At 66.5% G+C, this 55,711-nt stretch carries 54 protein-coding genes and 1 pseudogene (1 of these 55 cut by a window edge); 10 read left to right on the forward strand and 45 right to left on the reverse strand.

Going from position 1 to position 55,711, the window contains the following annotated elements:
• Positions 1-614: pseudogene (locus tag ACNI3R_RS16020) on the reverse strand (hypothetical protein); the annotation flags it as partial.
• Between the two features lie 178 nt (positions 615-792).
• On the opposite strand from ACNI3R_RS16020, the gene ACNI3R_RS16025 reads away from it, so the two are divergent.
• Positions 793-2,031 carry a putative DNA modification/repair radical SAM protein gene (locus ACNI3R_RS16025; protein WP_426185140.1) on the forward strand — a complete coding sequence of 413 codons (1,239 nt, stop codon included), beginning with the start codon at positions 793-795 and terminating at the stop codon, positions 2,029-2,031.
• 11 nt (positions 2,032-2,042) lie between these two features.
• Positions 2,043-3,404: a UdgX family uracil-DNA binding protein gene (locus ACNI3R_RS16030; RefSeq protein ID WP_426185142.1), complete on the forward strand. Its 1,362-nt coding sequence runs from the start codon at positions 2,043-2,045 to the stop codon at positions 3,402-3,404.
• A 46-nt stretch (positions 3,405-3,450) separates the two neighbouring features.
• Here the strand turns inward: ACNI3R_RS16030 and ACNI3R_RS16035 are convergent, their stop codons facing one another.
• The 12 genes from ACNI3R_RS16035 to gltX form a co-directional block, all read right to left on the reverse strand.
• Positions 3,451-3,630, reverse strand: coding sequence for a Thivi_2564 family membrane protein (locus tag ACNI3R_RS16035; protein ID WP_426185144.1), 180 nt, complete (start codon positions 3,628-3,630; stop codon positions 3,451-3,453).
• Positions 3,631-3,994: 364 nt separating this feature from the next.
• Positions 3,995-4,471, reverse strand: a complete 477-nt coding sequence (locus ACNI3R_RS16040; RefSeq protein WP_426185146.1) for a GAF domain-containing protein — start codon at positions 4,469-4,471, stop codon at positions 3,995-3,997.
• A 183-nt stretch (positions 4,472-4,654) separates the two neighbouring features.
• Positions 4,655-5,584, reverse strand: a complete 930-nt coding sequence (locus ACNI3R_RS16045; RefSeq protein WP_426185148.1) for an electron transfer flavoprotein subunit alpha/FixB family protein — start codon at positions 5,582-5,584, stop codon at positions 4,655-4,657.
• On the reverse strand, positions 5,581-6,330 hold the full coding sequence (locus ACNI3R_RS16050; RefSeq protein ID WP_374651606.1) for an electron transfer flavoprotein subunit beta/FixA family protein: 750 nt from the start codon (positions 6,328-6,330) through the stop codon (positions 5,581-5,583). The genes ACNI3R_RS16045 and ACNI3R_RS16050 overlap by 4 nt, the downstream gene beginning before the upstream one ends.
• Positions 6,331-6,521: 191 nt before the next feature.
• Positions 6,522-7,721: an ADP-forming succinate--CoA ligase subunit beta gene (gene sucC, locus ACNI3R_RS16055; protein ID WP_426185151.1), complete on the reverse strand. Its 1,200-nt coding sequence runs from the start codon at positions 7,719-7,721 to the stop codon at positions 6,522-6,524.
• A gap of 186 nt (positions 7,722-7,907) precedes the next feature.
• Positions 7,908-8,228, reverse strand: a complete 321-nt coding sequence (locus ACNI3R_RS16060; protein WP_426185153.1) for a hypothetical protein — start codon at positions 8,226-8,228, stop codon at positions 7,908-7,910.
• A gap of 99 nt (positions 8,229-8,327) precedes the next feature.
• Positions 8,328-8,726, reverse strand: coding sequence for a hypothetical protein (locus ACNI3R_RS16065; protein WP_426185155.1), 399 nt, complete (start codon positions 8,724-8,726; stop codon positions 8,328-8,330).
• 30 nt (positions 8,727-8,756) lie between these two features.
• Complete coding sequence (locus ACNI3R_RS16070) at positions 8,757-9,275, reverse strand: demethoxyubiquinone hydroxylase family protein (protein ID WP_426185157.1); 519 nt, start codon at positions 9,273-9,275, stop codon at positions 8,757-8,759.
• Positions 9,272-9,745, reverse strand: a complete 474-nt coding sequence (locus ACNI3R_RS16075) for a disulfide bond formation protein B (RefSeq protein ID WP_426185159.1) — start codon at positions 9,743-9,745, stop codon at positions 9,272-9,274. The genes ACNI3R_RS16070 and ACNI3R_RS16075 overlap by 4 nt, the downstream gene beginning before the upstream one ends.
• Before the next feature lie 81 nt (positions 9,746-9,826).
• Entirely contained in the window at positions 9,827-11,134 is a 1,308-nt protein-coding gene (locus tag ACNI3R_RS16080; protein ID WP_426185472.1) for a S41 family peptidase, read from the reverse strand.
• Positions 11,135-11,470: 336 nt separating this feature from the next.
• The gene (gene gltA / locus ACNI3R_RS16085) at positions 11,471-12,754 is read right to left on the reverse strand and encodes a citrate synthase (RefSeq protein WP_426185161.1); all 1,284 of its coding nucleotides are present in this window, start codon (positions 12,752-12,754) and stop codon (positions 11,471-11,473) included.
• A gap of 67 nt (positions 12,755-12,821) precedes the next feature.
• Complete coding sequence (gene gltX, locus ACNI3R_RS16090) at positions 12,822-14,246, reverse strand: glutamate--tRNA ligase (RefSeq protein WP_426185163.1); 1,425 nt, start codon at positions 14,244-14,246, stop codon at positions 12,822-12,824.
• A gap of 218 nt (positions 14,247-14,464) precedes the next feature.
• Here gltX and ACNI3R_RS16095 point away from each other — a divergent pair, with 218 nt between their 5' ends.
• The 3 genes from ACNI3R_RS16095 to ACNI3R_RS16105 all read left to right on the forward strand — a co-directional run bounded on the left by ACNI3R_RS16095 (position 14,465) and on the right by ACNI3R_RS16105 (position 17,478).
• On the forward strand, positions 14,465-14,911 hold the full coding sequence (locus tag ACNI3R_RS16095; RefSeq protein WP_426185165.1) for a nuclear transport factor 2 family protein: 447 nt from the start codon (positions 14,465-14,467) through the stop codon (positions 14,909-14,911).
• A complete protein-coding gene (locus ACNI3R_RS16100) occupies positions 14,880-17,024 on the forward strand; it encodes a ComEC/Rec2 family competence protein (RefSeq protein ID WP_426185167.1) in 2,145 nt (714 codons plus the stop codon). Before ACNI3R_RS16095 ends, ACNI3R_RS16100 begins: the two co-directional genes overlap by 32 nt.
• Positions 17,025-17,106: 82 nt before the next feature.
• Positions 17,107-17,478 carry a VOC family protein gene (locus ACNI3R_RS16105; RefSeq protein ID WP_426185169.1) on the forward strand — a complete coding sequence of 124 codons (372 nt, stop codon included), beginning with the start codon at positions 17,107-17,109 and terminating at the stop codon, positions 17,476-17,478.
• 49 nt (positions 17,479-17,527) lie between these two features.
• On the opposite strand, the gene lexA is transcribed toward ACNI3R_RS16105, so the two are convergent.
• The 10 genes from lexA to ACNI3R_RS16155 all read right to left on the reverse strand — a co-directional run bounded on the left by lexA (position 17,528) and on the right by ACNI3R_RS16155 (position 28,651).
• Entirely contained in the window at positions 17,528-18,199 is a 672-nt protein-coding gene (lexA, locus tag ACNI3R_RS16110) for a transcriptional repressor LexA (RefSeq protein WP_426185171.1), read from the reverse strand.
• A 57-nt stretch (positions 18,200-18,256) separates the two neighbouring features.
• Positions 18,257-19,444, reverse strand: a complete 1,188-nt coding sequence (locus ACNI3R_RS16115; protein WP_426185173.1) for a molybdopterin molybdotransferase MoeA — start codon at positions 19,442-19,444, stop codon at positions 18,257-18,259.
• Positions 19,444-19,917: a cyclic pyranopterin monophosphate synthase MoaC gene (moaC, locus tag ACNI3R_RS16120; RefSeq protein ID WP_426185175.1), complete on the reverse strand. Its 474-nt coding sequence runs from the start codon at positions 19,915-19,917 to the stop codon at positions 19,444-19,446. The genes ACNI3R_RS16115 and moaC overlap by 1 nt, the downstream gene beginning before the upstream one ends.
• A complete protein-coding gene (trpC, locus tag ACNI3R_RS16125) occupies positions 19,914-20,708 on the reverse strand; it encodes an indole-3-glycerol phosphate synthase TrpC (RefSeq protein WP_426185177.1) in 795 nt (264 codons plus the stop codon). The genes moaC and trpC overlap by 4 nt, the downstream gene beginning before the upstream one ends.
• Positions 20,709-20,840: 132 nt before the next feature.
• Positions 20,841-21,161, reverse strand: a complete 321-nt coding sequence (locus tag ACNI3R_RS16130) for a PilZ domain-containing protein (RefSeq protein ID WP_426185179.1) — start codon at positions 21,159-21,161, stop codon at positions 20,841-20,843.
• Between the two features lie 93 nt (positions 21,162-21,254).
• Positions 21,255-23,414 carry a prolyl oligopeptidase family serine peptidase gene (locus tag ACNI3R_RS16135; RefSeq protein ID WP_426185181.1) on the reverse strand — a complete coding sequence of 720 codons (2,160 nt, stop codon included), beginning with the start codon at positions 23,412-23,414 and terminating at the stop codon, positions 21,255-21,257.
• A 119-nt stretch (positions 23,415-23,533) separates the two neighbouring features.
• On the reverse strand, positions 23,534-25,942 hold the full coding sequence (locus ACNI3R_RS16140; protein WP_426185183.1) for a TonB-dependent receptor: 2,409 nt from the start codon (positions 25,940-25,942) through the stop codon (positions 23,534-23,536).
• A 324-nt stretch (positions 25,943-26,266) separates the two neighbouring features.
• Positions 26,267-27,253, reverse strand: coding sequence for an anthranilate phosphoribosyltransferase (gene trpD / locus ACNI3R_RS16145; protein WP_426185185.1), 987 nt, complete (start codon positions 27,251-27,253; stop codon positions 26,267-26,269).
• A gap of 2 nt (positions 27,254-27,255) precedes the next feature.
• A complete protein-coding gene (locus ACNI3R_RS16150) occupies positions 27,256-27,849 on the reverse strand; it encodes an anthranilate synthase component II (protein ID WP_426185187.1) in 594 nt (197 codons plus the stop codon).
• 178 nt (positions 27,850-28,027) lie between these two features.
• Positions 28,028-28,651 (reverse strand): DUF1826 domain-containing protein, encoded by a 624-nt coding sequence (locus tag ACNI3R_RS16155; RefSeq protein WP_426185189.1) that lies wholly within the window; start codon positions 28,649-28,651, stop codon positions 28,028-28,030.
• A gap of 69 nt (positions 28,652-28,720) precedes the next feature.
• Here ACNI3R_RS16155 and ACNI3R_RS16160 point away from each other — a divergent pair, with 69 nt between their 5' ends.
• Entirely contained in the window at positions 28,721-29,161 is a 441-nt protein-coding gene (locus ACNI3R_RS16160) for a MerC domain-containing protein (RefSeq protein ID WP_426185191.1), read from the forward strand.
• 4 nt (positions 29,162-29,165) lie between these two features.
• Here the strand turns inward: ACNI3R_RS16160 and ACNI3R_RS16165 are convergent, their stop codons facing one another.
• The 6 genes from ACNI3R_RS16165 to hemN all read right to left on the reverse strand — a co-directional run bounded on the left by ACNI3R_RS16165 (position 29,166) and on the right by hemN (position 34,836).
• Positions 29,166-29,990 (reverse strand): acid phosphatase, encoded by an 825-nt coding sequence (locus ACNI3R_RS16165; protein ID WP_426185193.1) that lies wholly within the window; start codon positions 29,988-29,990, stop codon positions 29,166-29,168.
• Between the two features lie 75 nt (positions 29,991-30,065).
• Positions 30,066-30,911 carry a choice-of-anchor A family protein gene (locus ACNI3R_RS16170; protein WP_426185195.1) on the reverse strand — a complete coding sequence of 282 codons (846 nt, stop codon included), beginning with the start codon at positions 30,909-30,911 and terminating at the stop codon, positions 30,066-30,068.
• Positions 30,912-31,022: 111 nt separating this feature from the next.
• Positions 31,023-31,382, reverse strand: coding sequence for a hypothetical protein (locus ACNI3R_RS16175; protein WP_426185197.1), 360 nt, complete (start codon positions 31,380-31,382; stop codon positions 31,023-31,025).
• A 100-nt stretch (positions 31,383-31,482) separates the two neighbouring features.
• Positions 31,483-33,153 carry an MFS transporter gene (locus tag ACNI3R_RS16180; RefSeq protein WP_426185199.1) on the reverse strand — a complete coding sequence of 557 codons (1,671 nt, stop codon included), beginning with the start codon at positions 33,151-33,153 and terminating at the stop codon, positions 31,483-31,485.
• Positions 33,154-33,296: 143 nt separating this feature from the next.
• Complete coding sequence (locus tag ACNI3R_RS16185; RefSeq protein ID WP_426185201.1) at positions 33,297-33,527, reverse strand: hypothetical protein; 231 nt, start codon at positions 33,525-33,527, stop codon at positions 33,297-33,299.
• Positions 33,517-34,836, reverse strand: a complete 1,320-nt coding sequence (gene hemN / locus ACNI3R_RS16190) for an oxygen-independent coproporphyrinogen III oxidase (protein ID WP_426185203.1) — start codon at positions 34,834-34,836, stop codon at positions 33,517-33,519. The genes ACNI3R_RS16185 and hemN overlap by 11 nt, the downstream gene beginning before the upstream one ends.
• Positions 34,837-34,966: 130 nt before the next feature.
• Between hemN and ACNI3R_RS16195 the strand changes: the two genes are divergently transcribed.
• Together ACNI3R_RS16195 and ACNI3R_RS16200 are read left to right on the forward strand one after the other, a co-directional pair.
• Entirely contained in the window at positions 34,967-35,626 is a 660-nt protein-coding gene (locus ACNI3R_RS16195; RefSeq protein ID WP_426185205.1) for an OmpW/AlkL family protein, read from the forward strand.
• Positions 35,627-35,736: 110 nt separating this feature from the next.
• On the forward strand, positions 35,737-35,952 hold the full coding sequence (locus tag ACNI3R_RS16200) for a hypothetical protein (protein WP_426185207.1): 216 nt from the start codon (positions 35,737-35,739) through the stop codon (positions 35,950-35,952).
• A 5-nt stretch (positions 35,953-35,957) separates the two neighbouring features.
• On the opposite strand, the gene ACNI3R_RS16205 is transcribed toward ACNI3R_RS16200, so the two are convergent.
• The 10 genes from ACNI3R_RS16205 to ACNI3R_RS16250 form a co-directional block, all read right to left on the reverse strand.
• A complete protein-coding gene (locus ACNI3R_RS16205) occupies positions 35,958-37,424 on the reverse strand; it encodes a porin (RefSeq protein WP_426185209.1) in 1,467 nt (488 codons plus the stop codon).
• Between the two features lie 124 nt (positions 37,425-37,548).
• The gene (ccoS, locus tag ACNI3R_RS16210) at positions 37,549-37,716 is read right to left on the reverse strand and encodes a cbb3-type cytochrome oxidase assembly protein CcoS (protein ID WP_426185211.1); all 168 of its coding nucleotides are present in this window, start codon (positions 37,714-37,716) and stop codon (positions 37,549-37,551) included.
• Entirely contained in the window at positions 37,713-39,833 is a 2,121-nt protein-coding gene (locus tag ACNI3R_RS16215; RefSeq protein ID WP_426185212.1) for a heavy metal translocating P-type ATPase, read from the reverse strand. Before ACNI3R_RS16215 ends, ccoS begins: the two co-directional genes overlap by 4 nt.
• Complete coding sequence (locus ACNI3R_RS16220; protein ID WP_426185213.1) at positions 39,830-40,285, reverse strand: FixH family protein; 456 nt, start codon at positions 40,283-40,285, stop codon at positions 39,830-39,832. The genes ACNI3R_RS16215 and ACNI3R_RS16220 overlap by 4 nt, the downstream gene beginning before the upstream one ends.
• Positions 40,286-41,728, reverse strand: a complete 1,443-nt coding sequence (gene ccoG / locus ACNI3R_RS16225; protein WP_426185215.1) for a cytochrome c oxidase accessory protein CcoG — start codon at positions 41,726-41,728, stop codon at positions 40,286-40,288.
• Positions 41,728-42,597 (reverse strand): cytochrome-c oxidase, cbb3-type subunit III, encoded by an 870-nt coding sequence (gene ccoP / locus ACNI3R_RS16230; protein WP_426185217.1) that lies wholly within the window; start codon positions 42,595-42,597, stop codon positions 41,728-41,730. Before ccoP ends, ccoG begins: the two co-directional genes overlap by 1 nt.
• On the reverse strand, positions 42,590-42,754 hold the full coding sequence (locus tag ACNI3R_RS16235; protein ID WP_426185219.1) for a cbb3-type cytochrome c oxidase subunit 3: 165 nt from the start codon (positions 42,752-42,754) through the stop codon (positions 42,590-42,592). Before ACNI3R_RS16235 ends, ccoP begins: the two co-directional genes overlap by 8 nt.
• Positions 42,751-43,485: a cytochrome-c oxidase, cbb3-type subunit II gene (ccoO, locus tag ACNI3R_RS16240; protein ID WP_426185221.1), complete on the reverse strand. Its 735-nt coding sequence runs from the start codon at positions 43,483-43,485 to the stop codon at positions 42,751-42,753. The genes ACNI3R_RS16235 and ccoO overlap by 4 nt, the downstream gene beginning before the upstream one ends.
• Before the next feature lie 11 nt (positions 43,486-43,496).
• The gene (gene ccoN, locus ACNI3R_RS16245; RefSeq protein ID WP_426185223.1) at positions 43,497-45,146 is read right to left on the reverse strand and encodes a cytochrome-c oxidase, cbb3-type subunit I; all 1,650 of its coding nucleotides are present in this window, start codon (positions 45,144-45,146) and stop codon (positions 43,497-43,499) included.
• A 71-nt stretch (positions 45,147-45,217) separates the two neighbouring features.
• Positions 45,218-45,892 (reverse strand): Crp/Fnr family transcriptional regulator, encoded by a 675-nt coding sequence (locus ACNI3R_RS16250; protein WP_426185474.1) that lies wholly within the window; start codon positions 45,890-45,892, stop codon positions 45,218-45,220.
• A gap of 509 nt (positions 45,893-46,401) precedes the next feature.
• On the opposite strand from ACNI3R_RS16250, the gene ACNI3R_RS16255 reads away from it, so the two are divergent.
• Positions 46,402-47,223: a sugar phosphate isomerase/epimerase family protein gene (locus tag ACNI3R_RS16255; RefSeq protein WP_426185225.1), complete on the forward strand. Its 822-nt coding sequence runs from the start codon at positions 46,402-46,404 to the stop codon at positions 47,221-47,223.
• A 12-nt stretch (positions 47,224-47,235) separates the two neighbouring features.
• On the opposite strand, the gene ACNI3R_RS16260 is transcribed toward ACNI3R_RS16255, so the two are convergent.
• Positions 47,236-48,012 carry a glucose 1-dehydrogenase gene (locus tag ACNI3R_RS16260; RefSeq protein WP_426185227.1) on the reverse strand — a complete coding sequence of 259 codons (777 nt, stop codon included), beginning with the start codon at positions 48,010-48,012 and terminating at the stop codon, positions 47,236-47,238.
• Between the two features lie 114 nt (positions 48,013-48,126).
• On the opposite strand from ACNI3R_RS16260, the gene ACNI3R_RS16265 reads away from it, so the two are divergent.
• A complete protein-coding gene (locus ACNI3R_RS16265) occupies positions 48,127-48,966 on the forward strand; it encodes a MaoC family dehydratase (RefSeq protein ID WP_426185229.1) in 840 nt (279 codons plus the stop codon).
• Between the two features lie 12 nt (positions 48,967-48,978).
• On the opposite strand, the gene ACNI3R_RS16270 is transcribed toward ACNI3R_RS16265, so the two are convergent.
• The 5 genes from ACNI3R_RS16270 to ACNI3R_RS16290 form a co-directional block, all read right to left on the reverse strand.
• Complete coding sequence (locus tag ACNI3R_RS16270) at positions 48,979-51,294, reverse strand: xanthine dehydrogenase family protein molybdopterin-binding subunit (protein WP_426185231.1); 2,316 nt, start codon at positions 51,292-51,294, stop codon at positions 48,979-48,981.
• Positions 51,291-51,755, reverse strand: a complete 465-nt coding sequence (locus ACNI3R_RS16275; RefSeq protein ID WP_426185233.1) for a (2Fe-2S)-binding protein — start codon at positions 51,753-51,755, stop codon at positions 51,291-51,293. The genes ACNI3R_RS16270 and ACNI3R_RS16275 overlap by 4 nt, the downstream gene beginning before the upstream one ends.
• Before the next feature lie 599 nt (positions 51,756-52,354).
• On the reverse strand, positions 52,355-52,999 hold the full coding sequence (locus tag ACNI3R_RS16280; protein WP_426185235.1) for an N-carbamoylsarcosine amidohydrolase: 645 nt from the start codon (positions 52,997-52,999) through the stop codon (positions 52,355-52,357).
• A complete protein-coding gene (locus ACNI3R_RS16285) occupies positions 52,999-54,189 on the reverse strand; it encodes a CaiB/BaiF CoA transferase family protein (protein WP_426185237.1) in 1,191 nt (396 codons plus the stop codon). The genes ACNI3R_RS16280 and ACNI3R_RS16285 overlap by 1 nt, the downstream gene beginning before the upstream one ends.
• Positions 54,190-54,192: 3 nt before the next feature.
• On the reverse strand, positions 54,193-55,711 hold the 3' portion of the coding sequence (locus ACNI3R_RS16290) for a hydantoinase B/oxoprolinase family protein (RefSeq protein ID WP_426185239.1). Its footprint extends 368 nt past the window's final position; only the last 1,519 of its 1,887 coding nucleotides appear in the window; the start codon falls outside the window, past its right edge — the gene reads right to left on this strand; its stop codon occupies positions 54,193-54,195.

Genomic DNA, 55,711 nt, shown 5'->3' on the forward strand with positions numbered 1-55,711 from the left:
CCGCCGCCGCCCGAGGTGTCGCCGCCACCCCCGCCGCCGCCGCCGGTGTCGCCGCCACCCCCGCCGGTGTCGCCGCCGCCTCCACCCGAGGTGCCGCCGCCGCCGCCGCCCCCGCCGGTGTCGCCGCCGCCTCCGCCCGAGGTGCCGCCGCCTCCGCCGCCGCCGCCTCCGCCGCCTCCTACGGTGGAGCAGCCGGTTGTGATGCAGACTGTGATGCGTGAGACGACGATCATCACGACCAGCATCCAGTCCTCGTTGACGGGCACGCGGGTCGCGGGCGGCAGCGTAGGCTCCAGCTCGGGCGGCGTGGCCAGTTTCGGCTCTTCGTCCGGTGGCGGTTCCACGGCCTCCTCTGATTCCGGCTCGGGGTCGAGCTCATCGTCCAGCTCGTCGGAAGGCGGCTCGTCTTCGAGCGAGGCTTCGGGCAGCACGAGTGCTGCCAGCAGCAGCGCATCGTCCGACACCGGCTCGAGCGATGGCAGCGTCGCGGACGAAGGCGGTGACGAGGACAGCAGCGAATCGAGCAGCGCCAGCAGCTCGGGCAGCTCGGTTGCAGGACCCAATGTCCTGATCGACCTCAGCCGGATCGGCCCGACCAGCGTCGAGGTCGACACGCCCATCACCTCGGGCGGCAACAGCAGCCTGTGGCCCGGTGCAGACGGCGTGGCTGACGTCCCCGGCAGCTAGGGCACAAGGCCGGGCAGCGACAGCCGGCAGACGCGGGAGTGCATCGTCCGGCCTTCCCCTAGGGGTGGGCTGGACGTGGTCGTTCCGTGAACATATAAAGAACATATGACCCAGCTGGATGTTCGTCAGAAGCTCGAGATTCTCGCCGACGCGGCGAAATATGATGCCTCCTGCGCGTCATCGGGGACGAGCAAACGCGACTCGCGCGGGGCGACGAAGGGGATCGGCTCGACCGAGGCCATGGGCATCTGCCATGCCTATGCACCCGACGGGCGATGCATCTCGTTGCTGAAGATCCTGCTGACCAACAGCTGCATCTTCGACTGCCACTATTGCATCAACCGGAAGAGCTCGAACGTCCGCCGCGCCCGCTTCACGGCGAAGGAGGTGGTCGATCTCACCCTCGCATTCTATCGCCGCAACTATATCGAGGGACTGTTCCTCTCTTCGGGCATCATCCGTTCCTCGGACTATACGATGGAGCAGCTGGTCGAGGTGGCGCGCAGCCTGCGCGAGGATCATCATTTCCGCGGCTATATCCATCTCAAGACCATCCCCGATGCCGATCCGGGGTTGATCGAGGCCGCCGGCCGCCATGCCGACCGCATCTCGATCAACGTCGAACTGCCGACGGCAGCGGGGCTGGAACGGCTCGCACCGGAGAAATCGGTTTCGCGCATTCAGGGCGCGATGGCGGGCATGAAGACCGCGATCGAGGACGGCAGGGACGCATCCCGCCGCTATCGCTCGGCTCCGAAATTTGCGCCTGCCGGACAGTCTACCCAGATGATCGTGGGGGCCGATGCGGCCAATGATCGCGACATCGTTCACACGGCGAGCGGGCTTTACGATCGCTTCGCGCTGCGGCGGGTCTATTATTCGGCGTTCAGCCCGATCCCCGATGCCTCGGCGGTGCTTCCTCTGAAGCGTCCGCCGCTGATGCGCGAACACCGTCTCTACCAGTCCGACTGGCTGATGCGCTTCTACGGCTACCGCCCTGCCGAGGTGGCGCAGGCAACCGACGAACAGGGAATGTTGCCGCTCGACATCGACCCGAAGCTGGCCTGGGCGCTCAAGTCCCGCGAGCAATTTCCCGTCGACGTCAACACGGCCCCGCGCGAGCTGCTGCTGCGGGTGCCGGGGCTGGGGGTGAAGGCGGTCAATGCAGTGATTGCCTCGCGCCGCTGGCGCCAGCTCAGCCTTGCCGATGTCGGCCGGCTTTCCCGATCGATCACCAAGCTGCGCCCCTTCATCGTCACGACCGACTGGCGTCCGACAACGCTGATCGATCGGATCGACTTGCGTGCTCGGGTGACCGAGCAGCTGGAGTTGTTCGGCGCCTGAGCCGATCCGCCATGTATCGCATCCTGCTTCCCCAGCCAGACGATGTCGCCGCGTGGCGTGCGGCCGCGCGGCGGGCGGCGATGGCGGGGGTCGATGCGAGCGAGCTGCTGTGGGAAGTCGAAGGCGAGGGAGGCGACCTCTTTGGCAGCGCACCCGCGCCTTTGCCCGAGCCGATACGACCGCCCTTCGCCGTTTCGCGCCAATTTCTCCGACTGGCCGAGTCCGTCGTTCCGCATCGGGAGCCCGAGCGCTTTGCCCTGCTCTACCGCATGCTGCAGCGTGTGCTCGACCAGCCGGGCGTGATGGCGGACGAGGCCGATCCTCTGCGCCGCCGCCTGGATTTGCTGGCCAAGGAGGTGAGGCGCGATATCCACAAGATGCGGGCCTTCGTCCGCTTTCGCGAGGTGGATGACCGCTATGTCGCCTGGTTCGAACCCGATCACCACATCGTTCGTGCCAATGCCGGTTTCTTCGTGCGGCGGTTCGCGACCATGCACTGGTCGATCCTGACCCCTGAATTGTCGATTCACTGGGACGGCAGCAGCCTGAGCGAGGGGCCCGGCGCCCAACGGACCGATGCACCCGATGGCGATCCGGTCGAGGCGCTGTGGCAGGGCTATTATGCATCGATCTTCAACCCTGCCCGGCTGAAGGTCGGCGCGATGCTGAAGGAGATGCCACGAAAATATTGGGCCAACATGCCCGAGACCGCGTTGATCCCCGCACTGATCGCGGGCGCCCGCGCGCGCGAGATTCAGATGGTGGAGCGGACGATGCCGAGAGGCAATGCCGATCAGGCGTGGCAGGCGCTGCGCGCCGAGGCGGCGCAATGCACGCGCTGCGAACTGCACCGCTGTGCCACCCGAACCGTATTCGGGGAGGGGCCGGTCGATGCCGATATCATGGTGGTGGGGGAACAGCCCGGCGATCAGGAGGATCTGGCGGGGCGACCCTTCGTCGGACCGGCGGGGCAGCTGTTCGAGCGCGCGCTCGGCGATGCAGGGATCGACCGTTCGCGGCTCTATGTCACCAATGCGGTCAAGCATTTCAAGTTCGAACCGCGCGGCAAACGGCGCATTCACGCAAGACCCAATGCGGGCGAGATCAAGGCCTGTCGCTGGTGGATCGATCAGGAGCGCGCAATCATCTCACCCCGCAGGATCATCATGCTGGGAACGACGGCGATCCATTCGGTGGCCGGAAAGGCAAGCTCGCTGACATCGATGCGGGACGAGCCGATAATGCTGGAGGGCGGGATTGAGGGGCGGGCGACGATCCACCCCAGCTATTTGCTGCGCCTCCCCGACAAGGCGCAGGTGGAGGAGGAATATACCCGTTTCGTCGCCGATCTTCGCTCGGGGGTGATGCCATGATCGAGCAGACGCCCCTGGCTGTTTCAACGGACCGAAATTGCTCCGTTCAGATACCAACTCCGGCAAGCAGACCAAAGGCCTTAAGCAACCAAAGAACCACGATGATCACGACGACGATATTCAAAATGCTTTTGATCTTGGCATCCATCGGAATGTAGTTGTTGACCAGCCAGAGCAGAACACCGACGATAATCAATACGACGATAACGTTGATAAGCATGGTCATCCATCCTCATTTTATATGATATTATCGCTACGAACCCGGAACATCGAAGAATGTTCCTTGGATGTTTGCTGACCTTGTATAGTTTGACGGTGAGAGAGAGGGGCGGCTTAGACCCATACCCGCCCCAACTCGGGATGCGGACCCCCGGCGCATTATCCTCTATCACCCTCTTCCGTCATCCCCGCGCAGCCGGGGATTCATAGCCTCCGAGCCGCAAGAGGCTCGGGCGGCGGAGCATAGGGATTCCCGCCTTCGCGGGAATGACGAACTGCGGGCGGGAGGGGCTCATCCTCGCTTATTGTAGCCGCTCAGGCGTCGGTCAGGCGGTTTGCGGGGCTTTCTGGAGCAATGGAAAGCCGGTGGCTCAGTCCCGCCAGCCGCGTCGCGACAGTTCGAGCGCGATCAGCCCAGCGAGAAGGTCGAAGCAGAGCAACGCATTGCTGTTCGACAGGCGGGCGGGTTTCGGGTCCACGGCAAACAGGGTGCCGAAGAAGCCGGCGTCCGGGACGGCGATCGGTGTGGAGATATAGCTGCGGAACCCGTAGAGGCGCGGCGTGGGATGATCGCGGTACAGCGGATCGTCGACTATGTCGTCGATGATGATGGCCCGGCCGTGGCCTCGAACTTCGTCGCAGATGGTGGTCTTGAGAGAGAGTTCATCGCCAGCGGAAATGCCGAGACCGATTCCGTCCAATATTGCACAGGCCATCCACCGCTCCGCCGTGACGCGGCAGATGCCGGTAAAGCCCATGCCGCTGCGCGCGGAGGCAAGGTGCAGGACCGATGGAACGGCATCGATGGCGCCTATCGCTGCGACATCCTCCTCCAGCTTCTGGCTCATCAACCCCGCCCTCCCCCGGCGGTCGCCGGGCTTCGAAACTCTAGGCGTCACTTGACGTTACGGCAATCTACCTAAGCGGGATATCGGGAGGATGGTTCCCAAAATGGGATTGTGAGGCCGCAATGAAAAGGGGGACGGAAACCCATGGCTCCCGTCCCCCCTCTATTGTGTCTGTGACGACGATCAGAGCTTGCCGGTCAGTTCCGGAACCACTTTGAACAGATCGCCGACCAGGCCGATGTCGGCGACCTGGAAGATCGGCGCCTCTTCGTCCTTGTTGATCGCGATGATCACCTTCGAGTCCTTCATCCCGGCGAGATGCTGGATAGCGCCCGAGATGCCGACCGCGACATAGACTTCCGGAGCGACGATCTTGCCGGTCTGGCCGACCTGATAGTCGTTCGGGACATAGCCGGCGTCGACCGCAGCGCGCGATGCGCCGACGGCGGCGCCGAGCTTGTCGGCCAGCGGCTCGATGATCGAGTGGAAGTTCTCGCTGTTCTGCAGCGCACGACCGCCCGACACGATCACCTTGGCAGAGGTTAGCTCCGGACGCTCCGACTTGCTGATTTCGGCACCGACGAAGCTGGACAGGCCGGCATCGCCCGCACCCGAAACGGCCTCGACCGTGCCCGAACCACCCTCGCGGGCGGCCTTCTCGAACGAGGTGGCGCGGACGGTGATTACTTTCTTCGCGTCCGACGATTGCACGGTCGCGATCGCGTTGCCGGCATAGGTCGGGCGGGTGAAAGTGTCGGCGCTCTCGACCGAGAGAATCTCGGAGATCTGCATGACGTCGAGCAGCGCGGCGACGCGCGGCGAGATGTTCTTGCCGTTGGCCGTGGCCGGCGCGACGAACGCGTCGTGATGGCCCATCAGTTCGACGACCAGCGGCGCGACATTCTCGGCCAGCGCATTGGCATAGGCCGAGCCGTCGGCGACGTGGACCTTGCCGACACCGGCGATCTTTGCGGCGGCATCCGCCACCGCGCCGACGCCTTCACCGGCGACCAGCAAATGGACTTCACCGAGCTTCGAGGCCGCAGTGACCGCCGACAGGGTGGCGTCCTTGACGGCGCCGCCCTCATGTTCGACCCAAACGAGCGTCTTCATGCCGCAACTCCCAGAGCCTTGAGCTTGGCCGCCAGTTCATCGACGTCGGCCACCTTGATGCCGGCCGAACGCTTCGGCGGTTCGGAAACCTTGAGGGTCTTGAGGCGCGGAGTGACGTCCACGCCGTAATCCGCCGGGGTCTTCTGCGCGAGCGGCTTCGACTTCGCCTTCATGATGTTGGGCAGCGAGGCGTAGCGCGGCTCATTGAGGCGAAGGTCGGTGGTGACGATCGCGGGGGTCTTGAGGCTGACCGTCTCCAGGCCACCGTCGACCTCGCGGGTGACCTTGACGCTGTCGCCCTCGACCTCGACCTTCGAGGCGAAGGTGCCCTGCGGCCGGCCGGTGAGCGCGGCGAGCATCTGGCCGGTCTGATTCGAATCGTCGTCGATCGCCTGCTTGCCGAGGATGACGAGGCCGGGGGCCTCTTCCTCGACGATCTTGGCGAGCAGCTTGGCAACGCCGAGCGGCTCGACCTCGGTCTCGCTCACGATCAGGATCGCGCGGTCGGCACCCATCGCCAGCGCGGTGCGCAGCGTTTCCTGGGCTTTCTGTTCGCCGATCGAAACTGCGACGATCTCGGTCGCGATGCCCTTTTCCTTCAGGCGGATGGCTTCTTCGACGGCGATTTCGTCGAAGGGGTTCATCGACATCTTGACGTTGGCCAGGTCGACGCCGGTGCCGTCCATCTTGACGCGAGGCTTCACGTTGTAATCGATGACCCGCTTAACGGGCACGAGGACTTTCATAGCTTCACTCCTTGGCCTTGGCACTTGCCCTGGGGAGGCCGTATCCCTTGCTGCCAGCGGGCCGGGGCCTTGCGGACCCGGCTCCATGGCCGATCGCCATTGCGGTTCGGGGCGGTCAAATCAAATGTGAAATTGCAAAACTGCGAAGTTCGGTTTTGCAAATCGGATCGACCGCGCCTTTCCCGGACGGATCAGGCCGCTTTCTTCACCTCGGCGACGATCTTGCGGGCGGCGTCGCCCAGATCGTCGGCCGCCACGATCGGCAGGCCCGAACCCGCCAGCAGGTCCTTGCCCTGCTGGACATTGGTGCCTTCGAGGCGGACGACCAGCGGAACCGAGAGGTTCACTTCCTTCGCCGCCGCAATGATGCCTTCCGCGATGATGTCGCAGCGCATGATGCCGCCGAAGATGTTGACGAGGATGCCCTTCACGGCAGGGTCGCTCAGAATGATCTTGAACGCCGCCGTGACCTTCTCCTTCGTGGCGCCGCCGCCGACGTCGAGGAAGTTGGCCGGGAACATGCCGTTCAGCTTGATGATGTCCATCGTCGCCATGGCGAGGCCCGCGCCGTTGACCATGCAGCCGATGTCGCCGTCGAGCTTGATGTAGGCGAGGTCATACTTCGACGCCTCGATCTCGGCCGGGTCTTCCTCGGTCTCGTCGCGCAGGGCGAGGATGTCGGGGTGGCGATACAGAGCATTCGAGTCGAAGCTGACCTTCGCGTCGAGGACGAGCAGCTTGCCGTCGGTCGTCTCGACCAGCGGATTGACCTCGAGCATCGACATGTCGGTCGCGATGAAGGCGTTGTAGAGCTGCTCGGCAAGCTTGACGGCCTGCTTGTTCAGGTCGCCCTTGAGCTTCAGCGCGAAGGCCACGGCGCGGCCGTGGTGCGGCTGGAAGCCCTCGGCCGGGTCGATCACGATCGTGCGAATCTTCTCGGGCGTGTCATGGGCGACCTGCTCGATGTCCATGCCGCCCTCGGTCGACACGATCATCGCGATGCGGCCGGTCTTGCGATCGACGAGCATCGACAGATAATATTCGGATTTGATGTCGGCGCCGTCGGTCACGTACAGGCGGTTGACCTGCTTGCCGGCTTCGCCCGTCTGGATGGTGACGAGGGTGTTGCCGAGCATGTCCTGCGCATTGGCGCGGACTTCCTCGACCGACTTGGACAGGCGGACGCCGCCCTTGGCATCGGCCGGCAGTTCCTTGAACTTGCCCTTGCCGCGGCCGCCCGCGTGGATCTGCGCCTTGACCACCCAGATCGGCCCGGGGAGCTTCTTGGCTGCCTCGACGGCTTCGTCGACGCTCAGCGCTGCATGGCCGGCGGGCACTGCCACACCGAACTTCGCCAGCAGCTCCTTGGCCTGATATTCATGGATGTTCATGCGCGAGCCTGTCCTTCAGAGTCCACGGGATTTGCAGGCGCTAAAGCATGAAAGATGCGCCTTGAAAACCCCATCCGCAGCAAATCAAACGATGCGCGGGCAATAGGCAAACTTTGTTCTGCCGGGAAGCTGTGCGGAAGGACAGTGGCGCTCTGCAAGCTTCGCGCAAAGCCGCAGATGCTGCCCTCAGCTGGCGATCGAGCAGCCGATTCCGGCCTTCAGCACCACCGAGACGATCTCGGGATCCTGCAGCGCGCGCAGCCGCCGGACGAGTTCGTCGACGCTCATTTCACGAACGTCCCGATTGCCCAGCCCGCCCAGCGACTGCAGCCGACGCAGCTGGACCAGCGACAGGCGGTCGACCATCCGTTCCGCCATGCAGGACGCGACCGGCGGACGAATGCCCGCGTCGATCAGCTTGGTGCGGACCTTGGCCTCGGGCGAAACCGCAGCACAGCCGGCAAGCGCCAGCGCAGCGAGGGCAGGGAGAAGGGCAAGACGGTTCATCGGTCGCTTTCCGGATGGCGAAATCATGCTCCGCCATCTGCCAAAAGCGCGATTGATCCGCAATGAACGGGTGGAACCGTCAATCCTGTCGCGCAGAGATCAGAATTTGATCCCGCACTTCTTGCCGTCGGCCTTGTCCTCGTCGCAGGCCTTGCGGGCGAGCTCGCGGAAACAGCCCGAAGCACCGCCGACACCGCTGGTCGAGCAGCTCTGCGCGCCGCTGCGGCCGACATATTCGAGGCTCGACGCGCGATCGCCCCAATTGTCGTTCTTAGGATCGGTCCGGCGCAGCTGCTCGGGAATGCGGTAGCGTTCCGACTCGGGTATGCGCTGGCAGACGACGATCTCTTCGCCATTGCTCGTCGGGCAGGGGTCGGAACCGAAGATGGTCAGCACACGCTGGGTGCGCTGCGCCTGGACCGGCGCGGTGGCGGGCAGTGCGGCAAAGGCCGTGGCAAGGATCGCCAGCGCCGGAGTGAAGATGCGGTTCCTGATCATCGGCGCGGGTCCTGTCCTGTGTTCAAGTCTCTATATGTGCCGGGAAAGTCCGATGGCAATGCGGCAACCGAGACGAATGGCGCCGGACAGCAGGGGATAGGCCGGCGCCTGTTCCGCACCGGCGGCGATCGCGGTGTCGCGATGCTCGACCTCTTCGGCACGGAAGTCGCGGATCGTCTCGGCGAGTTCGGGATCCTCGTCGCCCAGCTCGTCGAGCTGTTCGCCATAATGGCGGTCGATCTCGGTCTCGATCGCGGCAGTGCAGGCCATCGCCGCCTTGGGCCCGATCAGCGCGGTGGCCGCGCCGAGGGCGAAGCCGGCCACGTCCCAGAGCGGGCGCAGGGCGGTCGGTCGGACGCCGCGTTCGGCGATCATCCGGTCGAAGATGACGCGGTGGCGCGCTTCCTGATGCGCCATGCGGGCGATGGCGCGGGCCTCCGGGCTGCGCTGTCCCATCACCGCCAGCTGACCGGCATAGATGCGGGTGGCGCCGAATTCGCCGGCCTGGTCGACACGGAGCATCGCCGCGCGGCTGCTGTCGCTGGTCATGGCTTGCGCTTCCACATCAGGAGGATCCCGATCGCTCCAAGGGTCGATATCAACGCATTGTAGCCGGCGAGCGAAATGCCGAACAGCGTCCATTGGGGCACGTCGCACTGGATCATCGGCGTTGCCATGATCTGTGCCATCAGGTCGTCGGTCGATCCGCCGGTCAGCGGGGCGGAGCAGCGGGTGATGCCCTCCCACCATTTATATTCGACGCCGGCGTGGAAGACGCCGATCAGGCCGCTGACGAGGATGCCGAGAATGGCGATCCACAGCGCCGCGCGACCCGCCGGCTTGTCGCCGAACGGAAAGGCGAACAGCGCGGCAGCGATGGCGATCTCATGCGGCCAGCGTTGCCAATGGCACATCTCGCAAGGGAAAAGGCCGCCGATATATTGCGATCCCAGTGCGCCGGTCATCAGCGCGGAGGGCAGGAGGAGCGCGGCAAGCCGCGCCTTGGCGAAGCGTGTCATGGAGAAGGCCTTAGCATAGATGGCGCGCCGGGCCAGCCCGGCCGACGGACAGGCGCATCGAGCGCCCGTCCGGCTCGGGCGTCAGCGTGCGCCGGTCTTCTTCGCACCGCCCTGCGCCGTCCGCAGCGGCGGCTGCGCCATGCGTGCGATCGTCTTCACCGCATAGTCGAGCTGGAAATCGTCGATGCCCTGCTTCTTCAGCTCGGCAGCGGTCAGCTGGAAGCGGGGATCGGGCTTGCCGTCGTCCTCCAGCACCTTGTCGTCGACCTTGGCCTCGTTGATCAGGTGGCGGCGCAGGTCGGATTCGCGCAGGCGCGGCCGGTCCTTGTAATCGGCATCGCTGAGCTGGGGCACGCGCAGATCGGGCTTGATCCCGCCTTCCTGCACCGAACGGCCAGACGGGGTGTAGTAGCGCGCCGTGGTCAGCTTGAGAGCGGTCTCGTCCGACAGGTCGATCACCGTCTGGACCGAGCCCTTGCCGAAGGTGCGCTCGCCCATCACCAGCGCGCGCTTCTGGTCCTGCAGCGCACCGGCGACGATTTCCGCCGCCGAGGCCGAACCCGCATCGACCAGCACGATGATCGGCAGGCCATGGGCGAGGTCGGGCGGGGAGGCGGTCGCATAGCGGCGCTCGATATCGTTCTTCTCGCGCCCGCGTTGCGACACGATCTCGCCGCGGTCGAGGAAGATGTCAGCAACGTCGATCGCCTGGTCGAGCAGGCCGCCGGGATTGGAGCGCAGATCGATCACATAGCCGGCCGGATCATGACCGAGCGACTTCTGGATGCCCGCGATCGCCGCCCGCACCGAATCGCCGGTGTTGGCGTTGACGAAGGTGTTGATGTTGATGATGCCGACCTGGTCCTTCACTTCCCACTTCACCGGCTTCATCTGGATGAGCTCGCGGGTGAGGCTGATGTCGAAGGGCTTGTCGCGGCCGGGACGGACGATCGTCAGCAGAAGCTTCGAGCCCGGCTTGCCGCGCATCTGGTCGACCGCTTCGTCGAGCGTGCCCCCATAGAGCAGCTTGCTGTCGATATGGGTGATATAGTCGCCAGTCTTCAGGCCCGCGCGGCCGGCCGGCGTATCCTCCTGCGCGGTCATAATCTTGACCGCGCCGTCCTCCATCGTGACCGACAGGCCGAGGCCGCCATAGGCGCCCTGCGTCTGCGTGCGCATATTCTGCCGGTCGCGTGCATCGAGATAGGCGCTGTGCGGGTCGAGGCTGGCGAGCATGCCGTCAATCGCGCCCTTGATCAGGGTGCGGTCATCGACCTTCTCGACATAGTCCGAGCGGACCCGCTCGAACACGCTCATGAACTGGTCGAGCTCCTTGTAAGTGCTCACGTCCACCGCACCGATGGCGGGTGCGATCGTCGCGACGATCATGCCGGCGCCGAACAATCCAACCGAACGCAACAGGGTCTTCGTCATCTTTCAGCCCGCTCCCGGGAAACGTCGCACCGTACAGGCACTATGCCGACGATGAAATAGTCAGCCCGTAAAAGTGGGGCTGCCGACATGGCCATGGCATGAACATGGTTGGCAAATGCTTATCGGTCAATGACCGTGGGACTTCCCCTTCGTGCTTCGCTCCATCCCCTCCGCCGGCTGCGCCGGCTCCCCGCCCGGTTTCGGGAGACAAATTTGGAGGATGCACTCAGAAAAAAGGGGCCGGTGCCTGGGCACCGACCCCTGATTTCCTGGCCCTGTCGGGTCCGGCGCTTAGCGCTGGCTGACGGGGACGTAGTCGCGCTGCGTCGGGCCCGTATAGAGCTGGCGCGGGCGGCCGATTTTCTGCTCGGGGTCCGAGATCATCTCGTTCCACTGCGCGACCCAGCCGACGGTGCGGGCGAGGGCGAAGAGAACCGTGAACATCGTCGTCGGGAAACCGATCGCCGACAGGATCACGCCCGAATAGAAGTCGACATTCGGGTAGAGCTTCTTGTCGATGAAGTAAGGATCGCTCAGGGCGATCCGCTCGAGCTCGCGGGCGGTGTCGAGGACCGGGTCGTTGATACCCAGCTTGTCGAGCACCTCGGTCGCGGCCTTGCTGAGCACCTTCGCGCGCGGGTCGAAATTCTTGTACACGCGGTGGCCGAAACCCATCAGGCGGAAGGGGTCGTCCTTGTTCTTCGCGCGGGCGATATATTCGGGGATGCGATCGGGCGTGCCGATCTCGCGCAGCATGTTGAGCGCGGCTTCGTTCGCGCCGCCATGCGCCGGGCCCCACAAGCAGGCGATGCCGGCCGCGATGCAGGCGAACGGGTTGGCGCCCGACGAACCGGCCAGACGGACGGTCGAGGTCGAGGCGTTCTGCTCATGGTCGGCGTGGAGGATGAAGATCTTGTCCATCGCCGACACGACCACCGGATCCGCCTCATAGTCTTCGGCCGGAACGGCGAAGGTCATGCGCAGGAAGTTGGCGGTGTAGCTGAGGTCGTTCTTCGGATAGACGAAGGGCTGACCCACCGAATATTTATAGGCCATCGCCGCGATCGTCGGGATCTTCGCGATCAGCCGGTGCGACGCGATCAGGCGCTGCTTCGGATCGTTGATGTCGGTCGAATCATGGTAGAAGGCCGACAGCGCGCCGACGACGCCGCACATGATCGCCATCGGGTGCGCATCGCGACGGAAGCCGCGATAGAATTGCGCCAGCTGCTCGTGCAGCATGGTGTGGCGGCTGATCGTATAGGTGAAGTCCTCCAGGCCCTTCGCGCTCGGCAGTTCGCCGTTGAGCAGGAGATAGGCGACCTCCATGAAGCTCGACTGCTCGGCGAGCTGGTCGATCGGGTAACCGCGGTGGAGCAGGATGCCCTCGTCACCGTCGATATAGGTCAGCGCCGACTGGCACGACGCGGTCGAGGTGAAGCCCGGGTCATAGGTAAAGGCGCCCGTGCGGGCATAGAGCTTGCGGATATCGACGACGTCCGGACCGACGGAGCCCGACAGGACCGGATATTCGGACGCGTCTCCGCCGATCTCCAGTTTCACAGATTCAGCCATGTTCAATCTCCTGTCGTTTGCCCCTGTGCCGGCAAGCCGGCTGGTTCATGCCAACTCCGACCAGCCGTCAGCGCAGCTGGTCATCCAGTCGTCCCAGGCTCTCCTCGCGACCGAGGAGGGCCAGGACGTCGAATATGCCCGGGGAGGTCGTGCGTCCGGTGAGCGCCGCACGGAGCGGTTGCGCCACCTTGCCGAGGCCGATCCCCCCTTGCTCCGCCACCGACCGGACGGCCGCCTCGAGGGCGTCCGCAGACCAGTCGGATGTCGCGGCAAGCGCTTCGCGGGCCTGGGCCAGCAACGCCTTGCCGGGTTCGTCTAGCAGCGATGCCGCCTTCTCGTCCATATCGAGCGGGCGGGTGCGAAACAGAAAGGCTGCGCCTTCCATCAACTCGTTGAGATCCTTGGCCCTTACCTTCAGGTGGGGAATGCTGCGTAGCAGTAGATCCTGATCCGAATCCGCCAGTTCACGGCCTGCCGCCGCCGCGACTCCGGGGGTGATCAGCGCAGCCAGGCGGGCGTCGTCGGCCTCGCGCAGATAATGGCCGTTGAGATTCTCCAGCTTCTTGAAATCGAAGCGCGAGGGCGAGCGGCCGACGCCGGCCAGGTCGAACCACTCGACCGCCTGCTCGCGGCTGATGATCTCGTCGTCGCCATGGCCCCAGCCGAGCCGCAGCAGATAATTGTTCACCGCTTCGGGCAGCAGCCCCATCTCGTCGCGATAGGCATCGACGCCCAGCGCGCCGTGGCGCTTCGACAGCTTCGCGCCGTCGGCGCCGTGGATCAGCGGGATATGGGCATAGACCGGCTCCGCCCAGCCCATAGCGCGGATCAGCGCCAGCTGGCGGAAGGCGTTGTTGAGATGGTCGTCGCCCCGGATGACGTGGGTGACGCCCATGTCGTGATCGTCGACGACGACCGCGAGCATATAGGTGGGGGTGCCGTCGGACCGCAGCAGGATCATGTCGTCCAGCTCGGCATTCTGCACCGTGACCGGGCCCTGCACCTGGTCGTCGATCGTCACCTCGCCCTCGCGCGGGGCCTTGAGGCGGATGACGAAGGGGGCGCCGGCGGGCGCCTCGGACGGATCGCGGTCGCGCCAGCGGCCGTCATAGCGCAGCGGTTGCTTGGCGGCGCGCTGCTGCTCGCGCAGCTCGGCCAGTTCTTCCGGCGTCGCATAGCAGCGATAGGCATGGCCCTTGTCGAGCAGCGCCCGCGCCACCTGCGCGTGGCGGTCGGCGCGGGCGAACTGATAGACGACCTCGCCGTCCCAGTTCAGGTCGAGCCACCGCATCCCGTCCAAAATGGCGTCGATCGCGGGCTGCGTCGAGCGCGCGCGGTCGGTATCCTCGATCCGCAGCAGGAATTGGCCGCCATGGTGGCGCGCGAACAGCCAGTTGAACAGGGCGGTGCGGGCGCCGCCTATGTGGAGGAATCCCGTGGGCGAGGGGGCGAAGCGGGTGACGACCGCAGTTGTGTCCGTCTGTGCGCTCAAGCGCCGATTCTCCGATTGCGGGGCGAAGGCCCGCGACTGTGCAGCGCCCCCTAAAGCATTTTGCGAGCCGGTCAATTTGGCTGACGATGCTCAAAGCGCAAATAGGGCGCCGTGGACCGTACAAAAGTACCGCTTTGCGGCAATTGCCTGCGCTTGCCGGCCCCGTGCGCGCGGCATAGACCTTTGTCCCGAGAGGATCGCACGGGGAGGCGGGGCGCATGACGAATATCCGAGGCGTGGTGGAGCGCTGGTACGATTGCCTCGGGCGCATGGACGTCGAAGGATTCGCCGCGACGATGCACGACGATGTCGTGCTCAACGTGGCAGGGCGGACGGCGGTGTCGGGCCGCTGCAACGGCAAGCGCCAGCTGTTCGAGGAGACCTTCCCCAAGGTCATGGCGAACCTCGTGCCGGGCAAGGTCAATCTCGGCCGCCGCTACCGCATCTTCGCGGTCGATCCGCCGATCGTCGTCGGCATGATGGAGGGCGGCGCCGAGACGCTCGACGGCGAACGCTACGAGCAGACCTATTGCCAGGTCTTCCGCGTCGAGGGCGACCAGATCGTCGAACTGTGGGAGTTTTTCGACACCGTCCAGGCCGAGGCGCGGCTGTTCGGCAAGGCGATCGACGTCGGTGAGCCGCTCGACGATCCTCTCCTCTTCTGACCCTGCGGCGGGTGCAGGCGGCCTGCGCGCGGCGCTGCGCGGGCTGAACCCGCTCGCCGCGATCGAGCGGCGGCTGGAGGCGGAGCGCGACCAGATCGCGCTGTGGCTGCCGGTCGCGCTCGGCGCGGGCATCGCCGCCTGGATGGTGCTGCCCGATCGCTTCGCCTGGTTCGCGGCGATGGCGGGCTTTGCGGCGTTTGCGCTGGCGGGATGTGCGGTCGGCCTGGGAGCGCGGATCGGCCGGATGATGGCGGTGGGCGGCGTCGTCGCCCTCCTCGGCGTCGTGCTGATCTGGGCAAGGGCCGACTGGGTCGCCTCGCCGCGCATCGACCGGCCGATGGTGGCGCTGGTCGCGGGGCGGGTCGTCGCGGTCGAACGCCTGCCCGCGCGCGAGATCGTGCGGGTAACGGTGGAGCAGGTCGCCGCGCCGCTGCCGTCGCGCCTGCGCCTCAACATCGACGAGACCCAGGTCGACGAGCGTCTGTCGGTGGGGGACCGCATCGTCGTGCGCGCCCGGCTGATGCCGCCCGCGCCTCCGCCCGTGCCCGGCGCGCAGGACTTCGCGCGAACCGCCTGGTTCCAGGGGCTCGGCACGACCGGCAAGGCACTCGACAAGCCCGTGGTGACGCAAGGAAGCGAGGCTGGCTGGCTGGGCTGGCTCGCCGACCGGCGCGCGGCGCTGTCGCGCCATATCGAGGCGCGGCTGCCGGGAAGCGAGGGCGGGGTGGCCGCCTCGCTCGCGACCGGCGACCAGGGCGCGATCGCCGAGGAGGATGCCGAAGCCTTGCGCCGCGCGGGCCTCGCGCATCTGCTGTCGGTCTCGGGCTTGCACGTCTCGGCCGTGGTCGGCGGGGTGATGTTGCTCACGCTGCGCCTGCTGGCGCTCAGCCCGGCGCTGGCATTGCGGGCGCCCTTGCTGCTGATCGCGGCCGGGGCGGGGGCACTTGCCGGCATTGTCTATACATTATTGTCGGGCGCGCAGGTGCCGACGATCCGCTCCTGCATCGCGGCGCTGCTCGTGCTCGCCGGGATCGCGATGGGGCGCGAAGCGATCACCTTGCGGCTGGTCGCGACGGGCGCGCTGGTGGTGCTGCTCCTCTGGCCCGAGGCGATTGCCGGGCCGAGCTTCCAGCTGAGCTTCGCTGCCGTCACCGCGCTGGTCGCCCTGCTCGACCATCCCCGGATACGCGCCTTCGCCGCCCCGCGCGAGGAGGCCTGGTTCGTCCGGCGCGGGCGCGGACTCGCGCTGCTGCTGCTGTCGGGCCTCGTGATCGAGGTCGCGCTCGCCCCGATCGCGCTGTTCCATTTCCACAAGTCGGGTCTCTATGGCGCGCTCGCCAATATCGTTGCCATTCCGCTGACCACCTTCCTGATCATGCCGGCCGAGGCGCTGGCGCTGCTGTTCGATGCGGTCGGCCTCGGTGCGCCCTTCTGGTGGATGACGGGGCAGGCGCTGTCGGGCCTGCTCTGGCTCGCCCGCACTGTGGCCGAGGCGCCTGGCGCGGTGACGATGCTGCCGACCATGGGGCGTCTGGCCTTCGGGCTGTTCATCGTCGGCGGGCTGTGGCTCGCATTGTGGCGGACCGGCTGGCGGCGCTGGGGGCTGCTGCCCTGCACCCTCGGGACGCTTCTCGCCCTCACGGCGCCTGCGCCGGATCTGCTCATCACCGGGGACGGGCGGCATGTCGCCTTCGTTCTCGGCGACGGCCGCGTCGCGCTGCTGCGCGAGAGGGCGGGCGATTATGTGCGCGGCATGCTCGGCGAGGCGGCGGGGCATGATGGCGAAGCCCTGCCGGTCGACGCGCTGATGCAGGCGCGCTGCTCGACCGACCTGTGCGTGACCGAGATCGCGCGTGGCGGACGGCGGTGGCGCATCGCGGCGACGCGCAGCCCTTATCGGCTCGACTGGGCGCGCTTCACCCGGATCTGCGCCACCGCCGACATCGTGATCAGCGACCGCCGCCTGCCGCGCGGCTGTCGCGCGCGCTGGTTGACGATCGACCGCCGCCTGCTCGCGCGCACCGGCGGCATCGCGATCGACCTCGACCGAGGCGGGGTCGCCACCGTCGCGGCCGAGGCGGGGCATCATCCCTGGGTGAGGTTCGACCGATGAGCCTCGGAGCGAGGATGGCCGGCATTGGCAGGCGATAGGGATCGCCCTATCAACCGCGCGATCGAACATAGGGAGAGAGATGATGGAATTGCGCTACGTCACCGTCGGCACGAACGACATGGAAAAGGCGCTCGCCTTCTACACCGACCTGCTGGCCACGCAGGGCGCGACCAAGATGTTCGACCATCCGAGCGGCGGCGCGGTGTTCGGCAAGGATGGGGCCCCGATGCTGGGCCTGGTCCGGCCGTTCGACGGCAAGGATGCGACGGCCGGAAACGGCACGATGATCGCGTTCGAGCTGGAAAGCCGCGAGGCGGTCGATGCCTTCCACGCCAGGGCGCTCGCGCTGGGCGGTGCCGACGAGGGTGCGCCGGGCGAGCGCGGCCCCGGCTTCTACATGTCCTATTTCCGCGATCTCGACGGCAACAAATTCTCGGCCTGCAAATTCGGCTGAGCGCCGGTCGGCGCCCGGCTCCTCGACGGGGCCGGGCCTGCCGATCGGATCAATAGCGCCGCAGAAGCCCTGCGAGCTTGCCCTGGATCTGCACCTGATCGGGGCGATAGCGCTGCGGATCATAAGAGCGGTTCGCCGGATCGAGGCGGACCATGCCGCCCTCGCGCCGGAAATATTTCAGCGTCGCCTCATGGTCGGCGATCAGCGCCACGACGATTTCGCCGTCACGCGCGGTCTCGGCGCGGCGGATCAGCGCATAGTCGCCATCGAGGATGCCGGCCTCGACCATCGAGTCCCCGGACACTTCCAGCGCATAATGTTCGCCCGGCCCCAACAGCGCGGCGGGAACCGAGAGCGAACTCTGCCCCTCCATCGCTTCGATCGGAAGGCCGGCGGCGATCCGGCCGTGCAACGGTATCTCGAGCACATTCTCGTTCGCGGCCTGCGGCACGATGGCGGGCGCTGCCGCCTTCGCCTTGGTCGCGGATGCGGCGACCTTGCCCGTCATTTCCGGAACGCGCAGCACCTCGAGCGCACGGGCGCGGTTGGGCAGGCGGCGGATGAAATTGCGTTCCTCGAGCGCGCTGATGAGGCGGTGGACGCCCGACTTGGACTTGAGCTCCAGCGCTTCCTTCATCTCCTCGAACGAAGGTGAGACCCCGGTCGCCGAGAGGCGCTCCTGGATGAAGCAGAGCAGTTCATGTTGCTTGCGCGTGAGCATGGTCTTTGACCCCATCGGGAACGGACGGGGAACATTTAGGCAACCGCAGGAATCTTGTCAAGCGAGGGGCAGCACTTCGACTTCCACACCCGCCGGGAGGGCTTCCGCCTCCGCCTCGCGGACGATCAGCAACTCCGCCTGCACCAGCGCCGCGAGCCCCGCGCTGTCCTGTCCCGACAGCGGTTCCACGCCGCCCCCCGCCCAGCGCGCGCGGACATATTCGGCGCGGTTGCCGGTCGCCGGAAGGGGGGCCGTAAGGCGCGCAGTGATCGGTGTAGGCACGGGGTGGGCGGCGCCCAGAAGGTGGGCGATCAGCGGCTTGGCGAACAGCATCGCGGTGACGAAGGCCGACACCGGATTGCCGGGCAGGCCCAGTATGATCGCATCGCCCAGCGTGCCGATCATCACAGGCTTGCCCGGCTTCATCCGGACCCGCCAGAAATCGATGGTCGCGCCAGCCTGTTTCAGCGCCGGGAGCACCAGATCATGATCGCCGACCGATGCGCCGCCGGTCGTCAGGATGATGTCGCTTTCGCCCGTCATCCGCGCAAAGGCGGTGGCGATGGCGTCGAGGTCGTCGCGGACGATGCCATGGTCGGTCACGGTGCAGGCACTGCGGCCGAGCAGCGCGGCGAGCATCGGGCCGTTGGAGGCGGGCAGAAGCGCGCCTGGCGTCGGCTCACCGGCCGGCACCAGCTCGTTGCCGGTCGAGAGCAGCCCGATCCGGGGGAGCCGCCGCACGGGCAGGTTTCCGTGGCCCCCGCTCGCCGCCAGCGCGATTGCCGCCGGGCCGATCGCGCTGCCCCGGGCGAGCAGCGGCGAGCCGTCTCGGAAATCGCCGCCGGCTGGCCGGATGTGCGCGCCAATCGCGGGCGGCCCTTCGCCCGTCATGGTCAGCCGATCGCCGTCGCGTGTCGCTTCTTCCTGGATGAGGATCGTGTCCGCGCCGGCGGGCACAGGGGCGCCGGTGAAGATACGGGCGGCCTCGCCCGGCTCCAGCGCACGGTCCAGCCCGCCGCCGGCCGCGCTTTCGCCGATGACGGTCCAGGGCCCCGGTCGTTCGGCGAAGCGGATCGCATAGCCATCCATCGCCGACAGATCCATCGCCGGCTGGGTACGGCGCGCGAAGACGTCCTGCGCGGCGTAGCGGCCCAGGGCATCGATGAGCGGGACGCTCTCCTCGGACAGCGGGCCGCGTAGCGCGAGCATGCGCGCCTGGGCTTCCGCGACCGGTATCAGCGCCATCAGTCGGCCGTCCAGTCGCCCGACCGGCCGCCGCTCTTCGCCAGCAGCCGCACGTCGGCGATGCGCATGCCGCGATCGAGCGCCTTTGCCATGTCGTAGATCGTCAGCAGTGCGACCGAGACGGCGGTCAGCGCCTCCATCTCCACGCCGGTGCCATAGGTCGTGCCGACCGTGGCAGTGGCACGGATGCCGTCGGTTTCGATGGCCAGGTCGAGCGTCACGCCGGTGATCGGCAGCGGATGGCAGAGCGGGATCAGATCGGCGGTCTTCTTCGCCGCCATGATGCCGGCAACGCGGGCCACCGCGAGCACGTCGCCCTTCTTGACCGCGCCCACCCGGATCGCCTCCAGCGCATCCGCTGCGATCAGGATGCGGCCTTCGGCAACGGCCTCGCGCCGGGTTTCGGCCTTGGCCGAGACGTCGACCATGCGGGCCGCGCCGTCCTTGTCGAGATGGGTGAGCCCGCCGCTCATGCGCCGGTGAGCAGGCGGCGGGTGGCAGCCGCGACGTCGGCCTCTCGCATGAGGCTCTCGCCGACCAGGAAGCAGCGCACGCCATGCTCTGCCATCGCGTCGAGATCGGCCTTCGAGCCCAGGCCGCTCTCGGCGACGAAGGTGCAGCCGGCGGGCGCGCGGCCGACCAGTTCATAGGTCCGCGCGAAGTCGACGGTGAAGTCGCGCAGGTCGCGGTTGTTGACCCCGATCAGCCGCGAACGAAGGGCCGTCGCGCGCTCCAACTCCTCGGCGTCGTGGACTTCGACCAGCACGTCCATGCCCCAATCGAGCGCGGCGTCCTCGATCTCGACCATCTGCGCGTCGGACAACGCCGCGACGATGATCAGGATCGCATCGGCACCCAGTGCGCGGGCCTCGGTCACCTGCCACGGGTCGACCATGAAATCCTTGCGCAGCGCGGGCAGGGCACAGGCTGCGCGCGCCTGAACCAGATAGTCGTCATGGCCCTGGAAATAAGGTTCGTCGGTCAGCACCGAGAGGCAGGCAGCGCCGGCCTCCTGATAGGCGCGCGCATGGGCGGGCGGATCGAAATCGGCGCGGATCAGGCCCTTGGACGGAGATGCCTTCTTGATCTCGGCGATCAGGCCATAGCCGCCGGCGGCGACCTTCGCGTCGAGTGCGGCGCGGAAACCGCGCGGAGCCGAAGCGGCGCGTGCTCGGTCGGAAAGGTCGGAAAAGGCGATCGCGGACTTGCGCTGCGCCACCAGCGCGCGCTTGACGTCGCAAATCTCGGTCAGCTTGTTGCTCATCGTCGCGCGGCATAGCCCCGGACGCAGTGCGGGTCCAGCATGGGCCGAGCGGGAAAGGGGGCGCGCCGTCCTCCCTTGTCCGGTCGGCGCCGACGGGTTAGCGGCCCGACGATCGCCGGGTGGGGGACAGCGTCAGGCGTTTCCCTTGCGGAAGATGAACTCCAGTTCGTCGTCCGACAGCGGTTCGTTGAACCGGCATCCGGCTTCGAAATCCTTGGACCAGACCACCCGCGCGGCCAGCGCCTCGCTGTTGGGCAGCTTGAGGGTGATGCTGGTGGACAGCGGCAGGTCGCAATAGACTTCGAGCCGCGCGCCATGTTTGGAGACGTCGATGATCCGGCACAGCGCGCGTTCGGGATTGCCCGAGGCGCCATAGCGGGCGCGGATGTCGGCCGGCAGTCTCTCTTCCCGGCGGCGCGACGGTTTGATGACGGTGACTTCGGCAGAAAGCATCGATTTCCCTCTCGATCCGGGAAACATGGCTAACATGCCGTTGATTATGAATGCGTAAAGACCGTCCGAGTCGCGCGGTTGCCGCTCGGCTCTTCAGCGGGGCTGAAAGGCTTTCGCGCCGGTTCGCCACAAGACGAAGGCATAGCTGTCTGCCGCCAGTGCGTCCGATTGCGCCCGGGTCGATCCCACGCCATGCCCCGCATCGAAGTCAACGCGCAGCAGCACGGGGTTGCCGCTGCTCGTGGCGGCCTGCACCCGGGCGGCGAACTTCGCCATGTGCCACGGCGCCACACGCGGGTCGGTCGCGCCGGTGATGCAGAGGAGGGCGGGATAAGGCGTGCCGTCGCGCACCGCCTGATAGCTGTCCATGTCGTACATGATCCGGAAGCTCTTCGCGTCGACCATCGGCCCCCATTCATCGATGTCCGATACATTCTGTTCGGCGGTGTAGCGGATCGGATTGGCCCAGCCGACATTGGAGATCACCGCCGCGAACAGATCGGGCCGCTCGGTCATGGCGCGACCGACGGTGATGCCACCGGCGGAGGTGCCCGAAATCGCCAGATGCCGGGGGCTGGTCAGCTTGTCGCGGATCAGCGTCTCGCAGGTGTCGATCAGGTCGCGCCACGTATTGGGCTTGGTTTCCTTCTGTCCGCCCTTGTGCCACTCGCGGCCATATTCGCCGCCGCCGCGCACATTGACCACGCAATAGACGCCGCCTTCGTCGAGGAAAGCCAGCAGGGAGGCGGAGAAGCGCGGCGAGTAGGAATATTGATAGGCGCCATAGGCGGTCGCCAAAGTGGGTGCGGTGCCGGTCCGCCTCAGGCCGCGGCGATAGATCAGCGTATAGGGTATCTTCGTCCCGTCCCGCGCGGTCGCGAAGGCGCGTTCGGTCATATAGGGGCGGACGTCGATCGGCGGCGGCGGGTTGATCCCGATGTCGCTGACCGTGCCGGCGCGGTCGACCGCCCAGATGCTCGACGGCTGGAGCCAGCCGCTGAGGTTGAGGAAGGCGCCGTCGCGGCTGGTGCTGGTGAACAGGCCGCCGATCGAGCCTTCGTACGGCAGCTTGATCGCTTCGACCCGGCCGTTGCTCAGACGCGAGAGCGTCTCGATGCCGCCGTCCATGACGGTGACATAGACGCCGTCACGCGCGGCGCTCAGGCTTTCGATGACCGAGGGCCCTTGCGGGATCACTTCCCGGGCAGAGGCGATGTCGGGCTTGCCGGCGGAGGTCAGCACGACACGGCCGCGACTCGCGCCCTTGTTGGTCAGCAGATAGAGATCATCCCCCGTCAGCGCTGTCGATACGACGATGTCATCGAGCGTCGCTACCCGAGCGAAACGCGGGGTGCCGCCGAGCAGGTCGGCGAGCGGCACGGTCCAGTAGGAGCCTTCCGGCCGGACGTCACCCACTCCGACCAGGCAGACCGATGCATTCTCGCTCGTCTGGACCGACGGGATCTGCGTCTCTCCCATCGGGATGTCCGGGTACATGCCCCGTTTCAAGAGGACGCGGTCGGTAGCCGGATCGGTTCCCAGCCGGTGGAGGCGGCATTCTCCGTCCAGATAGAAGCGCGGCGTACCCCTTGGATTGACGAAGGCGATGTAGAAGAAGCCCGATCCGTCGGGCAGCCAGCCTGTCACGCCGAAATCGGTGTTCTCGATCCGCTCGGGCAGGACTTTGCCGCCCTTCACATCCATCACATGGAGGATCGATGCTTCCGAGCCGGCCGCAGACAAGCCGTAGACGAGATGCCCGCCGTCGAAACTCGGCTGCCACCAGTCGAGCGAGACATGCGCTCCGTCCATCGTCATCACGGTGGGATCGATCAGGACGCGCTCTTTCCCGGCCGCGTCGCGCACGATCAGCCGGAAATTGTCGGCACCGGCCGGTCGTTGTTCATAGAAGAGCAGGTCGCCGGCGGGAGCCACGCGGAGGGTGAGCGCGGCATCGCCGGAAAGAGCACTGATGCGCTTCGCCAGCGCGGCGCGTCCCGGAAGGGCATCGAGCGCTACGCGCGTGCCGGCATTCTGGCCTCGCAGAAAGGGCAGCCAGTCCGCGTCCTTCGGGTCTTCCATCCAGCGATAATTATCGGTGACCCGGGTCCCGTAATAATCGTCGATGGCCGGTTGGATACGGGCGACGGGCGTTGTCGGCGACGACGTGCCCGCGCGGACGCGGGTGGCCGACAAGGCGATGGCGGCTCCGCTCGCGGCGAGCAGCGTACGGCGATCGAGAGACAAGGACATCTGGCAGGCTCCGGCCCCGGGTGATGGCCTAATCTTGCGAGTGTCTCCGCCATGCGCGCAAGGCAAATCCGCCGCCGGCACGCCGGCGGCGGATGCGTTCGTGCGAACGTCGCGATCGATCAGAAGCTGTAGTTCAGGCTGAACACCGCCTGCCGCGTCACGCCGGGCTGTGCCCAGCTGCCGTTGACGTTGTTGCGGACGGTCGTGACATATTTCTCGTTGGTGAAGTTCTGGACATTGACCTGTGCCTTCAGCTGGTCGCTGATCGGGTAGGACAGCATCAGGCGGTGGATGGTGTAGCTCGGCACGCGGTAGCCGACATAATTGCCGGCGGCGAGTTGGGCCACGGTCGGCTGGTTGAGCAGGAAGCTGCCCTGATAGGTCAGGCCATAGCCCACCTCGAGCCCGAAACCGAACCGATAGGTGGTGAACAGGCTGCCCGAATGTTTCGGCGTGTTTAGCAGTTCATAGCCGCGCGTGGGGTCGGGGAAAGCGACACTGTTGCTGCAGGCGGTGCCGGGGTTGGCGAGACAGAAGTCGGATACGCCCTGCAGCACCTTCGACTTGAGATACATATAATTGGCCGAGATCGTCCAGTTGCTGGTAATCTGCCCCGACGCACCGAGTGAGACGCCTTCGACACGCTGCTTTCCGTCGAGCACCTGCTCGGGGAAATTGACGTCATTTGAGTTCACGCGGATCGAGTTGCGCTCGTTGCGGAACAGCGCGGCGGTCAGCAGCAGCCGGGCGTCGAACAGGTCGGCCTTGGCGCCTATCTCGTAATTATAGGTGGTTTCCGGCTTCAGGCGGCAATTGGCGTTGGTGCAGGCACCATCGACCGAGGCCTGCGACGGCAGCTTCGAATTGCCATAGGCGATGTAGAGGCTGGTGTTTGCCGAGGGCTTGAACACCGCACCGATCCGATAGGAGAGAAGATTGTCGCTCAGGCGGAACGGGCCTGTCGCCGCGCTCAGGTCGCCGAGATTGGCGGCGCCTGCGGTGGTGACATAACTCAGCGTGCGGTTCGATCCCTTGACATGCTCATAGCGCACACCGCCGTTAAGCTCGAACCAGTCGGTGAACTTGGCGGTGTCGAACAGATAGGCGGCGTAGCTCTTCTGCGTACCGAAATTGCGGCTCGTCAGGATGAAGTTGACCGGGCCGGTGTAGATGTTGCTGCCATAGGTGAAGCCGGCAGGCCCCTGCACCACGGCGCCCGGATTGGCGATGCTGACGAGCGGGAAAGTGGGCGTGGAACCGTCGGCGTTGCGCGGCAGCGTGCCCTGGGTCTGGCGATAGTCCTGCCAGAGCGCGGAGACGCCGGCGACCATCGAGTGCTCGATCCCGCCGGTCGCGAATTCGGCCGTCAGGTCGGTCTGCGTATAGGCGGTCTCGTTGGTGATGAAACGTTCGACGCCGCGACCGCCGGTCGGCAGATAATAGCCGGCAGGCACGGTCGCCGGGCAGGCGACGCCGACGGTGGCGCCCGGTACGGTCGGCTGCAGGCCGGTCGAGGCGAGGCAGAAGGTGCCGGTCGGCTGGCTGGTGACGGTGTGCTGGCGGATCTTCTCGTAGCGGGTGAGGTTGCGGACGCTCAGCGCATCGCTGAAGCGGTGGCTGAAGATGCCCTGCATCGAATTGGTCTTGGAATCCTGCCGGTCGAGATTGGCGAAGCCATAATAGCCGCTGCGGTCGAAGTCGGACAGGAAGCCGCCGAGATTGGCGTAATAGCGCAGGCCATATTGCGGCATCGCCTTGTCGTCGAGATGCTCGAACTGCAGCGTCAGGCTGGTCGGGCCGTCGATGCCGATGGTGACCGAGGGCGCGATGCCCCAGCGCTTATAATCCTCGACGTCGCGACCGGGTACGTCATTCTCATGATAGACCGCGTTCAGGCGCACCGCGATCAGGTCGCTGACACGGCGATTGGCGTCGAGCGTCGCGCGGTAATAATTATCGGTGCCGACGCCGGCATCGACGATCGTCTGGTCGTCGCCCTGTGGCCGCTTGGTGACGAGATTGATCGTGCCGGCGACCGACCCGCCGCCGTTCATGACCGAATTGGCGCCGTTCGACACCTCGATCTGCTCGATATTGTAGACCTCGTTGCGGTTGAGGAAGGCGGCCGAGCGCACCCCGTCGACGGTCACGTCGTTCTTGGCGTCCTGCCCGCGCAGGATGATGCGGTCCCCATAGCCGAAGCCGCCCTCGCCCGCGCCGAAGGTGATGCCGGGGACGGTGCTCAGCACGTCGCGCAGGGTGAGGAGATTCTGCTGCTGGATCGTCGCCTTGTTGATGACGGTGATCGTCTGCGGCGTATCGAGCAGCGGGCGGGTATATTTGGGCGATTCCATCCGCTCGACCTTGGGCGTGTCCTCGTCGATCGCGGTCGAACTGACGGTCATGCCGCCGAGCCGCTTCTCCTCGTCCGGCTTCGCGGGAGTCTGCGCCGCAGCCGGCGCGCTCGCGATGAATCCCACGCAGGCCAATGCCAGAAAGCCCGAGCCGGCCAAATCTCTGTTCGTCATGCGGATCCCCTTCACTATGTCGCTAGGCGGCTGCTAACGATAGTGAGAACGATTCGCAATTAATTAAATGCGAATTTGTCGCAACAGGTCCGAAGCGCCCGTGGGCTGCAGGCGACAGCGATTGGGAAGTGTTCGCCATTCGCTTCGGCAGCGCGGATTCCCCTCCACCATGCTCCGCATGGTCCCCCTCCCCGTGCCGGGGAGGAGCTTGGGTCGCGTAGAGAATCCTCCCCGGAACGGGGAGGGGGACCGCCGAAGGCGGTGGAGGGGAATGCGGAACGAGCGTTTGTGAGCAGGCTTCGGTGGCTCGACGTGGCCGTCAGATCAGAAGGCGATCCAGCGGGTCAGGAGCCGGCGCGCGGCTCCGTTGTCGATCGCCTCGGCGGCGATCGCGATACCATCGGTCCAGCCCTGCGCGCGTCCTGCCACGATCAGCGCTGCAGCGGCGTTGAGCAGGACGGCGTCGCGATAGGCCCCCTGTTCGCCATCGAGCAGCCGGCCCAGCGCGGCGGCATTGTAATCGGCGTCGCCACCGCGAATGGCTTCGAGCGGGTGGCGCGACAGGCCCGCGTCGGCGGGCTCGAACCGCTCGGGGCCGAAACCGACCGCGCCCAATCGGAAGATGCTGCTCGGCCCGCCGATCGACAGCTCGTCGAGCGGTTCGTCGCCCGACACCATCATGGCCGCGTCGCAGCCGATCCGTTCGAGCGCCCCGGCATAGACGGGCAGATAGTCGGGCCGTGCGACACCGATCAGCTGGCGGGTGACGCCGGCGGGATTGCAGATCGGCCCCAGCAGGTTGAAGATCGTCCGCCGGCCGATGCGCTTGCGGATCGGGCCGAGCGGCTTCAGCGCCGGGTGGTGCTTCTGCGCGAACAGGAAGCACAGCCCGATCTCGTTGAGGCTCGCTTCGGCGCGGTCGGACGCCCGGTCGAGGTCCAGGCCCAGCGCTTCGAGCGTGTCGGCGGCGCCCGCCTTGGACGAGGCGGCCCGGTTGCCATGTTTCGCCACCGGCACTCCGGCGCCCGCGACCACGATCGCGACGGCAGTCGATACGTTCAGGCTGTGCGCCCCGTCGCCCCCCGTCCCGCAGACGTCGATCGCACCCGGTGGCGCCTGCACGGGGACGACCCGTTCGCGCATGGCGAGGGCCGCGCCGGCTATCTCCGCGCTGGTCTCGTCGCGTTCCGCCATTGCGGTCAGGAAGGTGACGAGTTCTTCTTCCTCATGCCGGCCATCGAGGATCGACGCAAAGACGGCGTGGGCGGTGTCCTGGTCGAACGGAAACAGCGGATCGGGCAGCGAAGCCAAGGTCAGCCGCGGTCCTTCACCGCGATGCCCGCGCTGCGCAGGAAATTGGCGAGCATCGCATGGCCATGTTCGGTCGCGATGCTTTCCGGATGGAACTGAACGCCGTGGATCGGCAGCGAGCGGTGGCGCACACCCATCACCTGTCCGTCCGATGTCCGCGCGTTGATCGACAGGACCTCCGGCATCGTCTCTTCGGGCACCACCAGCGAATGGTAGCGCGTCGCGGTGAAGGGCGAGGGGAGTCCATCGAACAGACCCGTGCCGTCATGATGGATCGGGCTCGTCTTGCCATGCATCAGCTGCGGTGCGCGCTCGACCCGGCCGCCGAAATATTGGCCGATCGACTGGTGGCCCAGGCATACGCCGAGCAGCGGACGTCCTGCCTCGGCGCAGGCACCGACCAGTTCGAGCGAGATGCCCGCTTCGTTCGGCGTGCATGGACCGGGTGAGATCAAAAAGGCCTCGGCGCCGCTCGACATCGCCTGGCCGACGCTGATCGCGTCGTTGCGGACGACTTCCACCCGTGCACCCAGCTCCATCAGATAATGGACGAGGTTCCAGGTGAAGCTGTCATAATTATCGATGACGAGGATCATGCCGCCGCCCTAACGGCTTTGCGGGCGACAAGAAAGGGCGATCTGTGTCCGCTGCGAGACGGTCTCAGCGGGCCGGTCCGGACAGCAGCGCCCGGCCACCCCTTGCTCCGAAGCATGACTAGCATCGCAGGCGTCCGGCGCCCATCCGTCGCTCGACGCTGCGCTGCGCCGGTCTGCGTCAGGCGATCCGGTGGCGGTCGGCGGGCACCGGGTCGATCGCGAGCAGGAGCCTGGACTCCCCACTGCCGTCGATCGGTGGCGAACGATGGAGGACGCGGGGCTCGTCCACCAGCATCCGACCCTTGAAGATGGCGATGTCGCCGGCCGCCATAGACTGAACTGCGTAGATCTGGTCGGCCAGACACCACTCCGTGCCGCGGCCCGACAGCGTGGCAAGGAGCCGCGCCGGGACATAGTCCATGTGAAACTTCCAGCAGGCGTTTGTCTGCACGACCTCCAGCCGCAGGCGGAGGCGCGGCGTCGGGAAAAGCGCCGCAAAGCCGGTTGCCCGTTCGGTGATCTCGGCAACGAGCGCAGCCCTGACCGGAACATAGCCGGGACCGGCATCGTTAATGGCGCGGGCGACGCCATTGCCAAGCTCTTCGACGGCGATCTCCACGTCGATGTCCGCAACGCCGTTCGGATCGAGCCTATCCAGGGGCGCGAGCGCGAACGGGCGGGGCCTCTGCCAGATCGCCAGCTGGACGTCGCGATCGGCTATGGCCGAAAGGATCGCCTCCGAATACCCGCTCGCGACGGGCGAGACCGAAGCGGCAGGAGCGATGGAAAGAGCAACAGCCACCGATTCATCCTTGAAAGTAATGATACACCATAACATATCAGCCGCCGATCAAAAGGGAAAGAGGTGGTGATGATGCAGGATGATGGCGAAGAGCGCTCGGCAAGAGCCGAGAGCTTGCTGGACGGCTTTGCGGTCTGTGCCTCTTTCACCTGCATGGCGCACTGCCTGTTGCTGCCCTTGCTGCTGGCGGCGCTGCCGGCCTTTGCCGATCGGCTCGACCCCGGTGAGAGCTTTCACCTGATCGTGCTGCTGTTGGCGATCCCGACCAGTGCTTTTGCGCTGGTCGCCGGCTGGCGGCGGCACCGGGCGTCGGTGCCGCTGGCTGTCGGATCGGCGGGACTCGTGCTGATGGCGGCCGGTATCGCCTTCGCCAGCCGTGAGGCGATCGAGACGGGTTTGACGGTCGCTGGCAGCCTGCTCCTTGCCGGTGCCCATATCGCGAACTGGCGCAACCGCGGCCAGCGGCCGGCCGTTGCGGCGGTGGCGGAGCGCTGCTCCGACCCCGCCTGATCGATCAGGGCTTCTGGGCCAGGGCGGCGTCTTCCTGCGCGCAGTTGCGCGACGGCGCCATCGATCGGGCGGCGATCGCCTCGGCTTTGGCGGCCTGAAGATCGGCCTGGAATCCAGGGTCTGCGTGCAGGCGGGCAACGACCGCTGCCCCCATCATCCGTCCTTGTTCGACATCGCTGAGCCAGTGGACGTTGCAGATGCGCCGGCTGTCCCCGAAGGCGATGCCGCGTGCCACCAGCCGCGCGGAGCGATCGGGCACGATCTCGGCGAGCATCAGGCCCCAGCCGAAACCGATCGCGCTGTGCCCGGACGGGTAGGAGCCATCCTTGCGGAGCATCTCGGTATAATCGGGCGAGCAATTGGCTTCGCCATTCTCCATGAAGGGGCGCGCCCGCTTGTAGCGTTCCTTGACGCCATAGGTCGCGAGGCCCAGGTCGGGCAGGCTGCGGCGCATCAGGCGATCGATCGCGGGTGTCGCCTGCGGGCTGATCTCGAAGCCGGCAGCACAGGAAAAGGCGCCCGTTGCAGCCGGCGTGCGGAGGTCGGCGTCCGCCGTGGCGAGGTCCCAGCGCGCGCCCTTGCCCAGCGCGAGCCCCGCCTTCGACGCATCCCGATCGCGGGCCAGAGCGGCTGACCCCTCAGCGGGCGGCGCGGGCAGGATGGCGAGGCTGTCGGGCAACGCTTCGCGCGCCAGATAGCCCTGGGCGAGCAGCGTGTTGACCGGCGAGGTCATGGCGGGTGGTGTGTCGGCGGCGATGACGGCTGCTCCCGCGACCATGATCGCCGCTGCGATGCCGATCATGCCGGCCTGGGTGATCCGTGCTCTCATCCTGCCTCTCCCGAAAAGTGAGGGGGCCAGCGCATAGCATCGCCTGCGATCCCCAGGAAGAGACGGGACGACCGCTCAGGCGGAGGCCGGGTGGAATGTAGGAGGACGGCGTCGCAGCACAGCGCCGATTGCTGCGAATCCGGCCATGAGCAGGAGCCAGCTCGACGGCTCGGGGGCAACAGAAACGCTTTCCAGCCCGCCGCCGCCGGCATCGCCGACGATCGCCTCGCCGGCCGGCGTGTAGCTGCCCATTTTCAGCGCGCCGCGCTGATCGAGCGACTCGGCTACCAATGTACCGGCGATGCTGCCGTCGTTCCGCACCGATGCGAAGGGCGACAGGATCGTACCGAAGAAGCTCTGCTCGAACTCGAGTTCCTGCGCTTCGTAGAAATTCCAGATCAGCTGGCTGTTCTTGCCGATCCCGCTCGCATCGAAATCTGCGTCGATACCCCCCGCCTTCCCCGACACGTTGACGATCATGCTCGTGCCATCGGCGATTTCGATACGGATGCCGTCAAGGCTTTGCAGATCGTCGAGGCTGAGATCGAAGACGCCCAGCTTGGCGTCGCTCCTCAGGATGAGGCTGTTCTTCTCGATCGAGACTTTGTCCGTCGATGCGAGCGACTGCAGGTTCTCGCTCAGCCCGCTCGTCGCGCGGAGCAGTTCCTCGCGTTGCTTGGCGATCTCCTCGCTATAATCCTTCGCGTCGCCCTTCGTCTCATAGCGGTAGCGGGCCTCGCCGCCGACGAACGTCTTCCCCTCGATTTCCTTGCGCGAGTCGAGATTGTCGAAGACGACGAGATTCCATTCGTAGAGGAAGTCCGCCTCCGCGATCATCGAGGCTCCCGCGATCTGGCCCATGGCCAGCAGCCAGACGGCGAACAGATTTCGGACAGAAGCCAGCAGGGAAGCAAACCGCATGACGCCCTCGAACCGTTTGCCCCGACAGAATCAGCGGGGAATATCGTCACGCTATCGCATCAATCGGTTTAAGCCAGCCTAAAGCTGGATGGACGTTAGGGAAGGTGCTGTTCAAAGAGCCTGGCAACTCCAGACCCTGAAGGACAGGGATCGCCCTTTGGGCCCCGTGATGGTGACATGGCCACCGGCGCGAAAGGCATGGGTTTCGAGGTGAAACAGCGCCTCGTCCTCTTCGTCGGGGCCGTAGGAGATCACCCAGCGGTCGCGCACATGGGCGAGATGGCCGGTGCGTTCGGGTTCGTCCGGCGCCGATCGCAGCACGGTGGCCTCTTCGGGCTGTTCGCGCAGGCGCCGCTGGTCGACGAAACCCGCCGGGTTGAGCGGGAGGCGCAGAAAGTAGCAATGATCGCGCAAGCCGTCCGGATCGTCCGGCGCAGGGTCTAGGTCGAGGCGGACGATATTCCACGGCATGGCGCTGAGCTAGGCAAGAGGACCTACCGCGCTCCATTCGTAAACATACGGATAGCGGAAGCGTTCGTGTCCGGCGCGCTCTCGCGCTCAGGGCCTCGGCTCAACTGTCGATGTCGCGACGGAAGGTTTCCGGCAGGAAGAACAGGCCGATGACCACCGTCGCTGCGGCGACCACGATCGGATACCATAGCCCGTAATAGATATCGCCCGTGGCGGCGACCATCGCGAAGACGATCGTCGGCAGGAAGCCGCCGAACCAGCCATTGCCGATATGATAGGGCAGCGACATCGAGGTGTAGCGGATCCGGCTGGGGAAGAGCTCCACCAGCAGCGCCGCGATCGGCCCGTAGACCATTGTTACGAGCAGGACGAGTGCGGTCAGGATCGCCACGACCATGGGCTTGTCGATTGCGGCGGGGTCGGCCACAGGCGGATAGCCAGCATCCTTCAGCGCTGCCTTCGCGTCGACCTGGAAGGCCGCGACCGCCGCCTTGCGCTCGGTCCCGGTGACGCGGGCCGGGTCGGGTGCGTCGATCCGACGATCGCCGATGCGGATGCTGGCGATGGTGCCGGCCGGTGCCTCGACATTGCGATAGCTGATGCCGCCCTTGGCGAGGAAAGTCTTGGCGATGTCGCAACTGCGATCGTCGAAGCTGTTCTTGCCGATGGGGTCGAACTGGATCGAGCATTCGGCTGCGTGGGCGATCACCTCGACGGGCGCAGACGCCTGCGCGCGTGCCAAGGCGGGGTTGGCCGCCACGGTCAGCGCGTTGAACAGCGGAAAATAGCTGAGCGCGGCAATCGCGCAGCCGGTCAGGATGATCGGCTTGCGGCCGATACGGTCGGACAGCCAGCCGAAGAAGACGAAGGCAGGGGTCGCGATGCCAAGCGCGATGGCGGTCAGGATGTTGGTGGTCGCGCCGTCGACCTTGAGCGTCTTTTCGAGAAAGAACAGAGCGTAGAACTGGCCGGTGTACCAGACGACCGCCTGGCCGGCGACGCCGCCAAACAGCGCGACGAGCACCCATTTGAGGTTGCCCCAGCGGGCAAAGGCTTCGGTCAATGGCGCCTTGGAGGTCGTGCCCTCCTCCTTCATCTTCTGGAAGACCGGGCTTTCGGCGAGCTGCAGGCGGATCCACATCGATACCGCGAGCAGCACCATCGAGACGAGGAAGGGGACGCGCCAGCCCCAGTCGGCGAAGCTGTCCTCGCCCATCAGGAAGCGGACCCCGATCACCACCAGCAGCGCGGCGAACAGGCCGAGCGTCGCGGTGGTCTGGATCCAGCTGGTGTAGAGGCCGCGCCGGTCGGCCGGGGCATGTTCGGCGACATAGGTGGCCGCCCCGCCATATTCGCCGCCGAGGGCAAGGCCCTGGAGCAGGCGCAGGGCAACTAGGATGATCGGCGCCGCGACACCGATCTGGTCGTAGGAGGGCAGACAGCCGACAGCGAAGGTCGACAGGCCCATGATCGCCATCGTGACGAGGAAGGTGTTCTTGCGTCCCACCAGATCGCCGATCCGGCCGAAGACGAGCGCGCCGAACGGTCGGACCGCGAAACCCGCCGCGAAAGCGCCCAGCGCCAGAATGAAGCCGGTCGTCTCGTTGACGCCCGAAAAGAAGTGGGCGGTGATGGCGGTCGCGAGCAGGCCGTAAAGGTAGAAATCATACCATTCGAACACGGTGCCGAGCGAGGAGGCCGCGATGACCAGCTTCTCGTTCTGCGGCGCCCGATGATGTCTGGGCAGTTCGGCCGGCTCCGCTCTTTCCATTGTCCTCGTCCCCTTATCTCAGACGCCATATTTGGCTGAGAACACGGTCCGGTTTCTCGGACTTGAGCGATCCAGACCCTGTTCGATCTGCACCATGTCGGATTTCTGCCGCAACGTCCAAGCTCGTCGACGACGGCGCGATATCAGGCTGCGGCGCCGCGCCGCCGGGGATCGGTCGCGTGACAGGCCAATGTGCAATTCTCGTCATGAGGGCGGTGCTTGCCCCGAATGGGGATGTCGACCGTCCGCGCCTCGCCGCCGCTGCACAGCTCGACGCGCAGGGTCGCGGCTGGTGCCGGCGCGGCGGTGCCGAGCATCGCCACGATCATGATGGCGGAGGCGATGAGCGCCGTGGCGCCAGGCTCAGATGGCATTGCTGAACCGACCTTCGCTGATCGGTCGGTGGCCGTCGAAACAGGCGGCGATCGACCGGGCATAGGGCAGGGCATCGGCGGCGAGTTCGATTCTGTCATTCTCGATGCGCAGCAGCTGGCGCTCGGCGAAGATGGCGAGTGCGGGGCCTGCGGCCTGCAGCAATTCGCGTCCGGCGCTGGCCCGTCCGGCGCACAGCAACTGTTCGATGACCCTGGCCCGCGCCTGTTCCTGCCGGTCGCGGCGGATGCCCCGCTCGACCGGCAGCTGCCCGGCCGCGACCGTCTCGCGATAGATGCCGGCATTTTTCTGATTCTGTATCAGCAGCGTCGGCAGATCGCTGATCGCGCTTGCGCCGAAGCCTATCAGGTGGCGGCTGCCGTCCTCGGTGAAACCCTGGAAATTGCGGCGCAGCGTGCCATTGCTGGCGGCAAGGGCGAGGGCATCGTCCGGGCGCGCGAAATGGTCGAAGCCGACCGGTACGTAGCCCGCCGCCACGAACAGGTCGTGGCCCGCTGCGGCCTGACGAAAGCGCAGCGCAGCGTCGGGCAGCCCGCTTGCGTCGATTCGCCGCTGGCGTGGGAACATCGACGGCAGATGGGCATAGCCGAACAACGCGATGCGATCGGCGCCCAGTTCGATGGCGCGGGTTGCAGAGCGTTCGACATCGGCGATCGTCTGTCCGGGCAGGCCATACATCAGGTCGAAGTTGATCGAGACGACCCCGGCGTCGCGAAAGCCTGCTACCGCGCGGGCGATCATGGCGTCGGGCTGGACCCGTCCGATCGCTTGCTGGATCGCGGGATCGAAGGTCTGCACGCCCAGGCTGACCCGCTGCACGCCGATGGTGCGCAGTGTTGCGAGCCAGGCGGCTTCGAGCGTGCGGGGATCGATCTCGACCGAGATCACCGGTGCCGACGCGCGGAAACGCGTGGTCAGGCGATCGACGAGGCGGACGAAGTCGAGCGGTGCTATCGCATTGGGGCTGCCGCCGCCGAAGGCGATGCGCGACACCAGGCCCCGTCCCGACAGACGGTCTGCGACCATGTCGATTTCGGCATCCAGGGCATCGAGATAGGCGGCCAGGCGATGGCTGCGGTTCGCGCGACCGGTGTTGCAGCCGCAATAGCTGCAGATCTCGTGGCAATAGGGAATGTGGACGTAGAGCGACAGCGGCGCGCGCGCCGGGATCGCGTCGAGCGCCTCGGCGAGTTCGGTGGCGCCCACATCCGGCCTGAACTCGGCGGCGGTGGGGTAGCTCGTATAGCGCGGGACCGCGCGTTCGAGCAGGGCAGGATGATAGGTCCACATGATCGGACTGGTCGCATGCCTGCGCGCTGACGCCCTTGATCCGTATCAAGAGCGGGATTGCGCGAGGTCAAGGGACCGGCGGGGACGGGCGCGCATCAGGGCTCGGCCAACGCACAGGGATTTACGAGACATGATCCGCAAATTGATGATCGGAACCGCAGTTGTCGCCGCCATGCTGGCGGGGCCTGCGCGCGCCGAGCAGGGAGACCTCCTCATTCGCCTGCGCGGCATCGTCGTCGCGCCGAACGAGAAATCGGGCTCCGTCCTTCCCGCCTTTCCCGGCGAGAAGGTCAAGGTGAACAACAGCTTCATGCCCGAGGTCGACTTCACCTACATGATCACGAAGACTGTCGGCACCGAGCTGATCCTCGCCACCACCAAACATGATGCGAGCGGGCGCACCGGCACGACCGGGTCGATCGGCAAGCTGGCCTCGACCTGGGTGCTGCCGCCGACGCTGACGCTGCAATATCATTTCATGCCCGAGGGGCAGATCCGGCCTTATGTCGGCGCTGGCGTGAACTACACGATCTTCTATTCGGAAAAGGGGTCGAAAGGCCTGGTCGCGGCGGTCGGCAAGACCGACGTGTCGATGAAGTCGAGCGTCGGCTATGCGCTGCAGGCGGGCGTCGACATTCCGATCGGCAAGCGCGCTTTCTTCAATCTCGACGTCAAATATATCGACATCGACACCCGCGCGCGGCTCGACACGACCGCCGCGGCGACCCAGCGGGTCAAGCTCCACCTCGACCCGTTCGTCTTCGGTGCGGGCATCGGCATGCGTTTCTGAGACAAGTCCTCCTCTCCGACTTGCACCTTGGGGAGCTTCGGCTCCCCATCTTTTTTGGAACCGCTTTGCGGGTGCCGCGTATCAGCCCCGCAACGAATGGAGATCACATCATGCTGAGTACCGCTCTGGGCGCCCTGATCGGCAGTGCCATCGACGGCGCCGATGGCGAAGACTCGACCGCCGACGGCGCGATCATCGGCGCGGCCACCGCCACCGTTGTCCGCGCGATCGTCCCGCTGGTCTTCACCTATGCGGTTGGCTGGGCCGTGCTCAAGGGGCTCGATTCGGCCAAGGACGCGGTCTTCGGCGGCAAAGGCGGCGACTGACCGGATCAGTAGCTGAACTGGAGCTGCGTTCGGATCAGCTGCCCCTCGGCGCGGCCGGTGCGGCGCTCGTCGGCCTCGCTGCGCTTCATCGACGCATAGGCGATGGTCAGCTCCAGCGGCTTGATGATCTGCCACTCGACGCCCAGTTCGAGCTCGTCGGTCTCCAGGCGCGGCGCGTTGGTCGATGCCTTCCATCCGCCGCGATAACGCTGCCAGCGGGCATAGGGCATGATCGGACCGATCGGGCTTTCCTTGATCCGATACATCGTCTGAACATAGCCGCCACTGAGCTTCTTCGACCGGATCGTCTGGGTCGCGGTGTCGAATTGCGGACCCTTGCCCCAGTTCCACTCCGCCTGAAAGCCGAAGGGCTTGGGGTAGAGGATCAGGTGCGCGCCCGCGCGATTGTCGTCATAAGCGAGCGTGCTGACGCCGCCGGAGCGGACCTCCGGGCGCACCTTGTTGAGCATGCCCGAAGCCCCGACCTCGAGCACTTGACCCTCGAACATCTCGCCAAGACCGTCGAGCTCGAACGGCCAGGTCGCCATCGCCACCTTCATCAGATGCTTGTCCTGCTCGGTCCTGTTGATGCCCTGGCCATTGTAGAGGGCCAGGCCGAAGGCGCCATAATTGCCGAACAGCTTCTGGCCGTCCTCCGCCAGCCGGTCCCAGATCTTCTGGACGTGGGTCGGGGTGTAGAAGGCGACGATGCCCAGATCGCGTTCACCGGGAACCGCGCTGTTGATCGCGTCCGACCGGTCGAGCGTCAGTCGGTTCGACGAGGACTGAAGATTTTCCCAGCCATAGGGAACCTTCGACTGGCCGAAGCGCAGGTGGAAGCGCTTGTCCTTGTCGAGGAAGAAGTCGGCATAAGCGTCACGCAGCTGGCCGAAGCCCTCGCGCCGCTCGGTCCCGGCCTGGTTGTTCACGGCCGTGGCGAAGTCGGGCTGGATATAGATCGAAAGGCGGTCGGTAACGTCGCCCTGCAGGACGAGGCGGACCCGGCGCAGCGAGAAGCTGCCCTTGTCCGAGATCGACGAATCGTGAACCGAGCGCAGCCGTGAAATCCCCGCCGGCGCCGTGTCGTCGCCCGACAGGAAGGCGTTGTAGCGCATCTGGGTGTAACCGCGAATCTGAAGCCGCTCGTACCAGGCCTTGGACTTGTGTACCGGCGCAGACGCCAGAACGACCGGCGCGCCGGCTGGCGTTGCGGCAGCGGGCGCAACCGCCGGGCTGACGGCAAGCGAAGTCGCCGGAACGGGCGCGCCGCCCGCCGGGGTGCTGGACGATGTGGCGACGGCAGCATCTGCGGGGCGCGGGTTGCCGGCGGCCTGGGCTGCCTGCAGCGCCTTGACCATGGTCCGCAGCTCGTCGATCTCGCGCTTCAATTCTTCGATCGTCTGCGCGCCGGCGGGGCCGGGGAGAGCGAGCAGGGTGCTCGCGATCAGCGCCGCCTTGAAGCTGCGTGCCATGTATTTTGCCTTCGGGATGATGAAAAACCAGCTCGCCCTAGGCCGGGTTGATGACAGTTCGATGACATTTGTGACGGACCGGTGACGAAATGATTACAGAGCGAGCGGGCGCGCTCGGGATATGTCAGGACGCTCGTGAATCCCTTTCAACCGGCTCTTCGTCGAGGAGGATGCGGATTGCCGCTCCCTCGGGGTCGTCGAACTGGCCCACGCGCAATGCCCAGTGGAAGGCGAAGAGGCCGGCAAGGCCGAGGCCGAGCGCGATCGGGATGAGGAAGGCGATCCCGTTCATGCGGCGATCCTCCGGAGCCGCAGCGCATTCGCCACGACGATGATCGAAGAGGTCGACATGGCGATGGCAGCGACCAGCGGCGTGACCATGCCGGCGAGTGCGAGCGGGACGGCCAGCATGTTGTAGCCGATGGCGAGCAGAAAGTTCTGCCGGACGACGCGCATCGTCCGTCGCGCGGCGTCGACGGCGGTTGGAACGGGTGCCAGCGAGTCGCCAAGGAACACGAGATCGGCCGCCATCTGTCCGACATCGCTGGCCGAGGCCGGCGCCATAGACACATGACCGGCGGCGAGCGCGGGGCCGTCGTTCAACCCGTCGCCGACCATCAGGACGCGGCGACCTATCGCCGCCCGCCGTTGGATCGCGTCGACCTTTTCCGCAGGAGACAGGCCGACGGCGGCGGTCAGTCCGAGTTCGGCCGCTACCGGTGCAACGGCGGCGCGCCGGTCGCCCGACAGGATTGCGCATTCGAGCCCCTGCGCTTCGAGCCGCCGCACGCTCGCTCCGGCCTCGGGCCGGATGCGGTCGCTGAAGCGGAACAGCCGGGCCGGCTGGCCCTCGACCGCGAAGGCGCAGGCAAGCTCTTCGCCGGGCGCCGTGCAGCCGATCCAGGTCGGGCTGCCGAGGCGGATCGTCCTGTCCCCCTGTCGCGCTTCGACGCCCTTGCCCGCATATTCGACGATCCGGCCAAGATCGGCTGCGATTCCGCCTTCGGTTTCGAGCCGACGCGCAAGTGCGATCGACAGCGGGTGACGGCTCGCCCGGGCGAGCGCCAGCGCCAGCGGCCGCTCGTCGTCCGACAGCGGCATGTCTCCGATCAGTTCGGGGCGGCCGAGCGTCAGCGTACCGGTCTTGTCGAAGCGCACGCTGTCGGCCTCCGCCAGACGTTCGAGTGCGGAGCCATCCTTGACCAAAATGCCCCGCCGCATCATCGCCCCAGCGGCAACCACCTGCGCCACCGGCACCGCCAGCCCGAGTGCGCAGGGGCAGGTGATGATCAGCACCGCCACCGCGATCAGCAGCGACTGGTGCCAGCCCGCGCCCGCGATCATCCAGCCGGCAAAGCTGAGCGCGGCCAAAGAGTGGACGGCGGGCGCGTAGAGCCGCGCCGCGCGGTCGGCGATGCGGACATAGCGCGACTTGCCCTGTCCGGCCGCCTCCATCAGCCGGGCCATGCCCGCGATGGCGGTGTCCGGGCCGGCGGCGGTCACGGTAATCTCGACGGGAGCCGAGAGATTGAGGGTGCCGGCGATCACCCGGTCGCCGACCGAGGCCGGTGCGGGCGCGCTTTCGCCCGTGACCAGCGAGGCATCGATCCTGGTCTCGCCCTTCTCGATCCGTCCGTCGGCGCCGAAGCGTTCGCCGGTGGCGACGATCATGCGCATGCCGGGGGCCAGGTCGGCGGCGCGGACCCAGGCACTGCTGCCGTCGGGATAGATCACGGTCCCGCCGGGTGCCGTCTGCCGCATCAGCGTGGCGGCGCTGTCGCGCGCACGATCGCGCATCGCGCTGTCGAGATAGCGGCCCGCGAGCAGGAAGAAGAGCAGCGAGACCGCACCGTCGAAATAGGCATGCGCGCCGCCGACGATCGTTTCGAACAGGCTCAGCAGCGTGGCGAGCAGCACGCCGATCGAGATCGGCACGTCCATATTGGTCCGGCCATGGCGCAATGCCGCCCAGGCCGATTTGAAGAAGGGCTGTCCCGAATAGGCGACGGTCGGCATCGCGATGAGGGCCGATAGCCAGTGGAAAAGATCGCGTGTGGAGCCTTCGGCTCCGGACCAGATCGACACCGACAGCAGCATGACGTTCATTGCGGCGAAGCCCGCCACCGCCAATGCCTTGAGCAGTTCGCGGCTCTCGCGGACCTGCGCCACGGCCTTGTCGCCGGGTTCGACCAGCAGTTCGGCGGTGAAGCCGAGCTCGCCGATCGCACGGCGCAATTCGGCATCGTCGAGCGAGCCGTCATGATCGACCGCGACGCGCTTCGCGGTGAAGTTGACGCGGGCGGAGACGACCCCCGGCAGCCCGGACAGCCCGTCCTCGATCTTGGCGATGCAGCCGGCGCAGCGAATGCCGGGCAGGACGAATTCGGCGTGGGACAGCAGCGCGTTCATGCGGGCACCTCGTCGACGAAGCGGGCGGCGTCATTGCCGTTGCTGACCTCGATCCGCAGCCGCCAGCGGCCCGGCGGCAGAGTCTGGATGGAACGATATTGCCCATTCCCCCGGCTCTCGAAGCGAAGGGGACGGTCGGGTTGGCGACCGAGCGGATGCTGTGCCACGGCCGTGACGATGGCTTCGGCGAGAGGGCCGCCGCTGCCATGGAGGTGGATCTCGGCCCGGTCACCGACGCGATCGGCCCCTATCGTCCAGCCCAGCTTGCGTTCGGCGGCGGCTTCGTCGAGCCAGCGGTTGAAATGCTGGCTGGCGACATAGCTGTTGTCGACCACGGTGCCGCCGAAGCTGCGCGACGCCACGGTGGCCATGGTGACATTGACCGCGATGACCACCGCGAAGAAGCCGACCATCGAGACCGCCATGTGGCGCCCGGTAAACCCCTTGCTCATTTATTCCTCCGGTCCTTCGAAACGGCTCTCGACGCGGTCGCTCGCCTTCTGGTCGTCGGCGGCCGTGACGGTGAAGCCGACCGGCACGCTCGCCTCCGCTTGCACCGGTCCGCGTACATAGATGCGCCGTTGGGCGACGCTGTCGGCGGGCACCGTGAAGCGCAGAACGGGCGCGGCGCCGGTCTCGCCATCGGTCGAGTCCCACATCCGGGCGCCCGCCATGCCGTCGAGGCCGAGCAATATGACCCGCGGCCGCGACTCCATGTTGCGCAGCTTGATCGTATAGGCGTTGCGGACATCGCCGTCGGACATGCGCACCCAGAGCGGGTTGCGGTCATGGCCGACGGTCAGGTCGAGGCGGGTGCGGTTGCCGAGCGCAAACATCATGACCAGCCCGACGAGCGCCCACAGCCCGCCATAGAAGAGCGTGCGCGGCCGGGTCAGCGTCCGCGCGATCGGCACTGGGGCTGCGCGGGCGGCTTCGGCCTCGCAGCCTTCCAGCGTCGCATAGTCGATCAGCCCGCGCGGGCGGCCGACCTTGGCCATCATCTCGTCGCAGGCGTCGATGCACAGTGCACAGGTGATGCAGGCCAGTTGCGCGCCGTCGCGAATGTCGATGCCGGTCGGACAGACCTGCACGCAGGCCTTGCAGTCGATGCAGTCGCCGGCACCCTCGCTGCGTTTGGTGCCGTGCGAACGGGGCTCGCCGCGCCAGTGCTTGTAGGTGACGATCAGCGAGCGCTCGTCGAGCATCGCCCCCTGTATGCGTGGCCACGGGCACATATAGATGCAGACCTGCTCGCGCATCAGCCCGCCGAACACATAGGTGGTCGCGGTCAGCACGCCGATCGTCGCATAGGCGACGGTCGCCGCCTGTCCGTGCAGCAGGTCGGACGCCAGCGTCGGTGCATCGGCGAAGTAGAAGATCCAGGCGCCCCCGGTCAGCAGGCCAACGACGATCCATGCGCCATGTTTGGCGAACCGCCGCGCGATCTTTGCCGGGCTCCATGATGCCGCCTTCAGCCGCAACTGCGCATTGCGGTCGCCGTCGATGAAGCGCTCGATGTGCAGGAACAGGTCGGTCCACACCGTCTGCGGACAGGCATAGCCGCACCAGGCGCGGCCCACGGTGGAGGTGACCAGGAACAGGCCGACACCGGCCATGACGAGCAGCCCGGCGACGAAATAAAATTCATGCGGCCAGATCTCGATCCCGAAGAAGTAGAAGCGGCGGTGAGCGAGATCCACCAGCACGGCCTGGTCGGGGGCATAGGGGCCCCGGTCCCAGCGCAGCCAGGGCGTGACATAATAGACCGCTAAGGTGGCGGCCATGACATACCATTTCAGCCGACGATAGAAGCCGTCGACTGCGCGCGGAAAGATGTCGGCACGGCGGGCATAGAGCCCGCCGTCCTTGCCTGTCCTGTCCGCGTGACCGGACATTATTCGCCGCCTCCGAGCGAATGGACATAGGCGGTGAGCATGTTGATCGTCGCCGGGTCGAGTTTCTCGCCCCAAGCCGGCATGACGCCATAGCGGGCATTGGCGATGGTCGCGGTCAGGGCCTCGCGATCGCCACCGTACAGCCAGATCGCGTCGGTCAGGTTCGGTGCACCGAGCTCGCGATTGCCCCTGGCGTCGGGGCCATGGCAGGCGGCGCAATTGGCGGCAAACAGTGCCGCGCCGCGCTGGGCTGCGGGGCTGGACCCCTCCTGCCGCGACACGAGCCGGACATAGGAGACGATGTCCTGGATCTCCGCCGGCTTCAGGATGCCGTCGCGTCCGAAGGCGGGCATCTGCGACATGCGGGTCGTGCTGCTGTCGGGCTGGCGGATGCCGTGCAGGATGGTGGCATGGATCGCGGCGCGGTCGCCGCCCCACAGCCAGTCGTCATCGTTGAGATTGGGATAGCCCTTGCTGCCGGCGGCCCCCGCGCCATGGCAGGGCGCGCAGTTCACCTTGAACGCGGCGCGTCCGCCCGAGACGGCGGCCTGCATCAGCGGCCCATGCGGATCGAGCGTCGCGATGTCGGCCTTTGCGATTGCCGTCCGGGTCGCCGCATTGGCGGCATCCGCCGCGCGCATCTCCTGTCCCAGCTGGTCGCGGCTCGACCAGCCGAGAAGCCCGGTCGTCGCCCGGTCGAGCAGCGGGATCGCGGGGTAGGCGACCGAATAACCGATCGCGAACAGGATGCAGGCGTAGAAGGTCCACAGCCACCAGCGGGGCAGCGGCGTGTCGAGTTCCTCGATGCCGTCCCATTCATGGCCCTTGGTTTCGGTCCCGGTCGCTTCGTCGATCTTCTTCTCAGTCATCGCACGGGCTTTCGTCACGAAGAGGAATGAGGCTCGCGTCGCGATGGGCGTCCCGCGCCGAGGGGCGCAGCGCCCGCCAGGTCGCGAGCAGAAAAGTGGTCGTCAGGAACAGCAGTCCCCAGCTGTCGGCGGCGTGGCGCAGCGTCTCGTAATTCATCGCGCCTGCTCCATCGGTTCGGCGGCGCGGGTGTCGACCAGCGTGCCGAGCATCTGCAGATAGGCGACCAGCGCATCCATCTCGGTCACTCGCTTCGGATCGCCGTCGAAGTCGCGGGCCTGTGCCTTGGGATAGCGCGCCTTGAGCAGGCTGCTGTCGGCGTCGGGGCTGGCCTGGGCGAGCGCATCCTCGACCGCCTTGTCGATTGCGTCCTTGCTGTAGGGCACGCCGACCTTGCGAAGGGCCTCCAGATGCGCGTCCAGATGCTTCACCTCGAGGTCGCGTTCGCGCAGGAAGGCGTAGCCCGGCATGATCGATTCCGGCACCACCGAGCGCGGATCGACGAGATGCTGGACATGCCATTCGTCCGAATAGCGTCCGCCGACGCGGGCGAGATCGGGGCCGGTCCGCTTCGATCCCCACTGGAAGGGATGGTCGTACATGCTCTCGGCGGCGAGGCTGTAATGGCCATAGCGTTCGACCTCGTCCCGGAAGGGGCGGATCATCTGGCTGTGGCAATTGTAGCAGCCCTCGCGGATGTAGATGTTGCGGCCGGCGAGTTCGAGCGGGGTGTAGGGCCGCATGCCCTTCACCTTCTCGACGGTCGAGTCGATCCAGAACAGCGGGGCGATCTCGATGATGCCGCCGATCGAGACGGTGATCAGCGCGAGGATCAGCAGCAGCGTGACGTTGCGCTCGATCCGGCCATGGTCGAGGAATTTGCTTGCCATGGGACGATCCTTCAGGCGGCGACCGGCTGGAGCGGCTTGTCCAGCGCGGGGTCATAGGGGGCATCGGCGAGGGGCGCTTCGTCGCGCAGCCTGCCGCGCAGCGTCTGGGCGATGTTCCAGGCCATGAAGAGCGCGCCGAGCAGGTAGAGGGCGCCGCCTGCGGCCCGGATCAGATAATAGGGCTTCATCGCGGCGACGACGTCGGAGAAGGCATAGACGAGATAGCCGTCGGCCCCATATTCGCGCCACATCAGGCCCTGCATGATCCCGGCGACCCACATCGACGAGGCGTAGAGGACGATGCCGATCGTCGCCGACCAGAAGTGCCAGTTGATCATGCGCAGCGAGTAGAGGCGGCTGCGGCCCCACAGGCGCGGCACCATGAAATAGACCGCGGCGAAGCTGATCATGCCGACCCAGCCGAGCGCGCCCGAATGGACGTGGCCGATGGTCCAGTCGGTATAGTGCGACAGGCTGTTGACCGCCTTGATGCTCATCAGCGGGCCTTCGAAGGTCGACATGCCGTAGAAGGCGAGCGCCAGCACCATCATCCGGATGATCGGATCGGTGCGGACCTTGTCCCAGGCGCCCGAGAGCGTCATCAGGCCGTTGATCATGCCGCCCCAGCTGGGCATCCACAGCATCACCGAGAACACCATGCCCAGCGTCTGCGCCCAGTCGGGCAGCGCGGTATAGTGGAGGTGGTGCGGGCCGGCCCAGATGTAGAGGAAGATCAGCGACCAGAAGTGCACGATCGACAGCCGGTAGCTGTAGACCGGGCGTTCGGCCTGCTTGGGCACGAAATAATACATCATGCCGAGGAAGCCGGCGGTCAGGAAGAAGCCGACGGCGTTATGGCCATACCACCACTGGGTCAGCGCGTCCTGCACGCCGGCGAAGGCGGAATAGCTCTTCGAACCGAAGATCGACACCGGCATCGACAGGTTGTTGACCAGGTGCAGCATCGCCACGGTGACGATGAAGGCGAGATAGAACCAGTTGGCGACGTAGATATGCGGCTCGGCGCGGCGGACGATCGTGCCCAGGAAGACCGCGAGATAGCTGACCCAGACGATGGTCAGCCAGATGTCGACATACCATTCGGGCTCGGCATATTCGCGGCCCTCGGTGATGCCGAGGAGATAGCCGGTCGCGGCCAGCACGATGAACAGCTGATAGCCCCAGAAAACGAAGCGGGCGAGCGCCGGGAAGGCGAGCCGGGCGCGGCAGGTGCGTTGGACCACCCAGAAGCTGGTCGCGATCAGCGCATTGCCGCCGAAGGCGAAGATGACGGCGGAGGTATGCAGGGGGCGCAGCCGCCCGAAGCTCGTATATTCGAGCCCCAGGTTGAGCATCGGAAAGGCCAGCTGCAGCGCGATGTAGAGACCGACGGCAAAACCGGCGACGCCCCAGAAGAGTGTCGCGATCGTGCCCCAGCGGATCACGTCGTCATAATAGCCGGTCTCCACCGGCGCGGCCTTGCGGCCGGGCAGCACGTCGAAATCGGTGCGCGACAGCGTGATCCACAGCGTTGCCAGCGCGGCGAGGGCGACGATGCCCATCTGCACGGCGAAGGCGGAATCTTCGGCCTCGGCAGCCGCGATGATGGCGAGCAGAAGGGCGAGCAGCCACCCTCCGCTCCGGAACAGCAGAGCGATCATATAGGTCCTCTTGAGCGATCCTGGCCTCCATCGGCCCGGCGCGGCGCCGGGTCGTTGACGGAGATCAACTGTCAGCCGGCGGCGATGCGCTCGAGCTTTTCGGGGTGGGCGATCGACAGCAGCCGGGGGCCGGGCAGGCCGATGATGCCCGCCTGCTTGAGCTTGGTGAGCGAGCGGCTGACCGTCTCGATCGTCAGGCCCAGCACGTCGGCCATTTGCTGGCGCGATAGAGGCAGCACCAGATCGTGTCCGCCGCCCATGCGCTCGGCCATCTCCAGGATCAGGCTGGCGACGCGCTCGCAGGCCGATTTGCGGCCGAGCAGCAGCATCCAGTGCCGGGCGCGGTCCAGTTCGTTCAGGGTGCGCTGAAGCAGCGCGTGGCCTACCGCCTCATGTTCGCGGGCGAAGCGATCGAAGGTCCCTCGACCGAAGACACAGAGCGAGGCGTCGGTCAGGGCCGTGACGCTGTGGTGGCTGTCCTTGCCGAACGGACGACCGATGAAGTCCGAAGGGTAGACGATGCCGACGATCTGCTCGCGGCCGTCGCCGGTGACCGTCGACAGCTTGAGCATACCCGACAGGACATTGCCGACGACGACCGATTCATCGCCCTCCCAGACCAGCGTCTGGCCCGCGCTCAGCCGCATCTTGCGGCCGAGCCGGCCGAGTGCGGCCAGGCCGGCGCTGTCGAGCGAGCAGCAGATCGCGGTCTTGCGAACCTCGCAGCTTTCGCAGCTGTCGGGCATCGTCCGGTCGAAGCTTTCCCCCGGCAGCGTCGTCAGCTGGACATCGTTGTACATCGCACCCCTCACATCTTCGAGCGTGCGGAAATTGGCGGCCGGGGGCCAGCGTCGATATACGCAAACATACCGAAAGGCGCGGATGTCGGAGAAGCGCCCATCATAAGGTTCCGTAACGAAAATCGAGCAATGTCGGATGATTGGACCGTGATATTGCATGCAGTTGGGCCTGTTGGCGGCCCCCGGGGCCGTTCCGGTTGGGGCGGACGGGGAGAGTATTCGTCGTGTTCATTCTTGTCTTGCGCTGCGCCGCCACGGTCGATGTCTTTCGTGCGTCTGCTTCATACGGCTCGCTGTCACCGTCGACGTGCCGGCGGCGGTCTTCCAGAACAGTGTCGGGAAGCGTCAGGGCTACACCGTTCTGAACCGCATCCTGCCCGCAGGCAATGCGGCAGGCCCGGCATCGCCCTGAACGGCAGCGTGACAGCAATGGGGCGGGCTGGCAGGAGGGGGGCATGATCTCCCGCCTGTCGCTCGCTCCGCTGTCCCTGCCGCAACTGACGCCCGACGTCTTCGTGCGCACGGCGGCGGGTGCGGGCTATTCCCGTGCCTGCCTGCGTGTTTTCGGCGGGGATGCAGCCCGTCCGCGCCTGCTGTCGCCCGCCCTCGTCGATGGGCCAGCCATGGCCGTCGAACTGGGGCGGATCGCCGCTGGCGAGGGTGTCCTCATCTCCGAGATCGAGGTGCTCATGATCGGCCGCAACAGCGATATCGCAGCGTGCGAACCGATGCTCGCGGCAGGCGCCGCGATCGGTGCGCGGCTGCTGACCGTTTGCGTCGTGGACGAGGACATGGCTCGGGCCGCCGACCGGATAGGCGCGCTCGCGCGGCTGGCGGGTGGCTACAAGATCGAGGTCGGGCTGGAGTTCGCGCCGTCCACCCAAATGCGTTCACTGGGCGAGGCGGTCGCGCTGCGGGCGCAGGCCGGCGAAGCCAATGTCTCGCTGGTCGTCGACGCGCTCCATCTGACCCGATCGGGTGGATGTGCGGCCGACGTTGCGGCGTCATGCGGTACCCCGCTTCGCCTCCTCCAGCTGTGCGACGCCCCGCTTGCCGCGCCGGCGGACCCCGCCGGGCGGCTGCGCGAGGCCCGCGATCGGCGGCTGGTGCCGGGTGAAGGGGAGATCGACCTCGTGTCGCTCGTCCGGGCGATGCCTGCCGATTGCGCCTTCAGTGTCGAGGTTCCCGATGCCGAGCGCGTCGCCCGGCTGGGCGCCCTCGGCCATGCACGCGGTTTGCGTGAAGCGGCCGAGCGGCTGTTCGCCGAGACGGCGTAGCGGCCGGCGCGCTTACTGGGCCGCCAGCCCGCCATCGATCAGCAACTCTGCCCCGGTCACGAATTTGGCCTCGTCCGAGCAGAGATAGACCGCCGCCCAGGCAACGTCGTCGGTGTCGCCGACGCGGCCGATCGGGACCTGGCGGGCCAGTTTCTCGATCATCGCCGCATGGTCGGCGCCCTTGGCCAGCGTGTCGATCAGCGGTGTGTCGATGAAGGTCGGATGGATCGAGTTGCAGCGAACGGCGTAGCGCTGTTTCGCGCAATGGAGCGCGATCGACTTGGTCAGGTGGCGGACCGCCGCCTTGGACGAATTATAGCTCGCGAAATTGGCCGAGGCGACCATCGCGGACACCGAGGATATGTTGAGGATCGCGCCACCAAGCCCGCTGGCTGCGGTCGTCTTCGCCATTAGCGGCAACAGGCTGTGGCAGCCGAGGAAGACGCCATCGAGGTTGATCGCATGGCTGCGGCGCCAGGCGGCGAAGTCGGTGTCCTCGACCGATCCGGGCACGCAGATACCGGCATTGTTGACGAGAATGTGGAGGCCGCCGAGGCTCTGCTCGACCAGCGCTGCGGCCCCGGCCCAGCTGGCTTCGCTGGTGACGTCCAGCGTCGCGGCGTGGCCGCCGGCCTCGGCTGCGGCGGCCTGCGCCTTGTCGCGATCGATGTCGGTGAACAGCACGGTCGCGCCTTCCGCTGCGAAACGGCGCCCTATGCCGAGGCCGATACCCGAACCCGCGCCCGTCACCAGGGCGATGCGCCCTGCCAGCCGTCCCGTTGCCGTCATCGCCGTCGATCTCCCGTGCCTTCGCCGCCGCTATGGCGGTTCCGATCACCGATCTCAATCGCTATGCCCGACCGGCGAAGCGGCATCGGCTGGCCGCAAAAGGAGCAGGGCGCGGTGGATATCGACAGGATAAGAGCGTGGGGGGCGGAGCCGACAACCGATGTCTATGACGCGCAGCGCACCATCCTCTATGCGCTCGGCATCGGCATCACCCCCGACGGCCGCGATCTCGATTTCGTCTATGAAGCCCGGCTTCGGGCCTTTCCGACCTTGGCGGTCACGCTCGGCGCCGAGAATTTCCTGCGCGGCGAACGCCATGGCGAGCTCGACTGGAGCCAGGTGCTGCATGCGGCGCAAAGCGTCGAATGGCACCGGCCTCTGCCGCCGACGGGGCGCGTTGCGGCGCGCTCCGAGGTCGAGGCGATCGTCGATCGGGGCGCGGGCCGGGGCGCGCTGATTCAGCTGGCGCGACATCTGTCCGATGCGCAGGACGGCCAGCCCCTCGCGACGCTGCGCTTCACCCTCTTCGCGCGGGGAGACGGCGGCGGGGGCATCTCCTTCGGATCGCTCGACCTGCCCGCCGAATTGCCGGCAACGTCGCCCGACGACAGTCTCGCGCTTCCGACGCGGCCCGATCTCGCGGCGATCTATCGCTTGTCGGGCGATCTCAACCCGCTGCACATCGATCCCGATGCCGCCAGACGTGCGGGCTTCGACCGGCCGATCCTGCACGGGCTTTGCAGCTATGGCATAGCTGCGCGCGCCCTCTCGACGATGCTGCTCGATGGAGCAGGCGAGCGCCTTGCCCGGCTGGACGTCCGTTTCTCGGCGCCGGTCTTCCCCGGTGACACGCTGGTCACCGAGGTCTGGCGCAGCGGTGATCGCGAGGCGCGCTTCCGGGTTCGCGCCCGCGACGTAGCCGTGCTCGACAAGGGGCTGGTCCGCTGGCGCTGAACAGATCGCCCGTCAGAGCTTCTGAACGGGACCCGTGAGCTGGTCGCCGATCGGGAGCACGCGGATGCGGCGGCCCGTCGCGGCATGGATCGCGTTGCACAGCGCAGGCGCGACCGGGGGAACGCCAGGTTCGCCCACGCCGCTCGGTGGGGTGTCGAGTCCGCCGCCGACCAGATGGACGTCGAGCTTGCGCGGCGCGGCGTCGATGCGCAGCACCGGATAGTCGTCGAAGCTCCCCTGCTGGACCGCACCCTTGGCGAAGCTGATCTCTCCTGTGAGCGCGAGGCTCAGCCCCATCATCACCGATCCTTCCATCTGCGCACGGATGCGGTCCGGATTGACCTGTGCGCCGCAGTCGATCGCGATGTCGGCCTTGTGGATGGTCAGCTGCCCGTCGGTCACGGAAACGGCGAAAGCGCAGGCGGTGTAGCTCACGAAGCTGCGGTGACAGGCGATGCCATAGCCCCAGCCCTTGGGCTGCTTGCCGTTCCAGCCGACGCCCTTGGCCGCCACTTCGACGACGCGGCGCAGGCGCCCGGTGTCGATCGGATAGAGCGCGGGATCCTCGCCATAATTGGCGTCCTTGATCGAGCGCGGATCGATCTGGCGATCCGGGCCGAGCAGCCGCAGCAGATAGTCCTTTGGATCCTGCCCGGCAGCTTCAGCGAGTTCGGCGGCGAAGCATTGAATGGCGAAGGCGTGGGGGATGTTCGCCACCGACCGGAACCAGCCGATCCGGGTGTGCGCCAGCGCCTCGCCGGTCTCGATGCGGACATTGGGAATGGCGAAGGGCATGCTCAGCAGCCCCAGGCCGGTTTCCAGCCCCTGCTCGCGGTCGATACCGTCGGCGAAGATCGAAATGATCGAGGGCGATACGACGCGGTGCAGCCAGGCGGTCGGCAGCTCGCCGTCCATCGCCGCCTCGAGCCGCTGGACCGCGACCGTGTGGTAATAATCGTGGCGGATGTCGTCCTCGCGGCTCCACACGATCTTGATCGGCGTGCCCTTCATCGCCCGGCTGAGCATCGCCGCCTCGACCACGAAATCGGGCTTCGACTTGCGGCCGAAGCCACCGCCGAGGAAGGTCTGGCGGACGACCACCTTCGCCTTGTCGAGCTTCAGCATCGCGGCGAGCGTGTCGCGCGTGCCGCTCGGGTCCTGGACGCAGGCGAGCGCCTCGCAGCTCTCGCCGTCGCAGCGGACGACAGCCGCCGGCGGCTCCATCGTCGCATGGGCGATATGGGGCAGATAATATTCGGCGACGACGCGCTTCTTCGCCTTGCCCAGCGCGGCATCGACATCGCCTTCGCTGCGCACCGGCTGGCCCGGCTTGCGCGCATTGGCAAGCGACAGATCGCGATAGGCGCGCGAATCATAGCTGTCGTGCGGCGACGCGGCCCAGTCGATTGTCAGCGCGTCGCGTCCCTTCATCGCCGCCCAGCTGTTCTTCGCGATGACGGCGATGCCGCCCAGTGGCTGGAACATCGGCGGGCCTGCGGGTGCGGGCAGTTCGATCACGTCGACCACGCCCGCAACCGCGCGCGCCGCCGTCGCATCGAAAGACGCGACCTTCGATCCCATCACCGGCGGCCGGGCGACCGCAGCGAACAACATGCCGGGCATGGTCGCGTCGATGCCATAAGTGGCGGTGCCGGTGGTCATCGCCTGCCCGTCATGCGCGAAGACGCGGTCCTTGCCGACCATGGTCAGTGCGGACGCATCCTTCAGGCGCAGGATGTCGCGCGGGGGGACCGACAGTATCGCGGCGTCGCCGGCCAGATCGCCGAAGGGAACAGATCGGCCGCTGCGGGCATGGACCACCTTGTGGTCGCGAGCCTCGAGTTCGGCGACCGGCACGCCGAGACGCGCTGAGGCCGCCTGAACGAGCATCATCCGCATCGCCGCACCACAGCGGCGCAAAGGCGCCAGCCAGTGGCGGATGCTGCGCGATCCGTCGGTGTTCTGGTTGCCGTAGCGCGCCTCGTCGCCCTCGGCCTGGCGGATCGACAGGCGGTTCCAGTCGGCGCCCATCTCGTCGAGGATGATCATCGCCATGCTGCTGCGGATGCCCTGGCCCATCTCCGCGCGATGGCAGATGATGGTGACGCCGCCATCGGGTGCCAGCTGCACGAAAAGGCGGGGATCGTCCGGCGCGCCGCCGGGCTGCGAATCCGCGCCATACTTTGGCTCGTCCGCCGCCGAGGCCGCGCCGGGAAGCGACAGAGCGAGAACCAGGCCCGCACTGCCGCCGAGCAGCATCCGGCGGCTCAGTTCGGGAGAGGGGACGAAGAGTTCGACGGGGCTTTCGGGGTGGAGGGGCGCGTTCATCGGCCGGCCTCCTGCGACGCCGCCCGTTTGATGGCGGCGCGGATGCGATCATAGGTGCCGCAGCGGCAGATATTGCCCGACATGGCGCTGTCGATGTCGGCATCGCTGGGCTTCGGCGTCATCTTAAGCAGGGCGGCCGCCTGCATGATCTGACCGGGCTGGCAATAGCCGCACTGGGCCACGCCGATCTCACGCCAGGCCTTTTGCACCGGATGATCGCCGCTGTCCGAAAGACCTTCGATAGTCGTCACCGCAAAGCCTTCGGCGGCCGACATCGGGGTCTGGCAGGAGCGGACGGCATTGCCGTCTAGATGCACGGTGCAGGCGCCGCAAAGCGCCTTGCCGCAGCCGAACTTGGTGCCGGGAAGGCCGATTTCGTCGCGCAGATACCAGAGCAGCGGCATCTCCGGATCGCCCGCATAGCTGCGCTCCTTGCCGTTGACCTTCACTGTGATCGCCATCTTGCTCTCTCCCGTCGTCCGGTCTGGCCCTTGGTCCTTTAGGCACTTTTCATAGCGGGATCGGAAGCGAAGTTCACCCCCACCAGGCGGGGGTTACCGAAAAGGGATCACGTCATGAAAGGGGTGCGCGGCGTCCGGCCGAGGGGGGGAGGGCCGGACGCCGCGCTTCGGTGCAACCGGGAAGGAGCGAACCGGTGTGCCCGCTCCTTCTGGGCCCCGGCACCTGTCGGGGATGTGCCCGGATCATGAATTGCCGGTAATGTTCGCAGGGCGGGCCTGGGATGCGGAGCGGGCTCCGAGGCGCGCGGGCGCGTCATCAGGCTGCTCCCATAAGCGCGAAAGCGGAGGAAGGCGGCGGAAAGGGCCATGCCCCAGATAGAGGCGGAAGGACCGGTGCGGGCAAGCCGTGCCCATGGACGGCGATATTGAAGTGCTGAATCTGATGTCCCGTCATCCCCGCGCAGGCGGGGATCCATATCCTCTGAGGCGCAAGAGGTTCGGGCGTCGGAGGTTATAGATTTCCGCCTTCGCGGGAATGACGAAGTGTTGGGGGAGGGGTCGCCTGTTACCAGATTCGACGACTATGATCGCCGCTCTCCTCAGCGGTCGCGCATGTCCGCGATGATGCTCAGCGCTTCGCTCTCGCCGACCACCTCGGCATATTTGGCCTGGAGGTCGAACAGATTGGCGTCATGCGGCCCGGAGTGGCGGTCGCCGCAGGCGTCGCGGATCACGATCGGGATGAAGCCGTGCTGGCAGGCGTCGAGCGCGGTTGCGCGGACGCAGCCCGAGGTGGAGACCCCGGTGATCAGCAGCGTGTCGATCCCGTTGGCGGACAGCGTCGCCGCCAGATGGGTGCCGAAGAAAGATGACGCATAGCGCTTGGTGATCAGCAGGTCGTCACCCTCGGGCTTGAGACTGTCGGGGAAGCGCGCGAGCGGGTTGCCGCGCTCGAACACCTTGAGCGCGGGCACCTTTCGGTAGAAGACCCCGCCATCGGCACCGCCCGGCTGATATTCGACATTGGTGAAGATGACCGGAACACCGGCCGCGCGCGCGGCGGCGGCCAGCCGTTCGCAGCTGTGCAGGGCGGGCTCGACGCCCGCATAGAGCGGCGAGCCCTCCTCCAGATAGGCGACGACGAAATCGATGATGATCAGGGCCGCCTTGCGGCCCGGGCGGAGATGCCCGTCAAAGGCTCCCGAATAATTTTCCGAAAGATCCTTTTCCGGGCGTCCCATCATCAGAGGATTCCTGCTTCCTTGAGCTCTGCCAGCTTCGCCTCGTCGAGGCCCAGCAACTCGCCGTAGATTTCGGCATTGTGCTGGCCCGGTGCCGACGGCGCCGCGCGGCGGACGCCGCTCGGGGTCTTCGACAGTTTGGGGAAGGCGTTCTGCATCTTGAGCTTGCCGAACTTCTCGGTCTCGACCTCGATGATCGCCTCACGCGCCTGGAAATGCGGGTCTGCGAGCATCTCCGGCGCGCGATAGACCCGGCCTGCCGGGATCGAATAGCGCGTCGTGATGTCCTCCAGTTCGTCGACGGTCAGCGTCTGCGTCCAGTCGTCGATCAGATTGTCGAGCTCGGTCTGGTTGATGCCGCGCGCGATATGCGTCGCATAACGCTCGTCCTCGCCCAGTTCGGCGCGGCCCATGGCGATAGCGAGGCGCTTGAAGATCTCGTCCTTGTTCGCGCCGATCATGAACTCGCCGTCGCTGCAGCGATAGACGTTGGACGGCGCGATGCCCGGCAGGATCGAGCCCGAGCGTTCGCGGATGATCCCCATCAGATCATATTCGGGAACGAGGCTTTCCATGACCTGCAGCACCGACTCGTAGAGTGCGGCGTCGATCACCTGGCCCTGGCCGGTGCGCTCGCGCGAATGGAGCGCGGCGAGTACGCCCATGCAGCCATAGGTCGCGGTCAGCGTGTCGCCGATCGAGATGCCCATGCGGCTCGGCGGCCGATCGGGCTCACCGACGACATAGCGCCAGCCGCCCATCGCCTCGCCGATCCCGCCGAAGCCGGCGCGGTCGGCATAGGGGCCGGTCTGGCCATAGCCCGACATGCGGGCGATGATCAGGCCGGGCTGTTCGGCGAGCAGCACGTCGGGGCCGAGACCCCATTTCTCCAGCGTGCCGGGCTTGAAATTCTCGACCACCACATCGGCGTGGCGGATCAGCTCGCGGACCAGCTTCTGGCCCTCGGGCACGCGCAGATTGGCGGTCACCGACCGCTTGTTACGGGCGATGACTTCCCAGTTGACCTTGCGGTCGCCCTGGCCCCACTGCCGCATCGGATCGCCCGCGCCCGGCGGCTCGACCTTGATGATGTCGGCTCCCATGTCGCCGAGCAGCTGTCCGCAGAAGGGCCCGGCGAGGAGCTGGCCCAGCTCCACCACGCGGATGTCCTTCAAAGCACCTGTATTGTCCACGATCTACTCCGCAGCTTCGAGATGGGGCCAGGTCGGCTGGATCGGCGCGGGCAGGCCCGTTTCCGCCTCGCAGCCGGCGCGCAGGGCGTCGATGCCCGGACCGAAATTGAACACCGTCGTCGGGCCACGCTCCGACCGCATCCGGTCGCGCAGCGCGGTGGTGCCGGCCATGTCGATCGAACCGTCCCCTGCGATGACGACGCCATAAGCGCGGGCGCCCTCCACGGTGACGAGGCCCTGGGTGATCTCCTTGGCCACCAGCGCGGGGTCGCGTTCGAGCGGGTCGCCCCAGCCGCCACCGCCCCAGGTGATGAAGTGCAGGATGTCGCCTGCCTCGACCTCGACGTCCTCGACCTTGTTGCCGACGATGATCTCGGTGCCGTCGGCCTTTTCGAGGATCTTGCGCGCACGCGCTCCCGGCTCGCCGCCGTTGACGCCCCAGGGCGGCACGAACCAGCGATCGTCATGGATGCTGATCGTGCCCTCGGCGAGGAAGCGGTAGCTCATGCGGATGCCGTTGCCGCCGCGATGCAGACCGGCGCCGCCGCTGTCGGGCTCGGTCTCATATCCCTCGATCATCATCGGGAAATAGCGCTCGAGAAACTCGTTCGGCACATTGGTGAAGCCCGGCCACAGCGAGTGGCCGTCGGGACCATCGCCCATCGGCCGGCCGGGGATGCCGCCGAAGCCGATCTGGAACAGCTGGAACCACTGGTTGCCCTTGCCGGGCCGGGTGTCGTTGCCCGAGTAGAACAGGTGCGGTGACGAGGAAAAGCCGGCCGCGTTGAGGAATTCGGGCGTCTTCTGGCCGAGCAGACCGCCGAGAATGTCGAAGATGCGGCCGAGCGCATGGGTGCGCCCCGACAGCGCCGCCGGGAACTTCGGCTTGAGCAGCGAGCCTTCGGGAATGCGGACCTCGATCAGGTCGTAGAAGCCGTCATTGAACAGGATCTGCGGGTCGAAGACCATGATCATGTAGATGCCGAAGAACATCTTGAACATGTTCTCGTTGAGATAGAAATTGATCGACGCGCTGCTCTGGGGATCGGTGCCGTCGAAGTCGAGGACGACCTTCTCGCCCTCGCGCCGCATCGTGCATTTGATCTTGTACGGGCCATAGCCCATGCCGTCGTCGCAGATATAATCCTCGAAGCTCACCGGCTCTTCGGACACGGCCTGGCCGAGCAGCTGCTTCATTGCGCGATGGTTGCGCGCGAGAAGCTCCTGCGTGGCAGAGACGTAGACGTCGTCGCCGAAGCGCTCGGCAATCTCGGCGACGCGGCGGGCGGCTACCCGGCACGAGGCGATCAGCGCGTTGAGGTCGGCCTGGCACCAGTCGGGTTTGCGGGTCTGGTGCATGACGAGCTTCATCAGGTCCGAATTATACTCGCCCTTGCGCCAGATCTTGACCGGCGGGATGCGGACGCCTTCCTCGAAGATCGAATGGGCGTTGATCGGCATCGAGCCCACGACCTTGCCGCCGATATCCGACTGGTGGCCGAACATCGCGGTATAGGCGAGC

Source organism: Rhizorhabdus antheiae (genome assembly GCF_049889055.1).
Classification (GTDB): Bacteria; Pseudomonadota; Alphaproteobacteria; order Sphingomonadales; family Sphingomonadaceae; genus Rhizorhabdus.

Coding starts and splice junctions, on each gene's coding strand:
- ACNI3R_RS16180 (WP_426185199.1), bottom strand. CDS start 33,153: ATGGAAAGAGCGGAGCCGGCCGAACTGCCCAGACATCATCGGGCGCCG.
- moaC (WP_426185175.1), bottom strand. CDS start 19,917: ATGAGCGGCGGGCTCACCCATCTCGACAAGGACGGCGCGGCCCGCATG.
- ACNI3R_RS16040 (WP_426185146.1), bottom strand. CDS start 4,471: ATGAGCCAGAAGCTGGAGGAGGATGTCGCAGCGATAGGCGCCATCGAT.
- ccoG (WP_426185215.1), bottom strand. CDS start 41,728: ATGTCCGGTCACGCGGACAGGACAGGCAAGGACGGCGGGCTCTATGCC.
- ACNI3R_RS16160 (WP_426185191.1), top strand. CDS start 28,721: ATGATGCAGGATGATGGCGAAGAGCGCTCGGCAAGAGCCGAGAGCTTG.
- ACNI3R_RS16215 (WP_426185212.1), bottom strand. CDS start 39,833: ATGAACGCGCTGCTGTCCCACGCCGAATTCGTCCTGCCCGGCATTCGC.
- ACNI3R_RS16260 (WP_426185227.1), bottom strand. CDS start 48,012: ATGACGGCAACGGGACGGCTGGCAGGGCGCATCGCCCTGGTGACGGGC.
- ACNI3R_RS16140 (WP_426185183.1), bottom strand. CDS start 25,942: ATGACGAACAGAGATTTGGCCGGCTCGGGCTTTCTGGCATTGGCCTGC.
- ACNI3R_RS16115 (WP_426185173.1), bottom strand. CDS start 19,444: ATGGCGCTGATACCGGTCGCGGAAGCCCAGGCGCGCATGCTCGCGCTA.
- ACNI3R_RS16130 (WP_426185179.1), bottom strand. CDS start 21,161: ATGCTTTCTGCCGAAGTCACCGTCATCAAACCGTCGCGCCGCCGGGAA.
- ACNI3R_RS16200 (WP_426185207.1), top strand. CDS start 35,737: ATGCTGAGTACCGCTCTGGGCGCCCTGATCGGCAGTGCCATCGACGGC.
- trpC (WP_426185177.1), bottom strand. CDS start 20,708: ATGAGCAACAAGCTGACCGAGATTTGCGACGTCAAGCGCGCGCTGGTG.
- ACNI3R_RS16030 (WP_426185142.1), top strand. CDS start 2,043: ATGTATCGCATCCTGCTTCCCCAGCCAGACGATGTCGCCGCGTGGCGT.
- gltA (WP_426185161.1), bottom strand. CDS start 12,754: ATGGCTGAATCTGTGAAACTGGAGATCGGCGGAGACGCGTCCGAATAT.
- ACNI3R_RS16235 (WP_426185219.1), bottom strand. CDS start 42,754: ATGAATTACGAGACGCTGCGCCACGCCGCCGACAGCTGGGGACTGCTG.
- ACNI3R_RS16255 (WP_426185225.1), top strand. CDS start 46,402: ATGATCTCCCGCCTGTCGCTCGCTCCGCTGTCCCTGCCGCAACTGACG.
- ACNI3R_RS16220 (WP_426185213.1), bottom strand. CDS start 40,285: ATGAGCAAGGGGTTTACCGGGCGCCACATGGCGGTCTCGATGGTCGGC.
- ACNI3R_RS16105 (WP_426185169.1), top strand. CDS start 17,107: ATGGAATTGCGCTACGTCACCGTCGGCACGAACGACATGGAAAAGGCG.
- ACNI3R_RS16195 (WP_426185205.1), top strand. CDS start 34,967: ATGATCCGCAAATTGATGATCGGAACCGCAGTTGTCGCCGCCATGCTG.
- ccoO (WP_426185221.1), bottom strand. CDS start 43,485: ATGGCAAGCAAATTCCTCGACCATGGCCGGATCGAGCGCAACGTCACG.
- hemN (WP_426185203.1), bottom strand. CDS start 34,836: ATGTGGACCTATCATCCTGCCCTGCTCGAACGCGCGGTCCCGCGCTAT.
- ACNI3R_RS16065 (WP_426185155.1), bottom strand. CDS start 8,726: ATGATCAGGAACCGCATCTTCACTCCGGCGCTGGCGATCCTTGCCACG.
- ACNI3R_RS16075 (WP_426185159.1), bottom strand. CDS start 9,745: ATGACACGCTTCGCCAAGGCGCGGCTTGCCGCGCTCCTCCTGCCCTCC.
- ACNI3R_RS16250 (WP_426185474.1), bottom strand. CDS start 45,892: ATGCCCGACAGCTGCGAAAGCTGCGAGGTTCGCAAGACCGCGATCTGC.
- ACNI3R_RS16035 (WP_426185144.1), bottom strand. CDS start 3,630: ATGACCATGCTTATCAACGTTATCGTCGTATTGATTATCGTCGGTGTT.
- ACNI3R_RS16045 (WP_426185148.1), bottom strand. CDS start 5,584: ATGAAGACGCTCGTTTGGGTCGAACATGAGGGCGGCGCCGTCAAGGAC.
- ACNI3R_RS16080 (WP_426185472.1), bottom strand. CDS start 11,134: ATGATCGTCGCGACGATCGCACCCGCCATCGGTGCGGTGGACGTGAGC.
- ACNI3R_RS16150 (WP_426185187.1), bottom strand. CDS start 27,849: ATGATCCTCGTCATCGATAATTATGACAGCTTCACCTGGAACCTCGTC.
- sucC (WP_426185151.1), bottom strand. CDS start 7,721: ATGAACATCCATGAATATCAGGCCAAGGAGCTGCTGGCGAAGTTCGGT.
- ACNI3R_RS16025 (WP_426185140.1), top strand. CDS start 793: ATGACCCAGCTGGATGTTCGTCAGAAGCTCGAGATTCTCGCCGACGCG.
- ACNI3R_RS16165 (WP_426185193.1), bottom strand. CDS start 29,990: ATGAGAGCACGGATCACCCAGGCCGGCATGATCGGCATCGCAGCGGCG.
- ACNI3R_RS16170 (WP_426185195.1), bottom strand. CDS start 30,911: ATGCGGTTTGCTTCCCTGCTGGCTTCTGTCCGAAATCTGTTCGCCGTC.
- ACNI3R_RS16275 (WP_426185233.1), bottom strand. CDS start 51,755: ATGGCGATCACAGTGAAGGTCAACGGCAAGGAGCGCAGCTATGCGGGC.
- ACNI3R_RS16205 (WP_426185209.1), bottom strand. CDS start 37,424: ATGGCACGCAGCTTCAAGGCGGCGCTGATCGCGAGCACCCTGCTCGCT.
- ACNI3R_RS16280 (WP_426185235.1), bottom strand. CDS start 52,999: ATGATGGGACGCCCGGAAAAGGATCTTTCGGAAAATTATTCGGGAGCC.
- ccoN (WP_426185223.1), bottom strand. CDS start 45,146: ATGATCGCTCTGCTGTTCCGGAGCGGAGGGTGGCTGCTCGCCCTTCTG.
- lexA (WP_426185171.1), bottom strand. CDS start 18,199: ATGCTCACGCGCAAGCAACATGAACTGCTCTGCTTCATCCAGGAGCGC.
- ccoP (WP_426185217.1), bottom strand. CDS start 42,597: ATGACTGAGAAGAAGATCGACGAAGCGACCGGGACCGAAACCAAGGGC.
- ACNI3R_RS16135 (WP_426185181.1), bottom strand. CDS start 23,414: ATGTCCTTGTCTCTCGATCGCCGTACGCTGCTCGCCGCGAGCGGAGCC.
- ACNI3R_RS16050 (WP_374651606.1), bottom strand. CDS start 6,330: ATGAAAGTCCTCGTGCCCGTTAAGCGGGTCATCGATTACAACGTGAAG.
- ACNI3R_RS16270 (WP_426185231.1), bottom strand. CDS start 51,294: ATGAACGCGCCCCTCCACCCCGAAAGCCCCGTCGAACTCTTCGTCCCC.
- ACNI3R_RS16185 (WP_426185201.1), bottom strand. CDS start 33,527: ATGCCATCTGAGCCTGGCGCCACGGCGCTCATCGCCTCCGCCATCATG.
- ACNI3R_RS16175 (WP_426185197.1), bottom strand. CDS start 31,382: ATGCCGTGGAATATCGTCCGCCTCGACCTAGACCCTGCGCCGGACGAT.
- ACNI3R_RS16095 (WP_426185165.1), top strand. CDS start 14,465: ATGACGAATATCCGAGGCGTGGTGGAGCGCTGGTACGATTGCCTCGGG.
- ACNI3R_RS16070 (WP_426185157.1), bottom strand. CDS start 9,275: ATGACCAGCGACAGCAGCCGCGCGGCGATGCTCCGTGTCGACCAGGCC.
- ccoS (WP_426185211.1), bottom strand. CDS start 37,716: ATGAACGGGATCGCCTTCCTCATCCCGATCGCGCTCGGCCTCGGCCTT.
- ACNI3R_RS16060 (WP_426185153.1), bottom strand. CDS start 8,228: ATGAACCGTCTTGCCCTTCTCCCTGCCCTCGCTGCGCTGGCGCTTGCC.